Origin of the sequence: Pectobacterium versatile (assembly GCF_020166435.1) — a bacterium.
In the GTDB taxonomy this organism is placed as follows: domain Bacteria; phylum Pseudomonadota; class Gammaproteobacteria; order Enterobacterales; family Enterobacteriaceae; genus Pectobacterium; species Pectobacterium versatile.
This window is the reverse complement of sequence record NZ_JAINZP010000005.1, coordinates 1-57,671: the sequence shown is the minus strand read 5'-3', so window position 1 is coordinate 57,671 and position 57,671 is coordinate 1. Positions and strand designations below refer to the sequence as shown.

The 57,671-nt window shown below is 51.7% G+C and carries 48 protein-coding genes (1 of these 48 running past the window's edge); 33 read left to right on the top strand and 15 right to left on the bottom strand.

Annotation, left to right across the window (positions count from 1 at the left end):
• The 3 genes in view from rfaC to rfaD are tightly spaced (at most 23 nt apart) and all read right to left on the bottom strand, a layout consistent with a single transcriptional unit that may run on beyond the window.
• Positions 1-404: the beginning of a lipopolysaccharide heptosyltransferase RfaC gene (gene rfaC, locus K7X24_RS08165; protein WP_224554189.1), read on the bottom strand. It extends 568 nt beyond the left edge of the window; only the first 404 of its 972 coding nucleotides appear in the window; it begins with the start codon at positions 402-404; its stop codon lies beyond the left edge, outside the window.
• Positions 401-1,504 carry an ADP-heptose--LPS heptosyltransferase RfaF gene (gene rfaF, locus K7X24_RS08160; RefSeq protein WP_224554187.1) on the bottom strand — a complete coding sequence of 368 codons (1,104 nt, stop codon included), beginning with the start codon at positions 1,502-1,504 and terminating at the stop codon, positions 401-403. Before rfaF ends, rfaC begins: the two co-directional genes overlap by 4 nt.
• A gap of 23 nt (positions 1,505-1,527) precedes the next feature.
• On the bottom strand, positions 1,528-2,460 hold the full coding sequence (rfaD, locus tag K7X24_RS08155) for an ADP-glyceromanno-heptose 6-epimerase (protein ID WP_198997869.1): 933 nt from the start codon (positions 2,458-2,460) through the stop codon (positions 1,528-1,530).
• A gap of 242 nt (positions 2,461-2,702) precedes the next feature.
• Here rfaD and K7X24_RS08150 point away from each other — a divergent pair, with 242 nt between their 5' ends.
• Positions 2,703-3,899 (top strand): glycine C-acetyltransferase, encoded by a 1,197-nt coding sequence (locus K7X24_RS08150; RefSeq protein WP_224554185.1) that lies wholly within the window; start codon positions 2,703-2,705, stop codon positions 3,897-3,899.
• A gap of 10 nt (positions 3,900-3,909) precedes the next feature.
• Complete coding sequence (gene tdh / locus K7X24_RS08145; RefSeq protein ID WP_224554183.1) at positions 3,910-4,941, top strand: L-threonine 3-dehydrogenase; 1,032 nt, start codon at positions 3,910-3,912, stop codon at positions 4,939-4,941.
• 44 nt (positions 4,942-4,985) lie between these two features.
• On the opposite strand, the gene K7X24_RS08140 is transcribed toward tdh, so the two are convergent.
• Together K7X24_RS08140 and envC are read right to left on the bottom strand one after the other, a co-directional pair.
• Entirely contained in the window at positions 4,986-5,933 is a 948-nt protein-coding gene (locus tag K7X24_RS08140) for a divergent polysaccharide deacetylase family protein (protein WP_224554182.1), read from the bottom strand.
• A gap of 2 nt (positions 5,934-5,935) precedes the next feature.
• The gene (gene envC, locus K7X24_RS08135; protein ID WP_224554179.1) at positions 5,936-7,237 is read right to left on the bottom strand and encodes a murein hydrolase activator EnvC; all 1,302 of its coding nucleotides are present in this window, start codon (positions 7,235-7,237) and stop codon (positions 5,936-5,938) included.
• Positions 7,238-7,482: 245 nt separating this feature from the next.
• Here envC and K7X24_RS08130 point away from each other — a divergent pair, with 245 nt between their 5' ends.
• The 6 genes from K7X24_RS08130 (at position 7,483) to K7X24_RS08105 (ending at position 12,696) form a co-directional block, all read left to right on the top strand.
• On the top strand, positions 7,483-7,914 hold the full coding sequence (locus tag K7X24_RS08130) for a rhodanese-like domain-containing protein (protein WP_039310321.1): 432 nt from the start codon (positions 7,483-7,485) through the stop codon (positions 7,912-7,914).
• A 221-nt stretch (positions 7,915-8,135) separates the two neighbouring features.
• A complete protein-coding gene (gene secB / locus K7X24_RS08125) occupies positions 8,136-8,606 on the top strand; it encodes a protein-export chaperone SecB (protein ID WP_224554177.1) in 471 nt (156 codons plus the stop codon).
• On the top strand, positions 8,606-9,625 hold the full coding sequence (gpsA, locus tag K7X24_RS08120) for an NAD(P)H-dependent glycerol-3-phosphate dehydrogenase (protein WP_039495074.1): 1,020 nt from the start codon (positions 8,606-8,608) through the stop codon (positions 9,623-9,625). The genes secB and gpsA overlap by 1 nt, the downstream gene beginning before the upstream one ends.
• A gap of 142 nt (positions 9,626-9,767) precedes the next feature.
• A complete protein-coding gene (gene cysE, locus K7X24_RS08115; RefSeq protein WP_039364143.1) occupies positions 9,768-10,589 on the top strand; it encodes a serine O-acetyltransferase in 822 nt (273 codons plus the stop codon).
• A 306-nt stretch (positions 10,590-10,895) separates the two neighbouring features.
• Entirely contained in the window at positions 10,896-11,549 is a 654-nt protein-coding gene (gene pagP / locus K7X24_RS08110) for a lipid IV(A) palmitoyltransferase PagP (RefSeq protein WP_224554175.1), read from the top strand.
• Between the two features lie 247 nt (positions 11,550-11,796).
• Positions 11,797-12,696 (top strand): carboxylate/amino acid/amine transporter, encoded by a 900-nt coding sequence (locus tag K7X24_RS08105; protein WP_103862762.1) that lies wholly within the window; start codon positions 11,797-11,799, stop codon positions 12,694-12,696.
• On the opposite strand, the gene metR is transcribed toward K7X24_RS08105, so the two are convergent.
• Positions 12,602-13,537, bottom strand: a complete 936-nt coding sequence (gene metR, locus K7X24_RS08100; protein WP_039495069.1) for an HTH-type transcriptional regulator MetR — start codon at positions 13,535-13,537, stop codon at positions 12,602-12,604. The two genes, K7X24_RS08105 and metR, sit on opposite strands and share 95 nt — an antisense overlap.
• 104 nt (positions 13,538-13,641) lie before the next feature.
• Between metR and metE the strand changes: the two genes are divergently transcribed.
• The 4 genes from metE to K7X24_RS08080 all read left to right on the top strand — a co-directional run bounded on the left by metE (position 13,642) and on the right by K7X24_RS08080 (position 22,594).
• Positions 13,642-15,906, top strand: a complete 2,265-nt coding sequence (metE, locus tag K7X24_RS08095) for a 5-methyltetrahydropteroyltriglutamate--homocysteine S-methyltransferase (protein WP_224554174.1) — start codon at positions 13,642-13,644, stop codon at positions 15,904-15,906.
• 868 nt (positions 15,907-16,774) lie between these two features.
• On the top strand, positions 16,775-18,397 hold the full coding sequence (locus K7X24_RS08090) for a methyl-accepting chemotaxis protein (protein ID WP_224554172.1): 1,623 nt from the start codon (positions 16,775-16,777) through the stop codon (positions 18,395-18,397).
• 944 nt (positions 18,398-19,341) lie between these two features.
• Positions 19,342-21,003: a methyl-accepting chemotaxis protein gene (locus tag K7X24_RS08085; RefSeq protein ID WP_224554170.1), complete on the top strand. Its 1,662-nt coding sequence runs from the start codon at positions 19,342-19,344 to the stop codon at positions 21,001-21,003.
• Between the two features lie 799 nt (positions 21,004-21,802).
• Positions 21,803-22,594 (top strand): hypothetical protein, encoded by a 792-nt coding sequence (locus K7X24_RS08080; RefSeq protein WP_224554168.1) that lies wholly within the window; start codon positions 21,803-21,805, stop codon positions 22,592-22,594.
• 224 nt (positions 22,595-22,818) lie between these two features.
• On the opposite strand, the gene K7X24_RS08075 is transcribed toward K7X24_RS08080, so the two are convergent.
• Positions 22,819-23,646, bottom strand: coding sequence for a dienelactone hydrolase family protein (locus K7X24_RS08075; protein ID WP_224554166.1), 828 nt, complete (start codon positions 23,644-23,646; stop codon positions 22,819-22,821).
• Positions 23,647-23,977: 331 nt separating this feature from the next.
• Here K7X24_RS08075 and udp point away from each other — a divergent pair, with 331 nt between their 5' ends.
• Both udp and K7X24_RS08065 read left to right on the top strand, forming a co-directional pair.
• Complete coding sequence (gene udp, locus K7X24_RS08070) at positions 23,978-24,748, top strand: uridine phosphorylase (protein ID WP_010283777.1); 771 nt, start codon at positions 23,978-23,980, stop codon at positions 24,746-24,748.
• Positions 24,749-24,898: 150 nt separating this feature from the next.
• Positions 24,899-25,681: a tyrosine-protein phosphatase gene (locus K7X24_RS08065; RefSeq protein WP_224554164.1), complete on the top strand. Its 783-nt coding sequence runs from the start codon at positions 24,899-24,901 to the stop codon at positions 25,679-25,681.
• A gap of 172 nt (positions 25,682-25,853) precedes the next feature.
• Here K7X24_RS08065 and K7X24_RS08060 read toward each other — a convergent pair whose 3' ends face one another.
• From K7X24_RS08060 to K7X24_RS08050, 3 genes are all read right to left on the bottom strand, one after another.
• Positions 25,854-26,801, bottom strand: coding sequence for a ChuX/HutX family heme-like substrate-binding protein (locus tag K7X24_RS08060; RefSeq protein ID WP_224554161.1), 948 nt, complete (start codon positions 26,799-26,801; stop codon positions 25,854-25,856).
• Positions 26,802-27,147: 346 nt separating this feature from the next.
• Positions 27,148-29,787: a phosphoenolpyruvate carboxylase gene (gene ppc / locus K7X24_RS08055; protein WP_224554159.1), complete on the bottom strand. Its 2,640-nt coding sequence runs from the start codon at positions 29,785-29,787 to the stop codon at positions 27,148-27,150.
• Positions 29,788-30,030: 243 nt separating this feature from the next.
• On the bottom strand, positions 30,031-31,419 hold the full coding sequence (locus K7X24_RS08050) for a PTS transporter subunit EIIC (RefSeq protein ID WP_224554157.1): 1,389 nt from the start codon (positions 31,417-31,419) through the stop codon (positions 30,031-30,033).
• A 447-nt stretch (positions 31,420-31,866) separates the two neighbouring features.
• Between K7X24_RS08050 and K7X24_RS08045 the strand changes: the two genes are divergently transcribed.
• Positions 31,867-33,066 (top strand): starvation-sensing protein RspA, encoded by a 1,200-nt coding sequence (locus K7X24_RS08045; protein ID WP_100018533.1) that lies wholly within the window; start codon positions 31,867-31,869, stop codon positions 33,064-33,066.
• A gap of 8 nt (positions 33,067-33,074) precedes the next feature.
• Here K7X24_RS08045 and K7X24_RS08040 read toward each other — a convergent pair whose 3' ends face one another.
• Together K7X24_RS08040 and argE are read right to left on the bottom strand one after the other, a co-directional pair.
• Positions 33,075-33,788, bottom strand: a complete 714-nt coding sequence (locus tag K7X24_RS08040; RefSeq protein ID WP_039474643.1) for a GntR family transcriptional regulator — start codon at positions 33,786-33,788, stop codon at positions 33,075-33,077.
• A 54-nt stretch (positions 33,789-33,842) separates the two neighbouring features.
• On the bottom strand, positions 33,843-34,994 hold the full coding sequence (gene argE, locus K7X24_RS08035) for an acetylornithine deacetylase (protein ID WP_130587448.1): 1,152 nt from the start codon (positions 34,992-34,994) through the stop codon (positions 33,843-33,845).
• Positions 34,995-35,195: 201 nt separating this feature from the next.
• On the opposite strand from argE, the gene argC reads away from it, so the two are divergent.
• The 12 genes from argC (at position 35,196) to hemB (ending at position 47,041) form a co-directional block, all read left to right on the top strand.
• Positions 35,196-36,200, top strand: coding sequence for an N-acetyl-gamma-glutamyl-phosphate reductase (gene argC, locus K7X24_RS08030; protein WP_010298635.1), 1,005 nt, complete (start codon positions 35,196-35,198; stop codon positions 36,198-36,200).
• A 37-nt stretch (positions 36,201-36,237) separates the two neighbouring features.
• On the top strand, positions 36,238-37,011 hold the full coding sequence (gene argB, locus K7X24_RS08025; RefSeq protein WP_005973420.1) for an acetylglutamate kinase: 774 nt from the start codon (positions 36,238-36,240) through the stop codon (positions 37,009-37,011).
• 62 nt (positions 37,012-37,073) lie between these two features.
• Positions 37,074-38,447 (top strand): argininosuccinate lyase, encoded by a 1,374-nt coding sequence (gene argH, locus K7X24_RS08020; protein ID WP_103158410.1) that lies wholly within the window; start codon positions 37,074-37,076, stop codon positions 38,445-38,447.
• Between the two features lie 224 nt (positions 38,448-38,671).
• Complete coding sequence (gene rmuC, locus K7X24_RS08015; RefSeq protein WP_224554155.1) at positions 38,672-40,231, top strand: DNA recombination protein RmuC; 1,560 nt, start codon at positions 38,672-38,674, stop codon at positions 40,229-40,231.
• 187 nt (positions 40,232-40,418) lie between these two features.
• Entirely contained in the window at positions 40,419-41,174 is a 756-nt protein-coding gene (gene ubiE / locus K7X24_RS08010; protein WP_224554153.1) for a bifunctional demethylmenaquinone methyltransferase/2-methoxy-6-polyprenyl-1,4-benzoquinol methylase UbiE, read from the top strand.
• 12 nt (positions 41,175-41,186) lie between these two features.
• On the top strand, positions 41,187-41,810 hold the full coding sequence (gene ubiJ, locus K7X24_RS08005) for a ubiquinone biosynthesis protein UbiJ (protein ID WP_039474649.1): 624 nt from the start codon (positions 41,187-41,189) through the stop codon (positions 41,808-41,810).
• Entirely contained in the window at positions 41,807-43,447 is a 1,641-nt protein-coding gene (ubiB, locus tag K7X24_RS08000) for a ubiquinone biosynthesis regulatory protein kinase UbiB (protein WP_224554152.1), read from the top strand. The genes ubiJ and ubiB overlap by 4 nt, the downstream gene beginning before the upstream one ends.
• Before the next feature lie 82 nt (positions 43,448-43,529).
• The gene (tatA, locus tag K7X24_RS07995; RefSeq protein ID WP_224554150.1) at positions 43,530-43,787 is read left to right on the top strand and encodes a twin-arginine translocase TatA/TatE family subunit; all 258 of its coding nucleotides are present in this window, start codon (positions 43,530-43,532) and stop codon (positions 43,785-43,787) included.
• Positions 43,788-43,790: 3 nt separating this feature from the next.
• A complete protein-coding gene (gene tatB / locus K7X24_RS07990) occupies positions 43,791-44,384 on the top strand; it encodes a Sec-independent protein translocase protein TatB (RefSeq protein WP_224554149.1) in 594 nt (197 codons plus the stop codon).
• Between the two features lie 3 nt (positions 44,385-44,387).
• Positions 44,388-45,140, top strand: a complete 753-nt coding sequence (gene tatC / locus K7X24_RS07985; protein WP_103972330.1) for a Sec-independent protein translocase subunit TatC — start codon at positions 44,388-44,390, stop codon at positions 45,138-45,140.
• Between the two features lie 78 nt (positions 45,141-45,218).
• Positions 45,219-46,001: a 3'-5' ssDNA/RNA exonuclease TatD gene (tatD, locus tag K7X24_RS07980; protein ID WP_224554146.1), complete on the top strand. Its 783-nt coding sequence runs from the start codon at positions 45,219-45,221 to the stop codon at positions 45,999-46,001.
• A 17-nt stretch (positions 46,002-46,018) separates the two neighbouring features.
• Positions 46,019-47,041, top strand: coding sequence for a porphobilinogen synthase (hemB, locus tag K7X24_RS07975; RefSeq protein ID WP_224554144.1), 1,023 nt, complete (start codon positions 46,019-46,021; stop codon positions 47,039-47,041).
• 86 nt (positions 47,042-47,127) lie between these two features.
• Here the strand turns inward: hemB and rfaH are convergent, their stop codons facing one another.
• The gene (gene rfaH / locus K7X24_RS07970) at positions 47,128-47,616 is read right to left on the bottom strand and encodes a transcription/translation regulatory transformer protein RfaH (RefSeq protein ID WP_116586280.1); all 489 of its coding nucleotides are present in this window, start codon (positions 47,614-47,616) and stop codon (positions 47,128-47,130) included.
• A 200-nt stretch (positions 47,617-47,816) separates the two neighbouring features.
• Between rfaH and ubiD the strand changes: the two genes are divergently transcribed.
• Positions 47,817-49,313: a 4-hydroxy-3-polyprenylbenzoate decarboxylase gene (gene ubiD / locus K7X24_RS07965; protein WP_224554142.1), complete on the top strand. Its 1,497-nt coding sequence runs from the start codon at positions 47,817-47,819 to the stop codon at positions 49,311-49,313.
• 52 nt (positions 49,314-49,365) lie between these two features.
• Complete coding sequence (gene fre, locus K7X24_RS07960) at positions 49,366-50,067, top strand: NAD(P)H-flavin reductase (RefSeq protein ID WP_224554140.1); 702 nt, start codon at positions 49,366-49,368, stop codon at positions 50,065-50,067.
• Positions 50,068-50,160: 93 nt separating this feature from the next.
• On the opposite strand, the gene fadA is transcribed toward fre, so the two are convergent.
• Together fadA and fadB are read right to left on the bottom strand one after the other, a co-directional pair.
• Positions 50,161-51,324 carry an acetyl-CoA C-acyltransferase FadA gene (fadA, locus tag K7X24_RS07955; protein WP_224554139.1) on the bottom strand — a complete coding sequence of 388 codons (1,164 nt, stop codon included), beginning with the start codon at positions 51,322-51,324 and terminating at the stop codon, positions 50,161-50,163.
• Between the two features lie 11 nt (positions 51,325-51,335).
• Entirely contained in the window at positions 51,336-53,525 is a 2,190-nt protein-coding gene (gene fadB / locus K7X24_RS07950) for a fatty acid oxidation complex subunit alpha FadB (RefSeq protein WP_224554137.1), read from the bottom strand.
• 185 nt (positions 53,526-53,710) lie between these two features.
• Between fadB and pepQ the strand changes: the two genes are divergently transcribed.
• From pepQ to hemG, 4 genes are all read left to right on the top strand, one after another.
• Positions 53,711-55,042 carry a Xaa-Pro dipeptidase gene (pepQ, locus tag K7X24_RS07945; RefSeq protein WP_224554135.1) on the top strand — a complete coding sequence of 444 codons (1,332 nt, stop codon included), beginning with the start codon at positions 53,711-53,713 and terminating at the stop codon, positions 55,040-55,042.
• Entirely contained in the window at positions 55,042-55,653 is a 612-nt protein-coding gene (locus K7X24_RS07940) for an IMPACT family protein (protein ID WP_224554133.1), read from the top strand. The genes pepQ and K7X24_RS07940 overlap by 1 nt, the downstream gene beginning before the upstream one ends.
• Positions 55,654-55,696: 43 nt before the next feature.
• Positions 55,697-57,148 (top strand): Trk system potassium transporter TrkH, encoded by a 1,452-nt coding sequence (gene trkH / locus K7X24_RS07935; protein WP_010298674.1) that lies wholly within the window; start codon positions 55,697-55,699, stop codon positions 57,146-57,148.
• A 21-nt stretch (positions 57,149-57,169) separates the two neighbouring features.
• Positions 57,170-57,671 (top strand): menaquinone-dependent protoporphyrinogen IX dehydrogenase (gene hemG, locus K7X24_RS07930; protein WP_224554131.1); only part of this gene is annotated, 502 nt, incomplete at its 3' end.

Here is a 57,671-nt window from a genome sequence, read left to right as displayed (position 1 = left end):
CTTATCGGGTGGCGATAGTTATAAAACCAGCTTGCCAGCGGCTCGCGCGCGCTTTTGCAATCCAAGCCGTGTTTCTTTCCGTTGGCGAGTCGCGTAACCAGCAACGCGCTTTTAATCAGCCCTTGTGCATCAATAACTGCATCGTAGCGGTGCTGTCGTAGCTGGCGCATAAATTCTGCACGTTCCTGACGTATCGGGGCACTGAACCAACTTTTGCGCCAGCGGCGTATCGCGACTGGAATCACGCGAGAAACCGCCGGATGCCAGCTGGGAACTTGCGCGAAACCTTCTTCAACCACCCAATCGAATTGGATACCAGGAATCGCCTGCATCGCGTCGGTTAAGGCTGGCAAGGTGTGCAGCACATCGCCCATTGACGACGTTTTCACGATCAGCACTCTCATGCATCTGCTCCCGGTTCCAGATTTTCTCCTAGAGTGAGACTTTCTTTTGGAACGAGGCTTTCTCTTGGAACAATATAGTTATCCAGTGCGCTGAGCACGCGCTCGGGCTGAATGTCGATCAAACTTTGATGGTAACCCTGTTCAGCATCCCCTTTGCGCACCCGGTGATAGCCGGTAATCAGTCGAATCACCTCGGCCTGATGAGACAGCGGCGGGGTAAAATCAGGGCTGCTTGGACCGTAAAGTGCCACCAGCGGACGATGAAGTGCCGCAGCAACGTGCATGAGTCCAGAGTCATTGCTGACGACGGCGTGGCAGGCGGCAATGAGCACCACCGCCTGTTCCAGAGAGGTTTTCCCCGCCAGATTGGCGCAATGCTGCCGTGCGTCTTCCGTCAATCCTTGAAGGATATCGTCACAGGCCGAACGGTCATTGGCCGAACCGAACAGTGTTATCTGGTAGCCGCGTTCAATCAGTGATTGTGCCAGCACAGCATAGTGATAATGCGGCCAGCGTTTGGCAGGGCCGAATTCGGCACCGGGGCAAAAACCGATGATGGGGCGCGCATCGCTGAGGTTAAACGCTTGCGTCATGTCCGTAATTTCGGTCTGATTGACCTGCAACTGTGGCCACAGTAACGGCTGCGGCAGATCCTCAGCACGGCGGATACGGCTACGATCGTAGGCTAACGCGGTATAGCGCTGCACCATCAGCGGAAATGCGGTTTTATCCAGCACGCGTACGTCGTTCAGCAATCCGTAACGCATTTCGCCACGCCAGCCTGTACGCTGCGGAACGTTAGCAAAGAAAGGGACTAGCGCGGATTTCAAGGAGTTGGGCAGCACGTAAGCGCGGTCATAGTTCGCATCGCGCAGCGATACGCCAAGACGGCGACGTTCGCCCAGCTCAAGTGCGCCGTGACCCAGCGGCATGGCTAACGCCTGATTGACTTCCGGCATCCGTGCCAGCAGCGGGCGGCACCAGGCTGGCGCCATCACGTCAATGACCGCTTCCGGGTGTTCAGCCTTCAACGTGCGATAAAGGCTGTGCGACATCATCATATCGCCGACCCAGGAAGGGCCGATGACCAAAATTTTCATACCGTTTATGAATCCTTATCCGATTAAACGGTACGGTTCAGCCAGGCCATATATTCCGCCACGCCTTCGGCGACGGTTTTGAACGGCTTGTCATAGCCTGCGGCACGCAAATTGGTGAGATCGGCTTGTGTATAAGCCTGATAGCGGCCTTTCAGCTTCTCAGGGAACTCGATGTATTCCACGCTGCCTTTCTGATGGAAGGCGAGGGTGGCATCGGCGACAGCCTGGAAGGATTCGGCGCGACCGGTACCGCAGTTGAAGATGCCAGAAACACCGTTTTGCCAGAACCACAGGTTGACGGCGGCGACATCACCGACGTAGATGAAGTCACGTTGGAAGTTCTCGCTACCGGAGAACAGCTTCGGATTTTCACCCTGATTAATCTGGTTGTTCAGATGGAACGCGACACTCGCCATGCTGCCTTTGTGGCCTTCGCGTGGTCCGTAGACGTTGAAATAGCGGAAGCCGCAGATCTGTGATTCAGCTTCTGGAAGAATTTCACGCACGTACTGGTCGAACAGGAATTTGGAGTAGCCATAGACGTTCAGCGGCTGCTCGTATTGACGCGCTTCGATAAAGTTATCGTTACGACCGCCGTAGGTCGCGGCAGACGAGGCATACAGGAACGGAATGTTGCGATCGAGGCAATAGTGCAGCACGTCTTTAGAATACTGATAGTTGTTATCCATCATGTATTTGCCATCCCACTCGGTGGTGGAAGAGCAGGCACCTTCATGGAATACGGCATCGATATCGCCCAGATCGTCGCCTGCAACGATGCTGGCGACGAAATCTTCTTTATCCACGTAATCTGCGATGTCCAGATCGACCAGATTGGCGAACTTGGTGCCGTCTTTCAGGTTATCGACAACCAGAATGTCCCGATAGCCGATGTCATTCAGAGATTTTACGATATTGCTGCCGATAAAACCGGCACCGCCAGTAACGATAATCATGGGCGCGACCTTTATTAATCTTGCTGGTGAGGCACCGCGCCCCACACTGTTTATGACCGCTATAATAGCATTTCATTTTACCGCAAGCAGCCAGAGCTTAATTTATCCCGTGTTGCTCCGGTATTTTTAAGATGATTCAGGCCGTGACGAAGCCAGCATTTTCAGACTGTTTACCCCGCATTTCTGCCCACATCCGCTAGCTTAAAAACCATAAAGCGATCTTTTTATGGGAGAGTCACGCTATGCCTGCCGCGTTTTATCAACAACTTACTACACAAATCATGGCCGCACGTACCGAGGGCGTGTTCAAGGAGGAACGCATCATCACCTCTGCGCAGCAGGCTGAAATCGAGGTGATGGACAGCGACCGCCTGCTCAATTTCTGTGCCAATAATTATCTTGGTCTGGCGGACAGCCCAGAGCTGATTGCCGCTGCAAAAGCCGGATTGGACAGCCACGGTTTTGGCATGGCATCGGTGCGCTTCATCTGTGGAACGCAGGATATCCACAAACAGCTGGAGCGTAAGCTGGCGGATTTTCTGGGAATGGACGACGCGATTCTCTATTCCTCCTGTTTTGATGCCAACGGTGGGCTGTTTGAAACGCTGATGGGACCGGAGGATGCCATTATTTCCGATGCGCTCAATCATGCTTCGATCATCGACGGTATTCGGCTATCGAAGGCGCGACGCTACCGCTATGCCAATAACGATATGAGCCAGTTGGAAGCACAGTTGCAACTGGCCAGAGCGGAAGGGGCAAGACACGTCATGATCGCCACCGACGGCGTTTTCTCGATGGATGGTGTGATTGCCGATTTGCAGGGAATTTGCGATCTGGCGGATCGTTATGATGCGTTAGTGATGGTTGATGATTCGCATGCGGTAGGATTTGTCGGTGAACAAGGGCGTGGAACGCACGAACGCTGCGGGGTGATGAATCGCGTCGACATCATCACTGGGACGTTAGGCAAGGCGTTGGGGGGCGCGTCGGGCGGTTATACGGCAGGTAAGCATGAGGTGATCGACTGGCTGCGTCAGCGCTCTCGACCCTATCTTTTTTCCAACTCGCTCGCACCAGCCATTGTCACTGCGTCGCTCAGGGTACTGGATCTGCTGGAACAGGGCGGAGAACGACGTGAGCGTCTGTGGACAAACGCTCGTTTGTTCCGTGAAAAGATGACGGCCGCAGGGTTCACGCTGGCGGGAGCCGATCACGCCATTATTCCCGTTATGCTGGGTGAAGCGCAACTGGCACAGGACTTTGCGCAGGCGCTACAGCGTGAAGGTGTTTATGTCGCCGGCTTTTTTTATCCCGTTGTCCCTCTCGGTCAGGCGCGTATTCGTACTCAAATGTCAGCCGCCCATACGCCGCAGCAAATCGAATTCGCCGTTGAGGCTTTTATCCGCGTGGGCAAACGTCTGGGTGTAATCATCTAAGGAAACCATCATGAAAGCATTGGCAAAACTGCGGGCGGAAGAGGGCATCTGGATGGTGGACTCGCCCACGCCGGAGCTCGGGCATAACGACATCATGATTAAAATCCGCAAAAGTGCGATCTGCGGAACGGATGTGCATATCTACAACTGGGACGAATGGTCGCAGAAGACCATTCCCGTTCCGATGGTTGTCGGGCATGAATACGTGGGTGAAATTGTCGCTATCGGTCAGGAAGTTAATGGCTTTCATATTGGCGATCGGGTTTCTGGCGAAGGACATATTACCTGCGGTTACTGTCGTAACTGCCGTGCCGGACGGCGTCATTTATGCCGCAATGCCATTGGCGTTGGGGTAAACCGTCCCGGTTCGTTCGCGGAGTATCTGGTGATTCCTGCCTACAACGCGTTCCGCATTCCCGACAATATTTCTGACGAACTGGCCGCTATTTTCGATCCCTTCGGTAACGCGGTGCACACCGCACTGTCCTTCGATTTAGTGGGAGAGGATGTCTTGATTGCCGGAGCGGGGCCGATAGGCATGATGGCAGCGGCGGTGTGCCGTCACGTGGGGGCAAGGAATGTCGTGATTACCGATGTGAATGCGTACCGTCTGGATCTCGCCAGTAAAATGGGGGCAACGCGCGCCGTCAATGTGGCGCAGGAAAATCTGGCTGACGTGATGATAGATTTGGGCATGACCGAGGGGTTTGATATTGGGCTGGAGATGTCGGGCGCGCCATCAGCCTTTCGCGCCATGCTGAAAGCGATGAATCATGGTGGGCGTATCGCCATGCTGGGCATTCCGCATGAACCGATGTCGATTGACTGGGGAGAGGTGATTTTTAAAGGACTGTTTATCAAAGGTATCTATGGACGAGAAATGTTCGAAACCTGGTACAAAATGTCGGCGCTGATTCAGTCTGGATTGGATTTGTCACCGATTATCACCCACCGCTTCCACATTGATGAGTTTCAGAAAGGGTTCGATGCCATGCGTTCGGGTCAGTCGGGCAAGGTTATTCTCAATTGGGATGAGTCATAACCTTGCCGTGGCGCGCGATGGCAAAGGGGAACGCGCCTCTGATATTACGGCTGTTTATGTGTTTCGGTCTCGGCTGGCTCAATCCAGGTCTGCCAGCGGTGCTTGATAAACATTACCGGCGCGCTTTCCCGAATGCTGCTACTCACCAGCTTGAAGAACACATCGTTCTTCACTGGTTCCGGCGGTTTTTTGACCTGACATTGCTGTATACCGCGGAACGGATTACGCGGTTTGACTGGCTGCTGCGGCTGAGGCTCATACTGCCGCGTCGGCTCATTAAGCAACTGGCTTGGGCGGACTAAGACAATATCGGCATCCAGCGTGGGCAACATCTGCTGTAAGACGCGGATGGTTGAAGGATGCGGATGCCCGATAGCGATGGCGGAACCGCTGCGGCGGGCGATTTGCACCGCGCGGGTAAACTGTTTGCGAATCTCGGCTTCGTTTTGCGAATCATCCAGAAAGACTTTGCGTTTGATAACTTTGACGTTCGTTCCTGCCGCGGCCTGGCTCGATTGGCTGCTGCCAATGGTCATGCTATCGAGGAAATAGAGCTGGTAGGCGCTCAGCGCCTGCATGACTTTTTGCATGCCGGGCAGGCTGGCGGTCATCGCGCTGCCCATATGGTTGTTCAACCCCACGGCGTAAGGCACGTTATTAACCGACTGGCGGATAATGCGCTGAATTTCGTCGTTGCTCATGTCCGGGCGTAACGTATCGCGTTCCAGCGGCTGCTTGCTCATCGGTGCCATCGGCAGGTGGATCAGCACTTCTCGCCCTTGCTGGTGGGCTTTGGTTGCCATTTCACGGGCGTACGGCGCGTTGGGTAATACCGCGACGGAAATCGCTGTTGGCATCGCCAGAATCTGGTTCTCATTATGTGGACGATAGCCGAAATCATCGATGACGATGGAGAGTTTTCCGGCCAGCGCCAAAGGCGACAGGGCGAGCAGACTCAACGCCAATAACGGTGTTTTGGTTAAATAAGACAAGACTATCTTCCTAGCCAAGGTTGTGGATTGACCGCCTGACCCTGACGACGGATTTCAAAATACAGTCCAGGCTGGCTCTGCCCGCCGCTGGTGCCGACCAACGCAATAGATTGTCCGGCCTTGACCTGAGCACCAACGGAAACCAATGCGCTCTGGTTATAGCCGTACAGGCTCATATCGCCTTTACCATGCTGCACAACAACGACCAACCCGTAGCCCTGTAGCCAGTCGGCCATCAGTACGGTTCCGTCGGCGATAGCTTTCACTTCCGTGCCTTCCGGTGCGGTAATCACCATGCCCTTCCAGCGTAACTCGCCCTGTAACGGTTCACCGAAGCGATGCTCGATGCGGCCGTTAACCGGCCAGATGGCTTGGCCAGAAGGCCGCCCTAAACCACCGGTTCGGGCCATGAGTGAGCGTTCACCCTCTGTGGGTTTGTAGCTGCTGCCGCTGCGTTTGGCCTGTTCTTCTTTAGCGCGAACCTTGGCGGCCTCGCGCGCTTCCCGTTCAGCACGGGCTTTCGCTTCTCGCTCAGCACGGGCGATTTGATCGCGCAACCGAGTTTCATTCTGGCGCAGTTCCGTCAACTGCTGCTGATCTTTTTCCAGCGAGCTTTCCAGCGTCGACAGCGTTTTCTTCCGATCGGACTGTGCCTGCTCCAGTGTCTGTTGTTGCTGCTGTTGGTCGCTCAGCAGCGTTTTTTGCTGCGTCTGCTTTTGTTCCAACTGGCGTTTTTGGTCAGCCAGCTCCACACGCGTTTGCTGCAATTCATTGATGGATTTCTGGCGTGCTTCATTCAGGTAGCCGAAGTAGGCGAGAATGCGCTCGTTACGCTGGCTTTCTTCTCCGCTCAGCATTAATTGCAGTGCGCTGTGCTGACCTTGCCGGAAGGCGGCGTCAAGCTGACGGGAAAGTAGCGTTTGTTGCTTATCCTGCTGAGATTGCAGTTTTGCGATAGAGGCGCTGAGGCTGGTTAATTCTTTATTGAGCGTGGACAGCGTATTGCGCGTTTCATGCAGCTGACGACTGGCCTGAGAGATAGACTGCTCCTGCTTTTTCAACTGCTGAACTAAGGTACCACGCTGCTTTTGCTGTTCTTGAACGCTTTTTTCTTTCGCGGCGATATCTTGTTGCAGGATCTTAAGCTGTGCCTGATTATCTTCCGCTTGGCCGAGCGCGGGCAACAGCAAAACGCCAACGCAGAGTGCGCTGACGCAGCGGGTGAGCAGCCTTTGTAATGCGGATAAATGGCGATCGGCGCTACATGCCACTCGACTCTGTACAAATAACGCGTTTTTACTCATAGCGGTGAATTATTCCACGATGAACAGCGGCTTACCAGTTGTCTCTTGTCTGATTTCTATTTCCAGACGTGACAAGCATGGCACAAAGGTGGACGTCTGGGCGCATCAATATATAGATAAATGGAAAGCTCGCCGCAGATTCGATACGCTATATTGGCTTACTGGCTGTAATTGCCGTATCGCGCAGGTATACTCAGGAACCTTATATTTTTGTTGCTTAACTGATCCGGGAGTCGTTACACCCCATGCAAGAGATTATGCCATTCGTTAGCAAGAACCCTATTTTGAGCATCGCCTGGGTTGCGCTGTTGGTTGCGGTAATTGTACTTACTGTGAAGAGTAAACTGTCGAACGTAAAAGAAGTGGTTCGCGGTGAAGCGATCCGACTGATTAATAAAGAAGATGCTGTCATCGTTGATATCCGTAACCGTGACGACTATCGCCGTGGCCATATTGCCAACGCATTTAACCTGTTGCCGAACGACATTAAAAACGGCAGCGTAGGTGAACTTGAAAAACATAAGTCGCAGCCGATTATCGTGGTATGCGCCAACGGTCTCTCTTCACGTGAAGTGGCCGAGAATTTGCACAAAGCTGGTTTTGAGCGTGTGCAGGTACTGAAAGACGGCCTGGCTGGCTGGAGCGGTGAGAATCTGCCTTTAGTCCGCGGCAAATAAAACGGTTTGTGGTAAAACTATCCGCATCGTGCCATGTGTGTAGATCATACACAGCGAAAATGGCGGCGATTTTGCAGGATAATCGACAGGCTGATTGCAGTACTAAATTGATTGCAGTACTACAGTGATTGCAGTACGACGATGACAGAAATGTGCTGACGTCCGCCTAATCATGACGACGGAAGACGTCAAGAAAATCTAACAAAAGGGTATTACTTAACATGTCTGAACAAAACAACACAGAAATGGCTTTCCAAATCCAGCGTATCTACACCAAAGATATCTCTTTTGAAGCGCCGAATGCGCCTCAGGTGTTCCAGCAGGAATGGCAGCCAGAAGTAAAACTGGATCTGGATACGGCTTCTAGCCAACTGGCTGATGACATCTATGAAGTCGTACTGCGTGTTACCGTAACGGCTTCTCTGGGTGAAGAAACTGCATTTCTGTGTGAAGTTCAACAAGGTGGTATCTTTACCGTTGGCGGTATCGAAGGAACTCAGCTGGCGCATTGCCTGGGTGCATATTGCCCGAACATTCTGTTCCCTTACGCGCGTGAGTGCATCACCAGCCTGGTTTCTCGCGGTACCTTCCCGCAACTGAACCTGGCGCCAGTGAACTTTGATGCACTGTTCATGAGTTACCTGCAGCAGCAGACCGAAGGTGAAGGTGCTGCGCAGCCTCAGGATGCCTGATGAACGCGTCTGACGCTTCAATGACCGTCATCGGTGCCGGCTCGTACGGCACCGCGTTGGCCATTACGCTGGCGCGTAATGGCCATCGAGTCGTGCTGTGGGGGCACAACCCTGTGCACATTCAGGCGTTACAGGCCGCTCGCTGTAATCAGGCATTCCTGCCGGATGTGCCTTTCCCCGATTCGCTACAGCTTGAAACCAACCTGGCGCAGGCGCTTGCTGCCAGCAGAAACGTGCTGGTCGTTGTGCCGAGCCATGTGTTCGGTGATGTTCTGCGCCAGTTGAAACCTCATTTGCGTGCCGATGCGCGTATCGTGTGGGCGACCAAAGGGCTGGAAGCGGAAACGGGACGCTTGTTGCAAGATGTCGCACGCGAAGCGCTGGGCGAAACGATCCCGCTTGCGGTGGTTTCTGGCCCGACATTTGCCAAAGAATTAGCCGCTGGCATGCCGACGGCTATTGCTCTGGCATCAACAGACAGTGAATTTGCTGACGACCTGCAACGATTGCTGCACTGTGGGAAGAGCTTCCGCGTTTACAGCAACCCCGATTTTATCGGCGTGCAGCTGGGCGGCGCGGTGAAAAACGTCATTGCTATCGGTGCCGGGATGTCTGACGGCATTGGGTTTGGCGCTAATGCGCGTACTGCGTTGATCACCCGCGGACTGGCGGAAATGACTCGTCTTGGCGCAGCGCTGGGCGCGGATCCTACCACCTTTATGGGGATGGCGGGGCTTGGCGATCTGGTGCTGACCTGTACTGATAATCAGTCCCGTAACCGGCGCTTCGGCATGATGCTGGGGCAGGGAATGGATGTACAGAGCGCGCAGGATAGCATTGGTCAGGTTGTTGAAGGGTACCGCAATACGAAAGAGGTTCTGGCATTAGCGCAGCGCTACGGCGTTGAAATGCCGATTACTGAGCAACTCTGGCAGGTGCTGTATTGTGGGAAAGACGCCCGAGAGGCGGCGCTGAGTCTGTTGGGGCGTACGCGTAAAGACGAAACCGCCAAGTTATAAAACACGTCGTTCTATGCTGGGCTTCCTAATCTGGGAGGCTCATAGTATCTTCATTTTCTTGTATACGAGCGGTGGTGCTAATAAGCCTGCCGTTTGAGAACAGATATACGTTGTGGTGTGTGGGATCTCGGAGAGTAAGGCAATGTCGACAGAAGAACTGGAACTGGTGTGGACCAATATCAAGGCAGAAGCGCGCAGTCTCGCGGACTGTGAACCGATGCTGGCCAGCTTTTTTCATGCCACATTGCTAAAGCACGAGAATTTGGGCAGCGCACTGAGCTATATGCTGGCAAACAAGCTGGCAAACTCGATCATGCCTGCGATCGCCATTCGAGAGGTGGTGGAAGAAGCCTATCGTGCCGATCCGCAGATGATCGTTTCTGCCGCGCGCGATATTCAGGCCGTTTGCCTACGTGACCCGGCGGTGGATAAATATTCTACCCCACTGCTCTATCTGAAAGGGTTTCATGCATTACAGGCCTATCGTATTGGTCACTGGCTTTGGTCGCAGGATCGTAAAGCGCTGGCGGTCTATTTCCAGAACCAGATCTCGGTTTCTTTCGGTGTCGATATTCACCCTGCGGCGAGAATCGGCTGCGGGATCATGCTCGATCACGCAACAGGCATTGTGATCGGTGAAACGGCCGTCGTTGAAAACGATGTCTCTATTCTGCAATCCGTGACGCTGGGCGGTACGGGTAAAACGAGCGGCGATCGCCACCCTAAAATTCGTGAAGGCGTGATGATTGGCGCGGGCGCTAAAATTTTGGGGAACATTGAGGTGGGCTGTGGCGCGAAAATTGGTGCCGGGTCTGTCGTGTTGCAATCGGTTCCTCCACACACGACGGCGGCAGGGGTTCCTGCTCGTATCGTTGGTCGCCCAGAAAGCGATAAACCCGCTATGGACATGGATCAGTATTTCAACGGGATCAATCGCGGCTTCGAATATGGCGATGGTATCTAATCCCACTGCATAGGCGATTCATCGTTCTTGCTATCTCTCTGGTACAGGTTCCAACCAGAATATAAACCGCCGATAAATAAGGTGGTTTTTTGTTATTTCAGCTAGGAAACGTCTGAAAGCGGCACGGAATTCACTATCTATTTAAGCAAAGTTGCTGTTTATCCCTTCATAATAGGCTGTTTTGGTTTCCCGCCTATATGGGCAGATTACGTAAACTGAACTATATATTTTGGTAACAACCAAAATAGTTTTGTTTGGATCACCTTTGTTTGAATGGAATCGTGACGCTGTTACAGAGAACCTTATATGTATTTGAAGCGAATTTTAATCACGCTAAGTTTGATTACACTCTCCGTTGTCCCTTTTTTGAGCTACGCAGCAGAAAGCATAAATAATGTGGGGACAAATAACACGAGCAGCACGGCAAACCTCGCACCCGCTACGGCTGATTCCAATGATTCGGCGTCGGGTAAGCAGGATGAAAGCTGGTGGCAGAGAAGTAAAAATAATCTATCTACGACCTGGAATTCGCCACAGAGTCACGATATTTATATCCCGACGATCACCTGGCATAACCGCTGGACGTACGATAAAGAAAAGACCGACAAATATAATGAAAGGCCGTGGGGCGCGGGCTACGGTGTTTCCCGTCTGGATAAGGATGGTGACTGGCACGGGCTTTATATCATGGCATTCAAAGACTCCTATAACAAATGGGAGCCTATCGGTGGCTACGGTTATGAAAAGCGTTGGCGACCAATCAGCGATCAGGATTTTCAACTGGGTCTGGGTTTTACGGCTGGCGTAACGATGCGTGATAACTGGAACTACATTCCGATTCCTGTGTTGTTGCCTATGGCATCAATAAGTTACAGCAAGCTCTCTTTCCAGGCGACTTACATTCCCGGAACATACAACAACGGTAATGTTTTCTTTGCCTGGTTTAGATGGCAGATTTAATTCCTCGGTCATAGAGCCTCTTTTATTTTACAAAAAGAGGCTCTATTTTTTATAAAAGAGCAGCACTGATAGAATATATCAAATGACGTGGATGCTCCTCGGTAAAGGTTATTTAACACCGCCTCTCTCTGTTGTTAAGCTTATTTTCTGTTTGTTTGCTATTTAATCTAATGTAAACCATATTGACTGAAATTCATTCAGCCATCTCCGTTACAATGGCGATACTTTTTCCTAAGCGGATGTTGTCGTGCCATTACTCACTATCACCACTATTTTGTGGGCATTTTCATTCAGCCTGATTGGCGAATATCTGGCGGGTCAGGTTGATAGCTGGTTTTCTGCGATGTTCCGTCTGACGGCCGCAGCCGTGGTGTTTTTACCGTTCTTACGCCTGCGGGGTTACACGCCTCGTGTCATTTTCTTGTATATGTTAGTGGGTGCTTGCCAACTTGGTATCATGTACCTGTTCGTGTTCCAGGCTTACCTGTACCTGACCGTACCTGAGTTTTTACTCTTTACGGTGATGACGCCACTGTACGTTACGCTGATTTACGATCTGCTTGCCCGACAGCGCCTGCGCTGGGGTTACGTGATGAGCGCTCTGCTGGCAGTATTCGGGGCGGCGGTGATCCACTATCACGGCGTGAGTGAACATTTCTGGTGGGGATTCCTGCTGGTTCAGTCGGCGAACGTGTGTTTTGCCGCAGGTCAGGTGGGTTATAAGCGCCTGATGGAGCTCTATCCCGTGCCACAGCACTGCGCGTTTTCCTGGTTTTATCTGGGGGCTGCGATCGTGACGATAGCCGCGTGGCTGCTCTTTGGTAATCTGGATAAATTACCTACCACAACCTTGCAGTGGGGCGTGCTGGCATGGCTGGGGATTGGCGCTTCGGGCTTGGGTTATTTTATGTGGAACTACGGCGCAACCCAGGTGGATGCCGGAACGCTTAGCATAATGAATAACTTTCACGTGCCGGCTGGTCTACTGGTCAACTTCGCTATCTGGCATAAAACGCCAGACTGGCTGAGCTTTATCGTGGGGACGATAATTATTACGTCCTCACTGTGGGTACACCAGCGTTGGGTCGTGAAGCGTCCTTCACAAACGGTAAGTGCTCACAAGCGTGCTGACGCGCCGAACGAATAAACGCATCAATCACCGGTTGGCGCTGTTCTCCGTCACGGACGGCAGCGTACAACCGGCTCCAAAGCCCATCCCCCAGCGATTTGGTCACAATCAGCCCCTGACGCTCGAAGCTTTCCACCACCCAGTGTGGTAGCGCGGCGATGCCCATGCGGGCGGCGACCATCTGAATCAGCAGCAGCGTATTGTCCACGCTTTTCAGAGTAGGACTGACGCCTGCGGGTTGTAAAAAGTGACGCCAGACGTCCAACCGTTGCCGCTGTACCGGATAAATCATCAGGGTCTCGGCGGTGAAATCCTCTGGTTCGATTTTCTCTTTTCCTGCCAGCGGATGGTCGGGAGCCAGCACCAGTCTGACTTCAAAATCAAACAGAGGCGAATAGTGCAGGCCACTGCGCGGCATGATGTCGGAGGTCATGACCAGATCCAGTTCGCCTTGTTGAAGTGCTGGCTGAGGGTCGAACGTCACGCCTGATTTAAAGTCCATCACCACCTGCGGCCAGTGCTGATGGAACTCGTCTAGCGCAGGCGTCAGCCACTGAATACAGCTATGGCACTCAATGGCCAAACGCAGCGTGGTTTGGTGCGGCTCATGGCACGACTGTAACGCCTGCTGGATTTGCGGTAACACCTGCTCTGCCAACTGCAACAGAATTTCTCCCTGAGGCGTAAAGCGCAGCGGCTGGCTTTTACGCACGAATAACCTGAACCCAAGGCGCTGTTCCAGATCGCTGAACTGGTGGGATAACGCCGATTGAGTTTGGTGAAGTGCAGCGGCAGCGGCGGCTAACGATCCGGTATTGCGCAGTGCTTGCAGCGTTCGCAGGTGTTTAAATTCGATCATGAGAGTCCTTCACAGTGACAGTGAATAAATTGCGCTTGTGATTACTACAGTACCTGCGGATTATGGATGTGTAAACATCTGGACGGCTAAATGAGGAATTAACGATGGCGATTGTGAATCATACACTGGGTTTTCCGCGCGTTGGACTACGCCGTGAACTGAAAAAAGCGCAGGAAAACTACTGGGCAGGTAACGCGACACAGGAAGAGTTGCTGACCGTTGGACGTGAGCTGCGTGCGCGTCATTGGCAACAACAGAAGGATGCTGGCGTTGATCTGCTGCCAGTGGGTGATTTCGCTTGGTACGACCATGTGCTGACCACGAGTCTGCTGTTGGGTAACGTGCCTGCGCGCCATCAGAATGAAGACGGCTCGGTCGATCTGGATACGCTGTTCCGTATTGGTCGTGGACGCGCACCAACCGGTCAACCTGCTGCTGCGGCAGAAATGACCAAGTGGTTTAACACTAACTATCACTACATGGTACCGGAATTCACCAAAGGGCAGCAGTTCAAGCTGACCTGGACACAGCTGCTGGATGAAGTCGATGAAGCGCTGGCGCTGGGCCATAATGTGAAGCCTGTTCTGTTAGGTCCGGTTACCTACCTGTGGCTGGGCAAAGTGAAAGGCGAGCAGTTTGACCGTCTGTCGCTGTTGCAGGACATTCTGCCAGTTTACCAGCAGGTGCTGGCTGAGTTGGCGAAGCGCGGCATTGAGTGGGTGCAGATTGATGAACCTGCACTGGCACTGGAACTGTCGCAAGAGTGGCTGGCCGCGTTTAAACCGGCTTATGACGCACTGCAAGGTCAGGTGAAACTGCTGCTGACGACTTATTTCGATAGCGTTAGCCAGAATCTGGAAACAATCAAAGCGCTGCCGGTTCAGGGGCTGCATATCGATCTGGTTCACGGTAAGGATGATGCCGCTACGCTGAGCGCCCAACTGCCTGCTAACTGGGTCCTGTCTCTGGGGGTGATTAACGGCCGTAACGTCTGGCGTGCTGACCTGAGCAGCTGGTTCGAGCGTCTGCAACCGCTGGTGGGAACGCGCGATCTGTGGCTGGGAAGCTCATGTTCACTGCTGCATAGTCCTATCGATCTGAGCGTGGAGGTACGTCTGGATGATGAAGTGAAGAGCTGGTTTGCCTTTGCCATTCAGAAATGTGCGGAGCTGTCACTGCTGTCCCAGGCGCTGAACAGCGGCAACGGTCAGGCACTGGAAGCCTATAGCGCACCGATTCGTGCTCGCCGTACCTCAACGCGTGTGAATAACGCCGCTGTGACACAGCGTCTGGCGGCCATCACCGCACAGGACAGCCAGCGTCAGAACGTGTATTCGGTTCGTGCAGATGCTCAGCGTGAGCGTTTTAATCTGCCAGCATGGCCGACCACCACAATCGGTTCTTTCCCGCAAACCACCGAAATTCGCGGCCTGCGCTTAGATTTCAAACAGGGTCGTCTGGATAGCAATAACTACCGCACTGGTATTGCTGAGCACATCAAGCAAGCCGTGGTTGAGCAAGAGCGCCTGGGTCTTGACGTGCTGGTGCACGGTGAAGCCGAGCGTAATGACATGGTGGAATACTTCGGTGAGCATCTGGATGGGTTTATCTTTACCCAGAACGGCTGGGTGCAGAGCTACGGTTCTCGCTGTGTGAAGCCGCCTGTTATCATTGGTGATGTGAGCCGTCCAGAAGCGATCACCGTTGAGTGGGCGAAATACGCACAGTCTCTGACCGACAAGCCGATGAAAGGCATGCTGACAGGTCCGGTGACAATCCTGTGCTGGTCTTTCCCGCGTGAAGACGTTACGCGTGAAACCATCGCCAAGCAGATTGCGCTGGCGCTGCGTGATGAAGTGGCAGATTTGGAAGCCGCAGGCATTGGTATCATCCAGATTGACGAACCGGCACTGCGTGAAGGTCTGCCGCTGCACCGCTCTGACTGGGATGCTTATCTGGCATGGGCGGTGGATGCCTTCCGTCTGAATGCCGCGGTGGCGAAAGATGATACGCAAATCCATACCCACATGTGTTATTGCGAGTTCAACGACATCATGGATTCTATCGCCGCGCTGGATGCAGACGTGATCACGATTGAAACCTCTCGTTCCGATATGGAATTGCTGGAGTCGTTTGAAGAGTTTGAGTACCCGAATGAAATCGGCCCAGGCGTTTATGATATCCACTCCCCGAACGTACCGAGCGTGGAATGGATGGAAGATCTGCTGAAGAAAGCGGCGCAGCGTATCCCAGCGGAACGCCTGTGGGTTAACCCGGATTGCGGTCTGAAAACTCGTGGCTGGCCGGAAACGCGTCAGGCTCTGGCGAATATGGTTCAGGCAGCACAACGTCTGCGTGAAACCCAGTAATAGTTAATGGCTGATGCAATCAGGGAGGTTATGGCCTCCCTGATTTTTTACACCTATATACCCGTCATACTTCAAGTTGCATGTGCGTTGACTGCGCTACTCGACACACTTGAGTGTGTCTCGCCCCGTTGGGGCCGCTGCAAGCAGCGTTCAAACCAGCCTCTGGCAGGTTTGTCAGTCACCCGAATCACTTACCTGAGTAAGCTCATCGGGATGAAATGAGAGACATCCTGTCTCTCACCGAAGGCCAGCCGTTGGCTGGTCAAATTCGTTCCCGACGAATTTGTCCTTCTCTTGCCGTGTTACGATGCTCATTTCTGAGCATCGCCCTAAAGGGCTAACGCTTCGCGTTGTTCAAAACGTTAACGTTTTGTCCTGAAACTCGAATTATTTAGGGTATAAAATACGCACTATTTCCCCAACCTTCCGATTGTTTATTATTTCCTCCTGCAAATTTTCTTCCTTCCTGAAAATTAACTATATTGTATTTTCTTTAATAAAATCGCCGCGCTATCCCCCTTGTTTTCTGCATCGACTGGTAGGTTATTTCTCGAAAAGGATTATTTATCCGCTATCAATATATTTATTCTTCGGCGAGGTTAATCGATATCGTCATAAAGCTAGGGAGTATTGTGCCGATAAGGTAGACGGCATGGAGGCAGCTCTGGATGTACCAATAGAGTGAGGTTGTTTGTATTTTTTAACGTTTTACTTATGTTGAAAGTGCACCTGCAATTACTCATTTATGGGTATTTATATACACCCATAAAGCATATTTATTTTCCCGAAAAAAACGATAATCCCCCACTCTGCGGCGTTATTAGACGAGCAGTAGTCATTATTATGTATTACCTAAAAGGAGTGAGACATGAGTTTAGCGAATTGGCGAATTGGCTATCGATTAGGAGGAGGGTTTGCCATCTTGATTCTGATGTTATTTACCGTGAGTATTTTTTCTTTGTCTAAATTGTCATCCTTTCAGGATGGTGCCAGAGATATCGTCAAAGAGGTTTATCCGCAAACGGTAGATGCTAATGACCTCATTGATAACGTGAATGGGCATTTTGTCGCTTATTTGCAGATGATGCTGGTATCCGGTCAGGAACAGCGTCAGGGATATGTCGATAGGATTATGGCGTATCGCAAGGAAATTAGCCGTCTGCTCGACAATCTGGAAAACAATGCCTCAGGTGAGCTTGCCCGCAAGCAGGTGGGGATTGTCCGTGGGTTTCGTGCTGAGTTCATCAAGTCTGGTGATAAAATTATTAGTGATGCGCTGGCGGGTAATGACGACGTCGCCGTAGCGGAATTCAATAACACCCTGAACGTGATTCAGCGCAATTACCGTGACTCGGTGAAGCAGTTGGTGAATTACCAAAATGATGCGATGGATAACTCTGTCGAAACCATGGCTGCGGTATACAACAATACTCGCATGATTTTGTTGCTTATTTTGGCGCTGGGAGCCGTGTTTGGGGCGCTGATTGCCTGGGCGATCACGCGCAGCGTAACCCGCCCAATAGAGCAGGCTTTGCAAGTAGCAGACAGAGTGGCGCAGGGCGATCTGACTTCACACATCACGGTGACCAGCAAGGATGAAACCGGATTGCTGCTGCAATCGTTGGATCGCATGAATACCAGCCTGAGCTCGATTGTCGGCCAGGTGCGTGATGGTGCGGAAACGATCTCGACGGCGGCGTCACAAATCACGGCCGGTAACCAGGATCTGTCATCGCGTACTGAAGAACAGGCCAGCTCGCTGGAAGAAACTGCAGCTTCAATGGAGCAACTGGCATCCACCATTAAAAACACCGCGGAAAACACCCAACAGGCGACGGAGATTGCCAATAAGGCAACCGGTGCGGCGAAACAAAGTGGTGATGTCATGCTTTCCGTGACGCAAAAAATGCGCGGCATTCGTGATTCATCCCAGCGTATGGCGGAGATCATCGGCGTGATTGATGGTATCGCTTTCCAGACCAACATTCTGGCGCTGAACGCAGCCGTTGAAGCCGCGCGTGCGGGTGAACAAGGGCGTGGCTTTGCCGTGGTCGCGGGAGAAGTGCGTTCTCTGGCACAGCGCAGTGCGACCGCCGCACGGGAGATCAAGGATTTGATCGACGACTCCGTGAGCAAAATCCGTGAAGGAATGGAACTGGTTGATACCGCTGAAGAAACGATGGGTGGATTAACGGCCCACGTGAAGGACGTACACGACATTATCAGCGAGATTTCGCAGGCCAGCCGTGAACAGAGTGACGGGATTAACCAGATGAATCTGGCGATTGGACAAATTGATACCACGACCCAGCAGAATGCGGCTCTGGTTGAAGAATCGGCCTCTGCGGCGCTGTCTCTGCAATCACAGGCTTCCGTTCTAGCGGAAGCGGTGAGCGCGTTTAAAATACAGTCGTACAGTAGTCACGCTGGGTCTTATGCGCCGATGTCAATGAGCACACCCACGCTGTCTCTGGCGTTGGCAAAGAAATAGTAAACTGACTGCCATCATTTAGCGGCGTTGTGTAACGCAACGCTATCCCACAGGGAGGCATTAGCCTCCCTGATTCTTTTTGTGCCATATATACTCGTCATACTTAAAGTTGCATGTGCGTTGGCTACGCTACTCGACACACTTGAGTGTGTCTCGCCCCGTTGGGGCCGCTGCAAGCAGCGTTCAAACCAGCCTCTGGCAAGTTTGTCAGTCACCCGAATCACTTACTTGGGATTCCTTCGCTTGCCGCGTTATTCGGCCTTATGGCCTCACCCCTTCGGGGTCAGCGCAAGCGCTGTTCAAAAACGCCTTGCCATTTTTGTCCTGAAACTCGAATTATTTAGAGTATAGATTAAATGCGTTTTTTTCCCTTTCTGTTTAGTTCATTATCCTTTACTAAGAAATATTATCATCTCTTTATTTTTAATATCGAATATGTCTGACTATCCTTTTATGTAATTGAGGCGTTATTTCTGTTAATGGTTCGTAGATTAATGTGTGTTTTTTCCGATCGAAATTGATTTTTTGATAGTCACTGACTATTTATTATTTACTTTTGAATGATTTAAACGATCAAATGATAAAGATCATGGATGGCGTGCCGATAAAATGGATAACACAGGAGCGGCCATGTCCGCATGAGTTCAGAGAGGGAAGACCATTATTATCACCTCATTAACGTCTCTGCGGTCTTATCAGTTGTATTTGTAGCATTGTTAGATTTATTTCCACTTTTGCACCTCAACACCCGAGGGAAACTATTTGATTTTTGATAGCGCCTCTCATGCTGAGAGCGTGCGTAAAATGCCTGCCTCAAGGTATCTCTGGCGTGTCAGAAGGTTTGTTCTCCTTCGAATCGCCAATCATTCTCCGCCCTGTGGTTCCATCAAGCTGCGACATGTGCGCAATTGACATTGCTATGCATTACCTAAAAGGAGTGAGACATGAATTTAGCGAATTGGCGTATCGGCTATCGGCTGGGAGCTGGGTTTGCCGTCCTGATTTTGATGTTATTTGTCGTGAGTATCTTTTCCCTGTCTAAGTTATCCGGTTTCCAGGATGGCGCCAGAGACATTGTGAAAGAGGTTTATCCACAAACGGTTGATTCAAATAATCTTATCGATAATGTAAACAGCATTCTGGTGGCGTATCAGCGGCTGATGTTGGTTTCAGGCGAGGATAAAATCAAGGAAAACGTCGACCGTGTGAATGGGTTCCGTCAGGAGATTGGCCGCTTGCTGGACAAGCTGGAAAGCCAGACGGTTGAAGAGCGTTCGATTTCCCAGCTGCGTGCTATCCGCGCAATCCGTAACGAATTTTTGAAATCCGGTGACAAGATTATCAGCGAAGTGGTGGCGGGTAATCGGGACGCGGCGATTGAGGAGTTCAACAACAACTTGAATGTCACCCAACGTCAGTACCGCGATGCGGTAAGACAATTGGTGAATTATCAAGATGATGCAATGGATACCTCCATTGAAGCGATGGCTGAGGTATACAGCAACACCCGCATGATTTTGTTGCTTATTTTAGCGCTGGGCGCCGTATTTGGAGCACTGATTGCCTGGTCAATTACGCGCAGCGTAACCCGACCGATACAGCAGGCTTTGCAAGTGGCAGACAGAGTGGCACAGGGCGACCTGACCTCACGTATCACTGTTACCAGCAAAGATGAAACCGGATTGCTGCTGCAATCGTTGGATCACATGAACACCAGCCTGAGCACGATTGTCGGGCAGGTACGTGACGGGGCTGAAACGATCTCGACGGCGGCCTCGCAAATCGCCGCTGGTAATCAGGATTTATCATCGCGCACCGAAGAGCAGGCCAGCTCGCTGGAAGAAACGGCGGCATCGATGGAACAGCTGACGTCTACCATTAAGAACACGGCGGAAAACACTCAGCAGGCGACAGACATTGCGAATAAAGCCTCTGGTGCAGCGAAGCAAAGCGGTGATGTCATGGTTTCCGTGACGCAGAAAATGCGCGGCATTCGTGATTCGTCTCAGCGTATGGCGGAGATCATTGGCGTGATTGACGGCATTGCGTTCCAGACCAACATTCTGGCGTTGAACGCAGCGGTTGAAGCCGCGCGTGCGGGCGAGCAAGGACGTGGCTTTGCGGTGGTGGCGGGGGAAGTGCGTTCCCTGGCACAGCGCAGTGCGACCGCCGCACGAGAGATCAAGGATTTGATTGACGACTCCGTGAGCAAGATTCAGGAAGGGATGTCGCTGGTGGATACCGCCGAAGAAACGATGAGTGGATTAACGGGCTATGTGCGGGATGTGAATGAGATTATCAGTGAAATCTCTCAGGCCAGCCGCGAACAGAGCGACGGAATTAACCAAATGAATCTGGCGGTTGGGCAGATTGATACCACGACCCAGCAGAATGCGGCTCTGGTTGAAGAATCGGCTTCTGCGGCGTTGTCTCTGCAATCACAGGCCTCTGTTCTGGCGGAAGCGGTAAGCGCGTTTAAATTGCAGTCATATGGCAGCGGCAAAACTGCTTCTTATGCAGCGGCACCAACGCGCACGCCAACGCTGTCTTTAGCGCCTGCGGCGGCGAAGAATAAGGGCAATGACGGCGACTGGACGACGTTCTAAGAAATCGGTTGCCATGATCTTCATGTTATAACCACGCGAGTAAGTGAGGTTATTTACCCAATCTGGATGTGGCGGTAGGCCTTATCCAGATTTTTCATTCGCCAGGCTATTTATTTAGCATCTCTAAAAATAGATTCTCATTTTTATATTCTAAGGTATTTTATTGATTTTTAACACCATTGTGGTCTTTTTGTAAAATTACCTAGGGTATTTGGATGATGTTTTTTTTCTAAAAAAAAACTAAATTATAAATGGTGGCCTGATATCATGGTGTTGAAAATAAAAAATATACCACATGAATAAATATATATTATTTAACCATTTGTTATTTATTGAAATGCAAGCTATAGGCCATGGAAAAATATAGTTCAATTCATTCATGAGTGAATTATTATGTGAGAATGTTTGTGTTAACGGCGATTTAATTTATATTTTTTTACAACAGTTCGGTGATCAAGGTTTATTATCTGTACCCTAAAAAATTCGAGTTGCGTGACAAAACGTTAGCGTTTTAAACAACGCTATGCGTTGACCCTTTATGGCCTTGTAACGCGGTAACTGCGTGAATCCCTATGAGCTTACTTAGATAAGTGACTGGGGTGAATAAGGGCAGCGAACGCACAAGCAGCTTGAAGTATGACGGGTATACAAATGAATATTTAAAATCACGATGTTGTGATTTTTTAATTACAGCCTGAATTTTAAGTGTTTATTATGTTTTTTTATAAATTGTGTATTTTTTATTTAAAAGTGAGTTAAATTATTTTTTCACAATGTATTATATTTTGAGGATATAAAAATGAGTAATCAATACATGAAAGCTAATACTTCTGAGTGGTTAGTGAATTTAAAAAGAAGCACGCCAAATAGAAATAATTTTTTATTTGCATCACAAAGCGAAAGGATTATGAATCCTATAATGTCTGTTGCGACTCAAAAATATATTGATGGGTATCGTAGCGTATTGGCTACTACATCTAATACTCCCCAGACTATGTATGATGGAATGCAAACCATTTTAAACCTTTGTCGTGTTAAATCAGGATATAACCCTTTAGATCCTGAAGGGACGGGCGATAAGGCACATTTTTCTTTATTTACACAGAACATTGCGAGTGTTCCTTGCTTTACGTTATTAAATGCTCAAACTAAGAATATCAAGCAACAAAGTCATAATGCAAACGATCTCATTAACTCCTTCGTTAGTGCTTTTGATGGTTTAGCACAACAAGATGTGGCAAAAATAGAAAATTCGGTAGGTGATTTGGTAAAAGCTGCATTAAGTTACGCACATCAGGAAGAGGTAGAATCTAATTTTACCCAAGGTGTTCTGCAAACTGGGGATGATCAGGTAATTTTCTCGCTGTATGCAAGTGTGTTTGAGACCTCAGCTACCAATGATAAAGGGATTGTCACATTTAAGTCCGAATATACTTTGCAGGAAGCGCAGTATGGTTTGTCAAAGTCTGATTGGGAAAATATAAAAGAGGCGTTTTCATCTGAAGAGAAAACCTCAATGGAACAATGGTTGAGTAGTATGCAAACACCTGTGAAGAGTGGTAGTTCGGTGAAAGCCCTTTGCTTGAAATAATCTTTTTAAAAATAAAGGCGCTGTGACATTCTTGCTGCGCCTTTGCTTTAAAATTGATGCTGCTCTTGGCAAATGCATCTTCCACTGATCTTATCAGTAGGCAGTTCGCGATACTTTCCTGAAAGTAACGCTTACCAGTCGAATAATAATGAGAATCGCAGTATTTGATTATGATGTGCAGGTCCGATATTTAGCTAAGCCGTGTGGCTATCGCCACTTCCTTATTATTTAATGTCATAACGTTCAAACCATGCCAGCATACGTTGCCAGCCGTCTTGTGCGGATTCTTCATGGTAACTAGGGCGGTAATCAGCGTGGAAAGCATGCCCGGCGTCGGGGTAAACGATAATATCTGCCGCCGCATTGGCCGCACGCAGTGCTTGCCTCATGATATCCACTCTCTCCAGAGGGATACTCTCATCTTTCGCGCCATATAATCCCAACACGGGTGCTGCTAATTCCGTGGCGATATCGACCGGATGCTTGGGGCTATTCAGCGTTTTCTCACCCGTACATTTGCCGTACCAGGCAACGGCCGCCTTGAGCTGTGGGTTGTGCGCGGCGTAGAGCCAGGTGATGCGTCCGCCCCAACAGAAACCCGTTATCGCCAGCTTACTGGCATCGCCACCCTGTTTAATCGCCCAGTTGGCGGTACGATCGAGGTCGGACAGCACCTGCGTATCAGGCACCTTGTAAACCAACGCGGTCAGGATTTGCTGAATGTCGTTATAGTGGCTGGGGTCGCCCTGACGAAAATACAGCTCTGGCGCAATGGCCATGTAGCCCTGCTTGGCCAGCCTGCGGCAAACGTCCTGAATGTGTTGATGAACGCCGAAAATCTCCTGCACCACCAGAACGATAGGGAGCAGCCCGTCGTGGTTTGCCGGTCTGGCGATATACGCGGGTAGCTGCTCACCCTGAGAAGGAATAGTGGTTTCACTGGCAACGATACCGGCAGAATCTGTCGTAATGATGGAAGAGGTCTGCGGTTCCACGGCTGGGGATAGCCCTTGGGGAAGATGTGTGAAGGTCGTCTGTTCATCAGTCTTCATTACGCGCTCTCCTATTATCGGCCGATTTTCATGGAAAGAGGGATTTCAGAATATCCATGATAAATACTATCAATGATTAAAGAATCTACACTAGAAGACAATTAATCGGCAAAAATGACGTCTTTATCTGACAATTAGTGATTTTAGTCACATTTTTTATGTATGTTGATGTTTGTTTCTTTTTCATCGGTGACTGCCGTCACTTAAAAAAACGTAATGATGCGCTAGAGTCTTTTTATTGAACGGACGCTGACTGGCTGCGAAAGGCAGCATAGATGAGGCGTCCGGCGCGATTTCTCTGGATACCCAATTGATTGCCTGGGAGGCAGTTATGTCTACATCTGATGTGTTCCATCTTGGTCTGGTCAAGAACGATTTACAGGGCGCGACGCTGGCTATCGTCCCCGGCGATCCTGAGCGTGTTGAAAAAATTGCTCGCCTGATGGATAACCCGGTACATCTGGCATCACACCGTGAATTTACGTCCTGGCGTGCAGAGTTGGACGGCAAGGCAGTGATTGTTTGCTCGACCGGCATTGGCGGCCCGTCAACGTCAATCGCGGTAGAAGAATTGGCACAACTCGGCATCCGGACTTTCCTGCGCGTCGGTACCACGGGGGCGATACAGTCCGGCATCAACGTCGGTGATGTGCTAGTGACCACCGCCGCCGTCCGTCTTGACGGGGCGAGCCTGCACTTCGCGCCAATGGAATTCCCAGCCGTTGCTGATTTCGGCTGTACCACCGCATTGGTGGAAGCAGCGAAGGCCTCGGGTGCGGCGCTGCACGTGGGCATTACGGCGTCTTCCGATACGTTCTACCCTGGTCAGGAACGCTATGACACCTTCTCTGGACGCGTTGTCCGTCGCTTCCGCGGCTCGATGGAAGAATGGCAGAGCATGGGCGTGCTGAACTATGAAATGGAATCCGCTACGTTGCTGACCATGTGCGCCAGTCAGGGGCTGAAAGCGGGTATGATCGCGGGTGTGATCGTGAACCGTACCCAGCAGGAAATCCCGGATGCAGCGACCATGAAACTGGCCGAAACCACCGTCATCAAGGTGTTGCTGGACGCGACTCGCCGTTTGTTAGCCGCTGAGTAAGCACAAAAAATTGATGGTATTTTGGGCTGGTCATTATCGATGCCAGCCCGTATCCTGATAGCCTCTTCAGGTTCATTGGGTTAACCTGTACCGTGCTTAGCGCGTGTAATACGGTTGCCTTGCTCGCCTTTCAACCTCGCAAGGAGATGTATGACCGAACCAACGTTGCTTCATCCCTCTTTATTACCGCTGGACGGCGGAATCAACTTCCGCGATTTAGGCGGTAACCGTGCTGCTGACGGGCGGCTTATTCGACACGGTAAACTTTTTCGCTCCGGCTCGCTGGATCTGCTGAGTCAGGCTGACTGTGAGCATCTTGCTGGCGTACCTATTTCCCATGTGGTGGACTATCGGGATGCTGATGAAATTACGCAGAAGCCTGACATATTGTGGACTGGAGCCCATTATCACGCCTATCCGGCCAATCCATTACGCCACGAAGTGACGGCTAATCTGGATTCATTGGGATCCGATGTGCTGGCAGCGTTTGATTCCCGTGCGTTTATGTTAGAACTCTACCGCCGTCTGCCTTTCAATAATTCGGCCTATAAACAACTGGTATCGCTGCTATTACGGCCGGATGAGGGCGGGCTGGTACAGCACTGCGCTGTGGGTAAAGACCGCACGGGTATCGGTTCGGCGCTGGTGATGTTTGCGCTGGGTGCGGATGAACAGACGGTGATGGAAGATTACCTGCTCACCGAGACGACGCTGACGCCCTTCCGCCAGCAGCTACTGACACATCTGTCGGCAACGTTGAATGAGAAAGCGCTGGGACAGTTCTCTTATGTGCTGTCGGTGCAGGAAGAGTTCATCGTGACGGCGTTGCAGGCCATCTACGAACGACATGGTTCGATTGATAGCTGGCTTGAAGTGGAATACGGTCTGGATAATCGTGCACGGCATTATTTGCAGGATAAATATCTGGCGTAAGGCTGCTACCTCGTATAGGGATAGTTTAATTGCCAGCCTTATAAACCACCTCCTTGGGGGCAGTTCAGGGAGGTGGTCTTTTACCGCAGGTTTCTCTCTGATTATCGCTTAGTGAGAACGAGCAACAGGACTATTATTATAAGTGCTTCTGCATATTTTTTCTCATAAGTTGCTAGATGATTTTAGGTAACCTTTTTATTAACTCAACCCATTTTTCGCTCTGCTTTGAACCTTCAGTTCTCATGCCATAAAACTGAGCGATATGGCTCTCATTTTTATCGAAAATTTCTAAGCTAGTGATATAACCTTGCTCTGACATTTTATTAACGACCCATGCCTCCCCAAGATTACTGGTCGTTATTTTAAATATTGCACGTTGGCCCTCCTCTGTTTCTCCATGCACGACGAGTTTACCTTTGTTTTTAAGCTCGACGATTTTATTAATGGTGCCAGTATAGATCTGAACGACGGAGTCGTTATCGACAAAAATCATGGATCGCTCTTTTTCTCTCTGTAATGAGGCTAAAACAGACCACAGGCTACTTGGATCTACCTGACAGGCCAAGTCGTCAGGTACCGCCTTGAATGCTTCAAGTTTACTCATTCCGAATTGCTCTAGCATTGGGTAAAAATGATGAATATCAGCCAAGTTACGCCATAAGGATTCAATGCTTTTACCTTTATCTATCTCTTTTAGCTTACCTTGCTTTGATGTTACTTCAAGGGACTCTTCCCTAATATTCTCTTTTGATGTTAAATTAATTTTAAGTACGTTATCTTTATTTTCATTCAGGAAATTTATATCGTAGTTATCTGCCGATTTTTTTTCTATAGAAATTTCTTTTATTTTCCCAGGGATGATTCTTAAGTCAACCCCTTTTGGGTTTAGAAGTAAATGCCCATTAGCCGCTGGCTGGGTTATTTTTCCTGTAACACGAAGAAGAGAGTTGTAATTAGATCCTGGTGTTGTTGTTTCCACTGCTTCAGTTGATATTTTTTTTATTTTTTTTAATATTTCATTTAATGAGTTTGAATTATTAAAATCAACACCCCATGCAGTACTTGTTTCTTTAATAGAATAATTGGCATCATTAATTTTCATTTTTTGGTTACCGTTCATTTTTTTCTTCGGAAGTATTATTTATTCTTATATCCAATAAATGTTAATTTAGAGTATAGGAGAATATATTAAATAAACGAGTTGCTATCGGTTGGAAAAGCGATTTTTGTAATTCTTTTCTTTCAGCAAAACGAGGTGATAAAGATTAATTATTGGATAACAATGAATAATAATATAATCGGGGGCATTTTTCGTGATACTTTGCCCACGTATTAGCCACTTATTCCAGATTGATTGGTTGTAAAAATGTGATGGGTCAGAGAGACACGAAGCGAGATTCTGTAGGCGCTCTCGCTTCGTGGTCGCAATATAAGCCTTGTATGATCGGCTTTTGCTGTCTGCGTGATTAGCCCGTATTACGCATACCCGCGGCGACGCCAGCAATGGTAACCATCAGCGCCAGTTCCAGATCGGCATCCGGTTGTTCCTGCTGACGTGAGCGGTGCAACAGCTCGGCCTGCAACACGTTCAGAGGATCGGTGTAGACGTTACGCAGGGCGATAGACTCGGCGATCCACGGCAGGTCAGCCATCAGGTGATCGTCGTTGGAGATAGTCAGCACCACCTTGATGTCGGCGGCCAACTGACCGCGCAGCTGTTTCCCTAACGGCCACAGTTTCTCTTCTACCAGACGCTGATCGTAATACTCCGCCAGCCAGAGGTCGGCTTTGGCGAACACCATCTCCAGCATGCCAATACGCGTCGAGAAGAACGGCCAGTCGCGGCACATGGCTTCTAACTGTTCCTGCTTACCGTCATCCACCACTTTCTGCAATGCAGCACCTGCACCTAGCCATGCTGGCAGCATTAGGCGGTTCTGCGTCCAGGCGAAAATCCACGGGATAGCGCGCAGGCTTTCTACACCGCCGTTCGGACGGCGTTTGGCCGGACGTGAACCCAGCGGCAATTTACCCAACTCCAACTCCGGCGTCGCGGCACGGAAGTAAGGGACGAAATCCGGGTTCTCACGCACGTAGCCACGGTACATCTCGCAGGACACGCGAGAAAGATCGTCCATCACCTCGTGCCATTCCTGTTTTGGTTCCGGCGGCGGCAGTAGGTTTGCTTCCAGAATCGCACCGGTATACAACGCCAGGCTGCTGATGGTGACTTCCGGCAGACCGTATTTAAAGCGGATCATCTCGCCCTGTTCCGTCACGCGCAGGCCACCTTTCAGGCTACCCGGCGGTTGTGACAACAGCGCTGCGTGAGCCGGTGCACCACCGCGACCGATAGAACCACCGCGTCCGTGGAACAGCGTCAGTGCGATACCCGCTTTCTCACAGGTTTTGATCAGCGCGTCCTGTGCACGGTACTGCGCCCAAGAAGCAGCCATCACGCCCGCATCTTTCGCAGAGTCGGAATAGCCGATCATGACCATCTGCTTGCCCTGAATAAAGCCGCGATACCAGTCGATGCTCAGCAATTGCGTCATGACATCATCAGCGTTGTTCAGGTCGTCCAGCGTTTCAAACAGCGGCGCGACCGGCAATGCAAACGGGCAACCGGCTTCTTTGAGCAGCAGGTGGACGGCCAGCACGTCGGAAGGCGTGCGTGCCATTGAAATGACATAGGCTGCGACTGAACCGATTGGCGCTTTGGCGACGACACGACAGGTATCCAGCACTTCTTTGGTATCCGCGCTCGGCTCCCAATAACGCGGCAGGAGCGGGCGCTTAGAGCTGAGTTCACGGATCAGGAAGGCCTGCTTATCGGACTCTGACCAGCTTTCGTAGTCGCCTAGGCCCAGATAACGGGTAATCTCGGCCAGCGCTTCGGTGTGGCGGGTGCTTTCCTGACGGACATCGATGCGTACCAAAGGCACACCGAAGCAACGTACGCGACGCAGCGTATCCAGCAGGCGACCATCGGCGATGATGCCCATGCCGCAGGTTTTCAGCGATTGGTAGCAGGCGTGGAGTGGTTCCCACAGCTGTTCGTTGGTAATCAGCAGATCTTTAGGCGGCAGACGCTCTTCACCTGTCAGACGCGCTTCCAGATAGCTCAGTGTACTGCTCAACTGCGAACGCAGTGACTTCATGATGGCGCGGTACGGTTCTTGTACCTCGCTGCCACCAGCCAGCTCCAGCAGTTCCGGTGTACACTCGGACATCGACAGCTCGGAAACCAGCACCTGAATATCACGCAGGAACAGATCGGCGGCTTTCCAGCGGCTGAGTAACAGCACGTGGCGAGTGACTTCCGCCGTGACGTTCGGGTTACCGTCGCGGTCGCCACCCATCCAGGAGGTGAAGCGCACCGGAACCGCATCAACGGGCAGACGATAGCCGAAAGCCTGTTCCAGCTGTTCATCCAGCTCGCGTAAAAATGCAGGTACGCCTTCCCACAGGCTGTTTTCCACCACGGCGAAGCCCCATTTGGCTTCATCTACTGGGGTAGGACGAATTTTACGGATTTCATCGGTATGCCAGGACTGCGCAATCAGCTGGCGCAGGCGGCGCATGATCTGATTGCGCTCATAATCAGCCAGATCGTTGTGGTCAAGCTGCTTGAGGCAGGTATTCACTTCTACCAGCTTGTGGATCAGCGTCCGGCGGGTAATTTCGGTCGGGTGTGCGGTCAGCACCAGCTCGATCGACAAGGATTCTACGGCGTCACGGATATCGCGTTCGGTCAGATCTTTGCTTTCTTTCAGGCGCTCAAACGCGTGGGAAAGCTGTGCCGGGTTACTCGCGGCTTCACCGTGCGGTGAAATCGTATGATATTGCTCAGCGGTATTGGTCAGGTTAAGGAACTGGCTGAATGCGCGGGCAACGGGCAACAGTTCATCGTTAGACAGGTTTTGCAGCGTAGTCAGCAACTCCTGACGATGTTTTTCATTACCTGCGCGGGAAGACTTTGACAACTTGCGGATTGTTTCGACTTTATCAAGGATGTTTTCACCCAGTGCTTCTTTGATGGTATCGCCGAGAAGCTTGCCGAGCATACTGACGTTACTGCGCATTGCGGAATATTGTTCGTTCATAGTTACCCTGACCCATCCCTACCATTTTTGTAAGTTTATTTCACTTGACATATTTTGACGCACTGCCTCCATCTAGCCACGATAAGGCGGGTTCGTCAATTGACGATTCTTTCTTCTCCTTATTCTTTGTACTTGCATTGAGGCGGGCTTGGCAATTTGTGAAATTTAATTACAGAGGCGCGGATATTAGAGGGACTTATTAGCAGGGGAACGTCGCGGGGCTCAGCGGCCCCGCGAGCGCGGTTACGACTGTTTAGAAGCTCTGACGACCAGAATATAAGTCAGCGTAAAAGAAAGCACGATGGCGATAGCCATGCCAGAGACGGCATAGCTAAAGTACGGGCCAATATAGGCTGGCAGGCTGAAAATACTCGACAAAATATAGCCATACAGCCGGACACCGAAGAACGCGATAAAGGCTGAAGCGATAGAACTGGCGACGGTGGCGGCGATAAACGCTTTTTTGTACTTCGTCAGCACGCCGAACAGCGCCGGTTCCGTAATACCGAGCAACGCGGACACTCCGGCAGACAGTACGACGGACTTATCCTGACGGTTTTTGGCATGGAAGTAGATGGCAAACGTGGAACCTGCAATCGCCATATTGGCCATACACATCATCGGCATCAGCATATCAAAACCTTGGTCGGAGAAGTTTTGTAGCGCAATGGGCGTCATGGCGTGATGCATGCCAGTCAGGATGGCGACAGGGCGGATCGCACCGACCACAAAACCCGCGAAGACCGCGGACAGATCGAACAGGCTCTGGATAAACAGAGCCAGCAGCTTACCGAGGTAGATACCAAATGGCCCGATCACCGTGAGCGACACCAGCGCGGCGATAAACAGTGTCAGCGTTGGGGTAAACACAGTTTTCAGCACCGAAGGCATAATGCGATCGACCCAGCGGTGGATATAGCTTAGTGCCAGCACGGAGAAAATCACCGGGATGACGCTGGCGGAGTAGTTGAATACCGAAATGGGCAGCATGCCCATAAAGTAAAATGCACTGACCGCATCAGGACTGTGGCTGGCTAAGGCCTTTGCGGCTTCCATCAACGACGGATACATCAGGCAGGCTGCAACGGCCGCCGCTAGATATTCGTTCGTTTTAAATATCTTGGCAGCCGAGACGGCGAGGAAGAACGGGAGGAAATAGAATACACCGCTGGCGATCAGGTCGAGGACGATCACGGTATCGGTTTTGGCAGAGACCACTTTCAAGGCGATCAGCCCTGCCAGCAGCCCTTTGATCATACCGGCACCCGCGATGGCAGGCACGATCGGACCAAATACGCCGGAAACCGTATCCATGAACAGCGAAACCAGCCCCTTTTTCTGCTTCTGCACGTCTGGCTGCGATGTCGCTGTAGGCGAAAGCGTTGTGGAGGAAAGCTGGGCGTTCAGCAGTTCGTAATACTCATTGACCTGCGGCCCGATAATAATCTGAAACTGTTCACTCTGGTGTTGGGCACCTAATATGCCTGGCAGGCTTTTGATGGCTTCAGTTTGCACTTTACTTTCATCAATTAAATCAAACCGAAGCCGCGTCATGCAGTGCCAGGCTTTATTAATATTTTCGCTTCCGCCAACCAGTTTAATGATTGACTGAATAACGTCATTTTTTCCCATGAAATAAACTCCCCGCATATATCTGTCATAATTCAAATTGCATGTACGTTGGCTTCGTTCAGTCACCCGAATCACTTACTTGAGTAAGCTCATCGGGATTCCTTCGCTTGCCGCCTTCCTGAAATTCGAATTATTTAGGATATCGACTTATGTTATTTTTGGCCGAATTATTTCCACCGATAGTAAAAACTTAAAGAAGAAAAAACAAACCAATAAAACATGAAGCTCGTCACATGGTTAGTCTATAAGGGGCTTTTTGTTGCCATTATTTGATAATTGGTCTGGTTTTTTAATCAATTTAATGGCTTTTTCAAACCAAAATAAATCTTTTAAATAATAGGTTTACAATAAAAGAAAAAATAAGTAGAAAACAAAAAAAGAAACTGATTTTAGACTGTGTTTTTGCCGGGTAAGGCTATTCCGGTAAATGCTCTGGAGGATATTTTTGTGTTGCCGACAATCATTACTGACATTGAATGTCTTGTTACCCGCCCCGACCGCCATAATTTAGTGACGGTGGTGGTTCACACGGATAAAGGCGTGACGGGTTATGGATGTGCGACCTTCCAGCAGCGCCCGCTGGCCGTCAAAGCGATGGTGGACGAGTACCTCAAACCGCTTCTGCTAGGACGAGATGCTAACCACATTGAAGATCTGTGGCACATGATGATGGTCAACGCTTATTGGCGTAACGGTCCGGTTATCAACAATGCGGTGGCGGGCGTTGATATGGCGTTGTGGGATATCAAAGGTAAGCTGGCGGATATGCCGCTTTATCACCTGTTTGGTGGGAAATCTCGCGATGCCATTGCCGCTTACAGCCATGCTGCCAGTGATACGCTGGACGGGCTGTATCAGGAAGTGGATCGGCTGTATGCGCAGGGCTATCGTCATATCCGCTGCCAGCTAGGATTCTATGGAGGTAATCCCGATGCGCTGCACAGCACGCGGCAGCCAACGGAGGGAGCCTATTACGATCAGGATCAGTACATGGCCAATACGCTCGCCATGTTCCGTGCGCTGCGCGAGAAATACGGCGATCGTTTCCACATCCTGCATGATGTCCATGAGCGTCTGTTCCCGAATCAGGCCGTGCAGTTTGCCAAAGCGGTAGAAGTTTATCGTCCCTATTTCATCGAAGACATTTTGCCGCCTGCGCAAAATGAGTGGCTGGCGCAGATCCGCAGCCAGAGCGCGGTGCCGCTGGCGACCGGGGAGCTGTTTAATAACCCCGCCGAGTGGCAGAATCTGGTGATTAATCGTCAGGTTGATTTCATCCGCTGCCATGTCTCACAGATTGGCGGGATTACGCCAGCGCTGAAACTGGGTGCGTTCTGTCAGAACTTTGGCGTTCGTCTCGCGTGGCATTGCCCGCCGGATATGACGCCGATCGGTGCGGCGGTCAACATTCACCTCAATATCCACCTGCATAACGCCGCGATTCAGGAATTTGTCGCTTACCCGGAAAATACCCGCAAGGTCTTCCCGCAGGCGGTGGAACCAGAGAAGGGCTATCTGTATCCGATTGAACGTCCCGGTATTGGCGTGGGTATCGATCTGGACGCGGCGCGGCAGTTTCCCGTTGTCTATCGTCCGCACGAGTGGACGCAGAGCCGCCTGCCGGATGGCACGATGCATACGCCCTGAGTGAAGCATTAAGGCGACTGGCGGAAATTCAGATTATCGCGGTTGAAGGGGATGACGTAGGTGCAGGCGTAGTTGATATCAATGATATCGCTCGATTCGTACACGCGACCACCCTGTAAAATACCGCGATTAAGAATGTGCATCGCCGCCGTGCCTTTCTTGCAGCCCAGTAGCTCAGCCTGTGCTTTAGTGACGTTAACCGCCTGATAATGTGTCAGGTAGTGTGAAATCGCGTAGCCCTTGCTGAGCACATACTGCTGAATAGAGCTTTCAATAATCTTCTGGCTCATGTCTGGGAAATCCGCAGCGGGCATCTTCGATATCTCAATCTGCACCTTACGGTTATCGACATAACGTAATCGGCTGAATTCCCAGATGAACGTATTTTCGCTGATCGCAAAAACCTGCTGTTCTTCACGATTCGGCAATCGCTTATGCAGGCTAAGCAGGCGGAATGAAATCTGATTAAATTTCTTTTCGGTAATCGAATTATACACCAGCGGGTTGCTGCGTACGCCCTGATTGATGAAGTTACCGGAGCCTTGCACCATATGGATCGCGCCGATGCTGGCGAGTTTTTCCAATGCCTGACGAATGGTGAAGCGCGACACGCCGTATTCTTCCGCCAACTGGCGTTCCGGCGGCAGCTTTTCTGGCAGCGGATCGGTGTGCTGATAGATTTTGCTCAGTAGATCCTGTGCGATGAAATCTTTCTTTTTCATTCTCTGTCTCAAAATGACCCTGCCAGCATGGCTGGCAAGGCCGCTTTCGTCGGATCAGTGGTGGCAGAAGTGATGAATAACCTGCGAAATCAGTTCCCGTGTCGGTTTGATAAACGCGGTATCGATATATTCATCCGGTTGGTGCGCCTGTTCGATCGATCCCGGTCCCAGAACCAGCGTCGGGCACAGTGTCTGAATAAACGGTGCTTCGGTACAGTAGTTCACGATTTCCGTTTTCGTCCCCAGCAGCTTCTCCACGACGGACACCAGACGGTGGTCTGGTGGGCACTCATAGCCAGGAATCGGAGGATGCAGCTCGCTGATGGTCAACCTGCCCGGCCAGCGCTGGCTGACAGGCTCAAGCGCTTCTGACAGCAGTCCGTCCAGATCGTTGAGCGTAATGCCCGGCAGCGGACGGATATCCATATGCAGTTCACAGCAGCCGCAGATACGGTTAGCGGCATCGCCGCCGTGAATGTGTCCGAGGTTCATAGTCGGGTGAGGAATGTGGAAAATCGGATTGTGATAGCGTTCCTGTAGCGTGTTACGCAATACCAGCAGATGAGAAATGGCTTCGTGCATCAGCTCAATCGCGTTCACGCCGCGCGACGGATCGCTGGAGTGGCCAGACTGCCCCTGAATGCGGATCGCGTTGGACATATGGCCCTTGTGGGCACGCACCGGTTGCAGCGAGGTCGGTTCGCCGATAATGGCGCAGTCCGGGCGAATCTGTGTGGATTCGGAGAAATACTTGGCGCCGGCCATCGTCGTCTCTTCATCCGCCGTTGCCAGTACGTAGAGCGGTTTCGTCAGCTTAGTCGGATCGATATCGCGCAACGCATCCAGAATAAAGGCAAAGAAGCCTTTCATATCCGCCGTACCCAGGCCGTACAGTTTGTTGTCGTGTTCGGTCAGCGTGAACGGGTCGCGCGTCCAGCGACCGTCGTCGAACGGGACGGTGTCGGTGTGGCCTGCCAACAATAAGCCACCTTTTCCTTCACCAATCCGCGCCAGCATATTAAATTTATTGAGGGTGCCGGGGACTGGTTGGACTTCCACATGGAAGCCGAGATCGCCGAACCAGCCGGCCAGCAGGTTGATTAAGGTATGATTACTTTGATCGAGCGCGCTGTCGGTGGCACTGATGGACGGTGTGGCTATCAATGCCCGATATAGCTCAATAAAAGGGGGTAAATTCATCTTCACTGTTGACAGCCTCTGGTTAGAATAGTATCAATATTCATGCATTTATTTTGAATAAAAATACAATAATGCTCGGCGAAAGGAAACCCAAAGGTACGGCGATGACGATTCGTCACTTTCACTGAGTTTCGCGGGTGAACAGCGTACCGACGCTGGTGAGCCCTGTTACCTGTTCCATAGATAAGTAAAAGGTATACGGATCCCATGCTGAATACGCTGATTGTTGGTGCAAGTGGTTATACCGGTGCTGAGCTTGCGCTCTACCTGAACCGTCACCCACAGATGAACATAACCGCTTTGATGGTTTCTGCGCAAAGTGTCGATGCAGGAAAATTGATTTCTGATTTACATCCGCAGCTCAAAGGCATCATCGATGTTCCGGTAAAACCGCTGACCGATGCGGAAGAAGCGGCGAAAGGCGTGGATGTCGTTTTTCTGGCGACCGACCACAAAGTCAGCCACGATCTGGCCCCTGTTTTTCTGGCGGCAGGCTGCACCGTTTTTGATTTGTCCGGCGCGTTCCGCGTACAGGATGCCGAATTTTATCGTCGTTACTATGGCTTTGAGCATCAGCACCCTGACTGGCTGGCAAAAGCGGTTTACGGGCTGGCCGAATGGCGTGCGGAAAGCGTAAAACAGGCGCAGCTGGTTGCCGTGCCAGGCTGTTATCCAACGGCTGCGCAGCTGGCGCTGAAGCCGCTTCTGGATGCGCAACTGCTGAACCCGGCACAGTGGCCGGTGATTAATGCCGTGAGCGGCGTGAGTGGGGCGGGGCGTAAAGCGTCGCTGACCAGCAGCTTCTGTGAAGTCAGCCTGCAACCGTACGGTATTTTCAATCACCGCCATGAACCTGAAATTTCAACGCACCTCGGCACGCCAGTGATCTTCACACCGCATTTGGGCAACTTCGCTCGCGGTATTCTGGAAACTATCACCTGTCGCCTGCAACCGGGCGTCACCCAGCAGGATATCGCTGAGGCTTATCACAACGCTTATCACGATAAGCCGCTGGTTCGCCTGTACGATAAGGGCGTTCCGGCGCTGAAATCCGTTGTCGGCCTGCCGTTCTGCGATATCGGTTTCTCTGTTGATGGTGAGCACCTGATCGTGGTGGCAACCGAAGATAACCTGCTGAAAGGCGCGGCGGCACAGGCTGTGCAATGCATGAACATTCGTTTTGGTTTCCCTGAAACCCAATCGTTAATTTAATCACTACTGGTCCCGACATTTCGAGGCGCGAAGCATAATGAATCCGTTAATTATCAAATTAGGTGGCGTTTTACTGGATAGCGAAGAAGCGCTGGAACGTCTGTTCACTGCGCTGGTGGCTTACCGTCAGGAACATCAGCGTCCTCTGGTGATTGTGCACGGTGGCGGCTGTCTGGTAGATGACCTGATGAAGAAACTGTCGCTGCCCGTCGTGAAGAAAAACGGCCTGCGCGTCACGCCTGCCGATCAGATCGATATCATCACCGGTGCGCTGGCGGGTTCCGCCAACAAGACGCTGCTGTCATGGGCGAAGAAGCATGACATCAATGCCGTCGGCTTGTGTCTGGGCGATGGCGGCAGCACGACGGTCACGCAGTTAGATGAGTCTTTGGGCTTTGTGGGTAAGGCAGAAGCGGGATCGCCTGCGCTGCTGAACACGCTGCTGTCTGCGGGCTATCTGCCTGTTGTTAGCTCCATCGGCATTACGGCACAGGGCGACCTGATGAACGTCAACGCTGACCAAGCGGCGACGGCACTGGCGCAAACGCTGGGCGCGGATTTAATCCTGCTGTCTGACGTTAGCGGCATTCTGGACGGTAAAGGCCAGCGTATCGCCGAAATGACGGCAGAGAAAGCCGAGCAGCTGATTGCTCAGGGCATCATCACCGACGGCATGATTGTTAAAGTCAACGCTGCGCTGGATGCCGCGCGTGCGCTGGGTCGTCCGGTTGATATTGCCAGCTGGCGTCATGCTGAGCAGCTACCTGCGCTGTTCAACGGCGTAGCGATTGGCACACGTATTCTGGCGTAAGTCGTTTCTGGGTATGGCATGATGCGATACCAACGTGAATTATATTTTTGGGAGTAAGGGTTATGGCTTTGTGGGGCGGTCGGTTTAGTCAGGCAGCAGATCAGCGTTTTAAACAATTTAATGACTCACTGCGGTTTGATTACCGTCTGGCGGAACAGGACATCGTTGGCTCGATCGGCTGGTCGAAAGCACTGGTGACGGTCAATGTGCTCAGCGAGCAGGAGCAGCAGCAGTTGGAACAGGCGCTGAATGCGCTGCTGGTTGAGGTTCAAGCCGATCCTGAGATGATCCTGCAAAGCGATGCAGAGGACATTCACAGCTGGGTTGAACTGCGTCTGATTGAGAAAGTCGGCGATTTAGGTAAAAAGCTGCATACCGGTCGTAGCCGTAACGATCAGGTCGCGACGGATCTGAAACTGTGGTGCAAGGCGCAGATTGCTGAACTGCTGCTGTCGGTACGCCAGTTGCGTCAGGCGCTGGTTACGACGGCGGAAGCCAATCAGGATGCAGTGATGCCGGGTTACACCCACCTACAGCGTGCACAACCAGTGACGTTTGCGCACTGGTGTCTGGCCTACCATGAAATGCTGGCGCGTGATGAAAGCCGTCTGGAAGATACGCTGAAGCGTCTGGATGTCAGCCCACTGGGCTGCGGTGCTCTGGCAGGAACGGCTTATCCAATCGATCGTGAGCAACTGGCGGGCTGGCTGGGATTTGCCTCGGCCACGCGTAACAGTCTGGATACGGTTTCCGATCGCGATCATGTACTGGAACTGCTGTCTGATGCTTCGATCGGCATGATCCACCTGTCGCGTTTTGCCGAAGATCTGATCTTCTTCAACAGCGGTGAAGCGGCGTTCGTTGAGCTGTCTGACCGTGTGACATCCGGTTCTTCCCTGATGCCACAGAAGAAAAACCCGGATGCGCTGGAGCTGATTCGTGGTAAATGCGGTCGTGTACAGGGCGCGTTGACCGGCATGATGATGACGCTTAAAGGCCTGCCGCTGGCGTATAACAAAGACATGCAGGAAGACAAAGAAGGGCTGTTTGACGCGCTGGATACCTGGCACGATTGCCTGATGATGGCGGGTCTGGTACTGGAAGGCATTCAGGTTAAGCGTCCGCGCTGTAAAGAAGCGGCCGAGCAAGGCTACGCGAACTCGACAGAGCTGGCGGATTACCTGGTCGCGAAAGGCGTTCCGTTCCGTGAAGCGCACCATATTGTGGGCGAAGCGGTAGTTGAAGCCATTCGTCAGGGCAAAGCATTGGAAGCGTTGCCGCTGGCCGATCTGCAAAAATTCAGCGCCGTGATTGGCGAGGATGTGTACCCGATTCTGGCGCTGCAATCCTGCCTGGATAAGCGTGCGGCACAAGGTGGCGTATCACCACAGCAGGTTGCTAAAGCGATTAGTGATGCGAAGCAGCGTCTAGGCTAAGCCACTGGAATAGGTTTAAGTTGTATCCCCCAACGTGGTGTTTCGCGTTGGGGGATTTCTGCGTTACCGATCTGATTCTTCTGCAAATTATCATCTATCCATTCTCATATGGAATGCGGCTCGCATTTTTTCTGCTCAGCGTCTTCCCCACCAGAATTGTTTCTGGACATCCATACAGTATCATTTTACCTTGACCGACAGCGTGAAAGGCCTGCGGAGGCAAAGTGGATATCAGCATATTTTATGGTCTGAGCGGCAGTGCAGTGGGTCTGTTGGTCGGGTGGTTAATTGCCAGCCTGATTCATCAGCAGAAGTTGTCGCGGCATGACACCGAACAGCAGTTGCTGGCGCAGACATTGCAGCAGACTCAGCAGTCACTCAGCGAACAGCAGCAGATAAAGCAGCAGGACGAACAGCGGCTGCGGCAAAACGAGCTGGAGCTGCGCACGGTTCATGCTCAACTCTCTGCCAGCCATGAAAAGCTGCAACAGCTTACTGAACTCCGTGAAGAGTGCGTGCAGTTAAATCAGGAACTGCGAACGCTGCGTGAAATCAATAGCGCGCAGGAAGCGGAGCTGCGGGAAGTTACCATTCGGCTGGAAGAAACCCGTATGGCGGCGGAAGAGAAGCAGCGACTGCTGGCAAACAGCGAACAGCGGTTGACGACGCAGTTTGAGAATCTGGCGAACCGGATTTTTGAACACAGCGGCCGCAAAGTGGATGAACAAAATAAACAGAGTCTGGATAAGCTGCTGATGCCGCTGCGTGAGCAGCTTGATGGGTTCCGCCGTCAGGTGCAGGACAGCTTTGGTGCGGAAGCGCGCGAACGTCACACGCTGGCGCATGAAATCCGCAATCTGCAACAGCTGAACGCGCAGATGGCACATGAAGCCATCAACCTGACGAAAGCACTGAAGGGCGACAATAAAACGCAGGGTAACTGGGGAGAGGTGGTGTTAAGCCGCGTGCTGGAAGCCTCCGGCCTGCGTGAAGGCTACGAGTATCAAACTCAGGTCAGCGTGCAAACAGGCACAAATAGCCGCCTGCAACCGGATGTCATTGTGCGTTTACCGCAGGGCAAAGATGTCGTGATCGATGCCAAGATGTCGCTGGTGGCCTACGAACGCTATTTCAATAGTGACGATGATGCAGAGCGGAGTGTGGCGCTGAACGAACATTTGCTCTCGGTTCGCAGTCATATTCGGCAGTTGAGCAGCAAAGATTACCAGCAGCTTCCAGGGCTGCGTTCGCTAGATTATGTGCTGATGTTTATTCCCGTCGAACCTGCTTTTCTGGTCGCTATCGATCGCCAGCCCGAATTGATCAACGACGCGTTAAAGCACAATATTATGCTGGTCAGCCCGACCACGCTGCTGGTGGCACTACGCACCATCAACAATTTATGGCGCTATGAACAACAGAGCCGCAACGCACAGCAGATCGCCGAGAAAGCCTCACGGTTATATGATAAGTTGCGGCTGTTTGTGGATGATATGGAAGCGCTGGGGCAAAGTCTGGATAAAGCGCAGGGCACTTATCGTCAGGCGATGAATAAACTTTCTTCTGGGCGTGGTAACCTTATTGGCCAGGCTGAGGGGTTCCGTGCACTGGGCGTAGAAATTAAACGCACGATCAGCCCGTCATTAGCAGAAAAAGCAACGGCCCATGAGCACGCTGAACGCGATGAATTACCGGATTCCGTAGCACCCGACGCGGTTTCACCAACTGTGAAAACGGAGGGTGAAGAAGGGGAACCCCCCTTATCTACCCGTAACCTATCCTAAATAATTCGAGTTGCGTGAAGCCAACGCACAAGCCGCTTGAAGTATGACGGATATAAATAGGTATGGGTTTCGCGGGCTTGGCACCAGGCTATGCGAAATTAGTGCAGTGGGGTTTTTATACGGGTCTGGTACACTCTCACCATTAATGGGTAGACCCGAAATTTGACTGAAATAGTAGGCGGATAAGATGGCAAGTGAGCAGGAGAAAACGGCCGACTTTGGTTTTCGGACTGTCGCCAGAGATGAAAAAGAAGTCATGGTGGCTGAGGTTTTTCATTCTGTAGCAGCAAAGTATGACCTGATGAATGACCTGATGTCCTTTGGTATCCACCGTGTCTGGAAGCGTTTCACTATCGAATGCAGTGGGGTAAGACGTAACCAGCGTGTTCTGGATCTTGCCGGAGGAACAGGGGATCTCACTGCCAAGTTCTCCCGTATGGTTGGCGAAGGTGGTGAGGTCATTCTGGCGGACATCAACGCATCAATGCTGAAAGTGGGTCGCGAGAAACTGCGTAACAAAGGCATTATCGACAACATCAACTACGTGCAGGCTAATGCGGAAGCATTGCCGTTCCCTGATGACTTCTTCGACTGCATTACTATCTCCTTTGGTCTACGCAACGTTACGGACAAAAACAAAGCGCTGCGTTCGATGTACCGTGTTCTGAAGCCCGGTGGTCGCTTACTGGTGTTGGAGTTTTCCAAACCGGTGATTAAACAGCTGAGCAAAGTTTATGACGCTTATTCATTTCATATCCTGCCGAAGATTGGCGAAGCCGTAGCAAGTGATGCTGGGAGCTACCGCTATCTGGCGGAATCTATCCGCATGCACCCCGATCAGGAAACGCTGAAAGGGATGATGATCGATGCCGGTTTTGACAGTGTTAACTATTTCAACCTCACCGGTGGAATCGTTGCGCTGCATCGTGGGTTTAAATTCTGATTGGAAACGCCAATGCTGATAACGTCTTTTCTGACTGCTACGCTGGAAACCGCGCTGAATCAGCTGCTTTTTCACGATACAGTTTCTTGCGATCGCAGCATGAAGTCTGCACGCCAGCGCTTGCAGGGGAAAACACTTCAGATCGAGTTGGCTGAACTGGATGTGCCCTTGGTGCTGGTGTTTAACGAACAGCGGCTGGACGTGATAAGCCAATGGGGCGAGCCTGCGGATTGCTGCCTGAAAACACGCGTGCCGGTTCTGATGAAATTACGCGATCGTCAACAGCTGTCGTCGCTGATGCGCAGCGGCGAGCTGGTGATAGAAGGCGATATTCAAGTTGTTCAACAGTTCATCGTGCTGTTTGATCTGGCGGAGTTCGATCCGGCGGAGTGGTTGTCCCCCTATCTGGGCGATATTGTTGCGCAGGGTCTTACCCAAACGGCACAGAAAACCTTGAGTTTCCTGAGACGGTCATTACATCAGCAGCAACATTTCCTGTCCGAGACATTAACGGAAGAGTGGCGACTGGCCCCGGGAAAACTGGAAAACGCCTGGTTCCATGAGGAAATTGTTGCGCTGGATAAATCCGCCGATACGTTGTCCGAACGGCTGGCGAAACTGGAGGCTTTACGATGACGCCCAGTGAATTACGCCGCCTTTACAGCATTGTGCGTGTGCTGTTGAGCTATGGTCTGGACGAGCTTATTCCTAAAATGCGACTGACGCTTCCGCTACGTGCGGGTCGTCGTCTGTTGTTCTGGTTACCCCATTGTCACCGCAGTAAGCCCCTAGGGGAACGTCTACGTTTGGCGCTTCAGGAACTGGGGCCCGTGTGGATTAAGTTCGGACAAATGATGTCTACACGCCGCGATCTGTTCCCACCGGCTATCGCCGATCAACTGGCGATGTTGCAGGATAAGGTTGAGCCGTTTGATGGCAAACTGGCGCGCGAACAGATTGAGCTGTCGATGGGCGGAATCCCTCTTGAAGAGTGGTTTGACGATTTTGATATTAAGCCGCTGGCCTCTGCCTCGATTGCGCAAGTGCATACCGCCTGCCTGAAAAGTAACGGAAAAGAGATCGTTATCAAGGTCATTCGCCCGGATATTTTGCCTGTCATCAAGGCGGATATGCGCCTGATGAAACGTCTGGCGGGGTGGTTGCCTCACCTGTTGCCGGATGGTCGCCGCCTGCGTCCGCGCGAAGTGGTGCTGGAATATGAAAAAACGCTGCTTGATGAGCTGAACTTGCTGCGAGAAGCGGCAAACGCTATTCAACTGCGGCGTAATTTTGAGAACAGCCCGATGCTGTATGTGCCGGAAGTTTATTCGGATTATTGCAGCGAAAGCATGTTGGTGATGGAGCGAATCTACGGTATTCCTGTTTCTGATGTCGACACGCTGAAAGCCAATGGCACGGATATGAAGTTACTGGCAGAACGCGGCGTTCAGGTTTTCTTCACGCAGGTGTTCCGCGATAGCTTCTTCCATGCAGATATGCATCCCGGCAATATCTTTATCAGCTACGAGCACCCGGAGGACCCGCAATACATCGGTATTGATTGCGGTATCGTCGGTTCGTTGAATAAAGAAGATAAGCGCTATCTGGCTGAGAATTTCATCGCCTTCTTCAACCGTGATTATCGCAAAGTTGCCGAACTGCATGTGGATTCGGGCTGGGTGCCTCCAGACACCAATGTTGCAGATTTTGAGTTTGCTATTCGTACGGTTTGTGAGCCGATCTTCGAGAAGCCGTTGGCGGAAATTTCGTTCGGCCATGTGTTATTGAATTTGTTTAATACGGCGCGTCGCTTCAATATGGAAGTACAGCCTCAATTGGTGTTGCTGCAAAAAACGCTGCTGTATATTGAAGGCGTGGGTCGGCAGCTTTATCCGCAGCTCGACCTGTGGAAAACCGCCAAGCCGTTTCTGGAGAGCTGGTTGAAGCAACAGGTCGGTTTACCTGCTGTATTCCGTGCACTCAAAGAAAAGGCACCGTTCTGGGCTGAGAAATTGCCGGAAATCCCTGAGCTGTTTTATGACGGATTGCGTCAGAATAAGATGTTAAAACAAAGCGTCGATAAGCTGACTCATGAGCTGAGAACGCAGCAGGCGCGCCAAGGGCAATCACGATATCTTTTGGGTATTGGCGCAACGCTGCTAATCAGTGGTACGTTGTTACTGGTCAGCCGTGTTGAAGCCGATATGGTTCCCGCGGGGTTGATGGCGGCAGGAATCGTCGTCTGGATTGTCGGCTGGCGTCGAACTCGTTGAAGCAGATCATGATGCACGTCAGAATTACCCGATATAATAACGAGAATTCTGTCGTTCCCCTTTTTGAAAAGAGGTAAATGTTATGAGTATTAGTCCAATGAATTTGGTGATTATCGCCGTAATTGTTGTACTGTTATTTGGCACCAAAAAACTCAGAACGCTGGGTTCGGATCTGGGGGCATCCATCAAAGGCTTTAAGAAAGCGATGGGTGACGATCAACCATCCACTAGCGCAGACAAAACGCAGCCAGATGCCGATTTCTCTACCAAGTCTATCGCTGACAACCAATCAGACGTCAAGCCGGGCGAAACGAAGAGCCAGCATAAAGAGCAGGTGTAATCTGTGTTCGATATCGGTTTTGGTGAACTGCTATTAGTGATGGTTCTCGGCCTGATTGTCCTCGGGCCGGAGCGTTTGCCTGTGGCAGTCAGAACGGTTGCAAGCTGGATCAGGACGCTGCGTTCACTGGCGTCTACGGTTCAGAATGAACTGTCGCAGGAGCTGAAACTCCAGGAGTTTCAGGAAAGCCTGAAGAAAGTTGAAAAAGCCAGTTTGCAGAATCTGTCGCCTGAGTTGAAAGCCTCAATGGATGAACTCAAAGAAGCGGCGGAAGCGATGAAACGCGGCTATACCGAGACAGTGTCGCTGCAAAAGGCAGATGACTACCAAACGTCAGAGGGACATCGCTCAACGGAGGTACCGCAGCACAATACCCCGCTGAACGATCCTGAAGCAGCCTACGATGGGGTGATTGAAGCGGAAACCGCAGCACGTCCGGCAGTCAGTCAGCCTAAACCTGAAAGCGCTGCTGTGGCTGAACATCACCATGATGATCGCAACGCCACGAGTGATAAAGCTGTCGGCAGCGATAATGTCAAACCTGAGCAGTCCCAGTCTTCTGCTGTTTCTGCCCGCCAACCGAGTGATAGTCGTTAGTTTATGGCCGATGAAGAGACTCAACCGCTAATTAGCCACCTGATTGAGCTACGCAAGCGGCTACTGAACAGCATTATCTGTGTGCTGGCGGTATTTATTGCGCTGGTGTATTTTGCCAACGACATTTATCAACTGGTTTCTGCCCCGCTCATTGAGCAATTACCTGCGGGTGCCAGCATGATCGCGACCGATGTCGCCTCGCCTTTTTTTGCGCCGATAAAGCTGACGATGATTGTCTCAGTGTTTGTCGCTGCGCCACTGGTGCTGTATCAGGTCTGGGCATTTATAGCTCCAGCCCTGTATAAACACGAGCGTCGTTTAATGATGCCGTTGCTGGTATCCAGCAGTTTGCTGTTTTATATGGGCATGGCGTTCGCGTACTTCGTTGTGTTCCCGCTGGCGTTTGGCTTTTTTGCGAAAACCGCGCCTGTTGGCGTGCTGATTGCGACGGACATCAATAACTACCTCGATTTTGTTATGGCGCTGTTCATGGCGTTCGGGATATCGTTTGAAGTGCCCGTTGCCATTGTGCTGCTCTGCTGGAGTGGCGTGGTGACGCCGGAAGAGCTCAAAAGAAAGCGCCCTTATATTTTGGTAGGCGCATTCGTTGTCGGTATGTTGCTAACGCCGCCGGACGTTTTCTCACAGACGCTACTGGCGATTCCGATGTATCTGCTGTTTGAAATCGGTGTATTCTTCGCACGGTTTTATGTTGGCAAAGGCCGACGGGCTGAAACGGAAGAGCCATCGCAGTAACGAACGGTTCCCTGCGGCAGGACGGTAAAATGACCTCTCTTTGAGAGGTCTTATTTTTTATTCGCCAGAGTGAGAGTCATGTTTGATATCGGTGTCAACCTAACCAGTTCTCAGTTTGAAAAAGACCGAGAGCAGGTCGTCATCCGGGCAAAGCAAGCGGGTGTCAGTGGCATCTTGATCACCGGAACCAACGCCCAGGAAAGCCATCAGGCCATGTTACTGGCGCAAGCCTATCCCGATTACTGTTGGTCAACGGCGGGCGTTCATCCGCATGATGCCAGCCAATGGAGTGACGCCATCGCTGAACAGCTTCATCACATGGCAAGCGTCGCCTGCGTGGTTGCTATTGGCGAATGCGGGCTGGATTTCAATCGTAACTTTTCGACGCCAGAAGAGCAGGAACGGGCATTCAGTGCGCAGCTAGCGATAGCGGCCGAACGGTCCATGCCCGTTTTCCTTCATTGTCGTGATGCCCATTCCCGCTTTATCTCTCTGCTGATGCCGTGGCTGAGTCAATTACCTGCTGCCGTGGTTCACTGCTTTACCGGCAATCGCCATGAATTGGATGAGTGTCTGGCTGCGGGACTGATGGTTGGCATTACCGGCTGGGTTTGCGATGAGCGTCGCGGACTTGAGCTGCGTGCCTTATTGCCGCATATTCCTGCCGATCGGCTGTTGGTGGAAACCGATGCACCTTATCTGTTACCCCGGGATTTACGCCCTAAACCGGCCTCCCGCCGTAACGAACCCTGTTATCTGCCTCATATTATTCGCCAGATTGCGGAGTGGCGTGGAGAAGATGCCACATGGTTGGGACAGACAACAGATGAAAATGCCCGCCGGGTTTTCCGGCTGGCCTGATTCAGGAGAATAATGACATGAGTACTGCTTTTCCCGGCACTTTCCCTGGCCGACGTATGCGTCGCATTCGCCGCCATGATTTCAGCCGTCGCCTGGTTGCTGAAAATCAACTGACGGTGAATGATTTGATTTATCCCGTTTTCGTAATGGAAGGGACAAATCATCGTCAGGAAGTTCCCTCAATGCCGGGGGTATACCGGATGACTATCGACGTGCTTCTGAAAGAAGCCGAAGAGATCGCTAAGCTCGGCGTTCCGGTACTGTCGCTGTTCCCCGTCATTGAAGCGGATAAAAAATCACTCTATGCCGAAGAAGCCTATAACCCAGATGGTCTGGTTCCTCGCACGATCCGCGCGCTGAAAGACGCCGTCCCCGAGCTGGGTTTGCTGACGGATGTGGCGCTCGATCCCTATACCACACACGGACAGGACGGAATTATCGATGCGGATGGTTATGTGATTAACGACGCCACCAAGGAGATTTTGGTACGTCAGGCGCTGTCCCATGCAGAAGCTGGCGCAGAAATTATTGCGCCTAGCGACATGATGGACGGCCGCATCGGCGCTATTCGTGACACTCTTGAAGCACAAAACCTGATCAATACCCAGATCATGGCGTACTCGGCTAAATATGCATCGTGCTACTACGGGCCTTTCCGTGACGCCGTGGGCTCAGCGGGTAACCTGAAAGGTGGCAATAAGAAAACCTACCAGATGGACCCAGCTAACAGTGATGAAGCCTTGCAGGAAATCGCGCAGGACTTGCAGGAGGGGGCGGATATGGTGATGGTTAAACCGGGGATGCCTTATCTGGACGTGGTGCGTCGCGTCAAAGAGTCATTCGGCGTGCCGACCTTTGCTTATCAGGTATCTGGCGAATATGCGATGCACATGGCGGCGATTCAGAACGGCTGGTTGCAAGAACAACCGGTAGTGATGGAGTCTCTGCTGTGCTTTAAACGCGCGGGTGCAGATGGTGTGCTGACCTATTTTGCCAAGCGTGTCGCACAGTGGCTGCACGATCAGCATATGCAACGCTAGGTCTGTTCTCATCCGGCGCGGGATAAACGCGCTGGGTAGGGCAAGGAGCGTCGGGCTATTTTTCAAAGGGCTATGTTTTCAAAGGATTAGGCTTTACGAAACTCACGGTTATCAATGCTCTGCCTGACCTGTTTGTTCAGCATATTCAGCAGTAGCATCGAGCGAGCTTCGCCATCAGGTTCGGTGTAGATAGCCTGAAGACCAGAGAAAATACCGTCGGTAATAACCACGCTATCGCCAGGCTGTGGCGTCAGCGGGTCAATGATTCCCTGAATCGGGCGAAGTGACAATTCATCGATAACCTGCTGCGGAATGGTCGCTGGCAGCGCACCGAATCGCACAAAGTTACTCACCCCACGCGTTGCGCTGATGGTGGTGGTGTGGATGCGTTCGGGATCGAACTCCACAAACAGGTAGTTCGGGAACAGCGGCTCACACACTTCCGTCCGTTTACCACGAACGATCTTATCCAGCGTGATCATCGGGCTCACGCAGGCGACATCTTGACGTTCCAGATGCTCTTTCGCTCGCAGCAGTTGACCACGTTTACAATACAGTAAGTACCAGGCTTCCATAATTTCGCAGACTTATGATTCCGACGAGCAAGCATAACAAAAGCGAGCACGGATAAAAAATTTTCGGCAGATATTTTTGTTACCACATTTTGGCGTTCGGATTCTTGATAGTGAGCAGATTCTTACTATAAATAGGCGTTGCGGGAAGCGACAGGTTGGCGAAGAGACTTTATAATAGCCAGAACGATAGACTGCCCCCGATGAATAGCATGAAATACCGTGACTTACGCGAGTTCCTCTCACTGCTGGAAGAGAGAGGGGAGTTAAAACGCATTACCCAGCCCATCGATCCCTACCTTGAAATGACGGAAATTGCTGACCGAACGCTGCGTGCGGAAGGCCCTGCCCTCCTGTTTGAGAACCCCAAAGGCTATGACATGCCAGTGTTGTGCAATTTATTTGGCACGCCAAAACGTGTTGCGTTGGGCATGGGACAGGAAGAGGTCAGCGCACTGCGCGAGGTGGGTAAGCTGCTGGCGTTTCTGAAAGAGCCGGAGCCACCCAAAGGGTTCCGCGATCTGGTGGATAAAATGCCGAAGTTCCGTCAGGTATTGAATATGCCGACGAAGCGCCTGTCTTCTGCACCGTGTCAGGAACAGATTTGGCAAGGTGATGATGTTGATCTACGTCGGATTCCGGTAATGCAGTGCTGGCCGGAAGATGCTGCGCCGCTGATCACCTGGGGGCTTACTGTGACGCGCGGGCCGCATAAAGAACGACAGAATCTGGGCATTTATCGCCAGCAGGTGCTGGGTAAAAACAAGCTGATTATGCGCTGGCTATCTCATCGCGGCGGTGCACTGGATTTTCAGGAGTGGTGTCAGGAAAATCCGGGGCAGCGTTTTCCTGTGGCTGTTGCGCTGGGGGCTGACCCTGCGACGATCCTCGGTGCGGTGACGCCGGTGCCTGACACGCTGTCGGAGTACGCCTTTGCGGGTTTGCTGCGTGGGCATAAGACTGAAGTGGTGAAGTGTTTGTCGAACGATTTGGAAGTGCCCGCCAGTGCGGAAATTGTTCTGGAAGGCTATATTGAACCCGGAGAAATGGCAGCTGAAGGGCCTTACGGCGACCACACTGGCTATTACAATGAAGTCGATAGTTTCCCCGTCTTTACCGTCACACATATTACTCAACGCCAGAATGCCATTTATCATTCGACTTACACGGGACGGCCGCCGGATGAGCCTGCGGTGCTGGGGGTGGCGTTGAATGAAGTTTTCGTGCCGATCCTGCAAAAGCAGTTTCCTGAGATTGTCGATTTTTATTTGCCGCCGGAGGGTTGCTCTTACCGTCTTGCGGTCGTTACCATGAAGAAACAGTACGCGGGTCATGCCAAACGCGTCATGATGGGCGTCTGGTCTTTTTTACGTCAGTTCATGTATACGAAATTTGTCATTGTCTGCGATGATGACGTTAACGCACGTGACTGGAAAGACGTGATATGGGCGATCACGACGCGTATGGATCCGGCACGCGATACGGTATTGGTGGAAAATACGCCGATAGATTACCTTGATTTTGCCTCGCCGGTTTCTGGCCTTGGCTCCAAAATGGGTCTGGACGCCACCAATAAATGGCCTGGCGAGACGCAGCGTGAGTGGGGTCACCCCATCAAGAAAGACCCACAGGTTTGTGCCCGCATTGATGAAATATGGGACGAATTGGCCATTTTTAGTGACAGAGAGCCCCGGCGTTAACGGCTGCTGCCCTGTTCTCAGTTTTGCTTTTATGACCCTATAGAGGGAATGCATGACAACATTGAGCTGTAAAGTGACTTCGGTCGAAGCTATAACCGATACGGTTTATCGCGTTCGTTTGTTACCTGAAGCGCCGTTTTCCTTTCGGGCTGGCCAGTATTTGATGGTAGTGATGGGCGATCGAGATAAACGACCTTTTTCACTGGCATCGACCCCGATGGATAAAAACTTTATTGAATTGCACATTGGGGCGTCCGAACTGAATCTTTACGCGATGGCTGTGATGGAACGCATTCACAAGGAAAAAACCCTGACGGTCGATATCCCGCATGGCGAAGCCTGGCTGCGAGAAGAGAGTACGCGTCCGCTGGTGTTGATTGCGGGTGGAACCGGATTTTCGTATGTGCGTTCTATCCTGCTGACCGCGCTATCGCAGCAACCCGAGCGCGATATCGCTATTTACTGGGGTGGACGTGAATCCCAGCATTTGTATGACTTACCCGAGCTTGAAGGCTTTGCGGCTAAGCACCCCAATCTGCGGGTGGTGCCAGTCGTCGAACAGCCAGAAGAGGGATGGGAGGGCAGAACGGGCACCGTTCTGAGCGCGGTATTGCAGGATTACGGCTCATTGGCAGAGCAGGATATCTATATTGCTGGTCGCTTTGAAATGGCGAAAATTGCCCGTGAACGTTTTTGTAACGAGCGCGGTGCGCTGGCCGCCCATATGTTCAGCGACGCATTTTCGTTTATTTAAAGCAGTCGATAACAGTAAGACATAAGCAAGTAAAAATCCCACGGCTGTGGGATTTTTGGTTTCTAGCTGTTCTCTGACAGAGCTTTCCTGTGTTTAGACTCGCTCAAACACGGTCGCGATGCCCTGTCCCAGCCCGATGCACATCGTCGCCACGCCAAACTGAGCATCGCGACTTTCCATCAGATTAATCAACGTGGTAGAGATGCGTGCGCCCGAGCAGCCGAGCGGGTGACCCAGCGCAATCGCGCCGCCGTTGAGATTGACCTTTTCATCGAGCTGTTCCAATAGACCCAGATCTTTAATACAGGGTAGCGTCTGAGCGGCGAATGCTTCATTGAGCTCAAAGATGCCGATGTCGGTCAGACTTAATTCTGCTCGTTTCAATGCCAGTTTGGTCGCCGGGACGGGGCCATAACCCATAATCGAAGGATCGCAGCCAACCACGGCCATCGCCCGGATGCGAGCCCGTACGGGTAAGCCTAACGATACCGCGCGGGATTCACTCATGATCAACATGGCTGCTGCGCCATCGGACAGCGCCGAGGATGATGCGGCTGTCACCGTGCCGTTAACCGGATCGAATGCTGGTTTGAGCACGGCAAGGCTATCGACGGTGGTGTCTGGGCGAATGACTTCATCATAATCGAAACGTTGCAGCGCGCCGTCTGCGTCATGCCCCGCCGTGGGGACGATTTCATGACGGAATGCTCCTGACTGGGTGGCACGGTGGGCGCGCTGGTGTGAACGCGCGGCGAACTGATCCTGCATCTCACGACCAATATTGTGCATACGTGCCAGCATCTCAGCTGTCAATCCCATCATACCCGCGGCCTTAGCCGTGGTGCGGCTCAGTCCCGGATGAAAATCGACGCCATGATTCATCGGCACATGTCCCATATGCTCAACGCCGCCAATTAAGCAGACATTTGCGTCGCCAACCATAATGGCACGGGCGGCATCGTGGAGCGCCTGCATGGAGGAGCCGCACAGCCGGTTAACCGTGGTGGCGGGGACACTCACCGGAATTTCTGCCAGCAAAGCAGCATTACGGGCGACGTTGAAGCCTTGCTCCAGCGTCTGTTGCACACATCCCCAATAGATATCGTCGATCTCACGGGCATCCAGCGCTGCGTTACGGCTCAACAGGCTACGCATCAGGTGTGCGGACAGGTCTTCGGCTCTCACCTGACGGAAGGCTCCGCCTTTGGAGCGACCCATCGGCGTGCGTACGGCATCAACAATCACTACCTTTTCCATATTTCCTGTCCTCATGCCGGTTGACCGTAAGAAACGTCCGCGTGTGGCGCGACCGATGGATAATAGCCTTCATTACTTTTGGCTTTTTGCTGCAACCCGTCAGGCACCTGATAGATTGCACCGAGGTGCGCCAACTCTTGCGCCATCTCGACGTAGTGTTTGCTGCCTAGTGTATCCAGATAGCAGCAGGCTCCGCCGTGGAAGGGAGGGAAACCTAACCCGTATACCAGCGCCATGTCCGCTTCGGCGGGGCTGGCGACGATACCTTCTTCCAGACAGCGCGCGACTTCATTAATCATCGGGATCATCATGCGAGCGATAATCTCTTCTGCACTGAACGCTTTTTTCGGCTGGCTGATGTCCTTAAGCAGTGTTTCGACAGCCTCATCCTGTTCTTTACGCAACTTCCCCTTGCCATCGGTTTGATAACGGTAGAAGCCGTGACCATTCTTCTGTCCGAAGCGCTGGTGTTCAAACAGCACATCAATCGCATCGCGATAATCTTTCGCCATGCGCTGTGGGAAGCCTTCAGCCATCACGGCCTGAGCATGGTGAGCGGTATCAATACCGACAACGTCCAGCAGATAGGCTGGGCCCATCGGCCAACCGAATTTTTTCTCCATGACGTTATCGATATCGCGGAAATCAGCACCGTCTCTGAGCAATAAGCTGAACGCAGCAAAGTAGGGGAACAGCACACGATTCACGAAGAACCCCGGGCAGTCATTCACAACAATCGGCGTCTTGCCCATCTTGCTGGCGTAAGCCACCACGCTGGCGATGGTGCTATCGCTGGTTTTGGGGCCGCGAATAACTTCGACCAGTGGCATGCGGTGGACTGGGTTGAAGAAATGCATACCGCAGAAATTTTGCGGTCGCTTTAACGATGCCGCCAGCGAAGCAATCGGGATGGTTGAAGTATTCGAAACCAGAATCGTCTTTTCGCTCACGTGCGATTCGGTTTCTGCCAACACGCTGGCTTTTATTTTCGGGTTCTCAACCACGGCTTCAACGACGATGTCGGTGCGCTTGAACCCGGCGTAATCCAGCGTTGGCTGAATGCTCGCCAGAATCGTTGCCATTTTCATTCCGTCCAGCTTGCCTCGCTCCATCTGCTTATTCAGTAGCTTGGCTGCCTCATTCATCCCCAGCGCGAGCGGCTTCTCATTGATATCTTTCATCCGAATTGGCACGCCTTTGAACGCGGATTGATAGGCAATGCCGCCACCCATAATGCCCGCACCTAGCACGGCGGCCTGCTGCGGCACGGATGTCTCGCCAATCAGTTTCTTCGCTTTGCCTTTAACATATTGATCGTTGAGGAAAATGCCGACGAGTGCGCGAGCTTCATTTGAACGTGCCAGTTGAACGAAATGCTGCGTTTCGAGCTGCAATGCGTCATCGCGCGTCATAGTCGCGGCGGCTTCGACGGTTTTTACCGCTAGCATCGGTGCCGGATAGTGTTTGCCCGCAGTTTGTAGCACCATCGCTTTGGCGGTGGTAAAGCTCATCATGGCTTCAATCTTATTGAGCTTCAGCGGTTCAAGCTTCGGACGCCGGTAAGCCTGCCAGTCCAGTGAGCCGTCAATCGCCTGTTTCAACATCTTGATGGCGGCGGGAACCAGCTTGTCATTGGCGACAACGGCCTGTACGAGTCCCACTTTTAAGGCATCGGCTGCGCTGATATCTTTGCCTGCGGCGATGATCTCCAGCGCGCTGTCGGCGCCCAACAGGCGTGGTAGCCTAACTGTGCCGCCAAAGCCCGGCATAATCCCCAGTTTAGTCTCAGGCAGCCCGATGCGTGCATCCGTCGTTGCTAAACGAAAGTCGGTTGCCAGTACGCATTCACACCCGCCGCCCAACGCATAGCTATTAATCGCGGACAGTGTGGGAACGGGTAAATCCTCAAGGTGGCTGAAAATGCGGTTGGCGAAGACAAGCCATTCATGCAGCTTTTCGGCCGGTGCGGCAAAAAGAGAAAGGAATTCTGTGATATCGGCACCGACAATAAATGCCGGTTTGTCAGAACGTAGCAGTAGGCCCTTCAGATTCGGCTGTTCCGCCAGAACGTCCAGTGCCTTACCTAGGCTGGCAACCGTGCGGGTATCTAGCTTGTTTACGGAGCCTGGGGCAGAAAATACCAGCTCGACAATGCCGTCCTCAAGCCAGTTAAGGTAGAGGGATTCACCTTGATAAAGCATGTTTATCTCCGCTGTTTGTGTGAGTGATCTGGTATGACCAGATAATCGAATTGTGGTTTTAATGTTAACGTTTTGCAAACGAGAGATTAATTTTTTGCCGAATCGATCACAAAGCACCGGACGCTGCCCTTGAGGAATGCCTGTGTTAAAATGGAGAGATCATGTCGTGACGTACAAGGATACTCATGGAAAAGCTGGCTTCTTTATATCATCACCATCTGGCTACGCTGCAAACGCGTGCTCAGGCGGTTTTAGCGCGCCATCAGCTTGACGCATTACTGATTCACTCTGGTGAGCTGTTGACCGTTTTTCTGGACGATCACGACTATCTTTTTAAAGTTAACCCGCAATTTAAAGCTTGGGTGCCTGTCACGCAGGTGCCGAACTGCTGGCTATGGGTTGACGGCGTTAATCCGCCGAAGCTGTGGTTCTACTCACCGGTGGATTACTGGCATAACGTTGCATCGGTTCCCGAGAGTTTTTGGACTGAAGACATCGATATTACCGTGCTACGGGATGCTGATGATATTGGACAACTGATTCCTTCGCAGCGCGAGCGTGTTGCCTATATCGGCTACGCCCCGCAGCGTGCGCAGGATTTGGGGATTCGTGCAGACAATATTAATCCTCAGGGCGTGCTGGATTATCTGCACTACCATCGGGCTTATAAGACGGATTACGAGCTGGCCTGCATGCGTGAAGCGCAGAAGACTGCCGTTATCGGTCACCGGGCGGCGCATGAAGCGTTCCTGTCTGGGATGAGCGAATTTGATATTAATCTGGCGTATCTGACGGCCACCGGTCATCGGGATATCGATGTTCCTTACGGGAATATCATTGCGCTAAATGAGCACGCCGCGGTGTTGCACTATACCCAGCTCGATCATCAGGTGCCTTCCGATGTCCGCAGCTTCCTGATTGATGCGGGTGCCGAATATAACGGCTATGCCGCCGATCTGACGCGTACCTATTCCGCACAGAGCGATGGCGCGTTTGCCTCGCTGATTAAAGATCTCAATCAGGAAATGCTTTCATTGATTGATACCGTTCAGGCGGGAGTGCGTTATACCGATTACCATATTCAGATGCATCAGCGGATTGCGAAGCTGCTTAAATCACATCAACTGGTGCGGGATATCAGTGAAGAGGCCATGGTGGAGCAGGGGCTTACATCGCCTTTCCTGCCGCACGGTCTTGGTCACCCGCTGGGCTTGCAGGTGCATGATGTCGCCGGATTTATGCAAGACGATCGCGGAACACATCTGGCGGCACCGTCGCAGCATCCTTATCTGCGTTGTACTCGCGTGCTTGAACCCGGCATGGTCATGACGATCGAACCGGGCATCTATTTCATCGAATCCTTGCTTGCTCCGTGGCGTGAGGGAGAATTGAGTCAGCACTTTGACTGGCAAAAAATCGATGCGTTGAAACCGTTTGGCGGTATCCGTATCGAGGATAATATTGTCATTCATGAAGGGCGCGTGGAGAACATGACGCGCGACCTGAATCTGGCCTGATGCAAGCGTATCCCATTCCTGCTGCGCCAGTGAGCTTCAGCGAGGAAATCAAGAAAAGCCGCTTTACGACGATCCTGGCGGCAACGCCGGGAATCGATGCGGCAAAAGCGTTTATCCAGCACGTCAGGGAGGAGCATGCTTCGGCGGGTCACCACTGCTGGGCGTTTGTTGCGGGCGCGCCTGATGATTCCCAGCAGCTTGGCTTTTCTGACGATGGCGAGCCTTCCGGCACGGCGGGTAAGCCGATGCTGTCGCAGCTGATGGGAAGTGGTATCGGTGAGATTACGGCTGTGGTGGTACGTTACTATGGCGGAATCCCGCTGGGCACTGGCGGATTAGTGAAGGCTTATGGCGGTGGTGTTCAGCAAGCGCTGAAACTGATATCGCTACAAGAGAAAGTATTGCAAAAAGAGTATGGCTTACATTGTGACTATGCGCTGTTGCCTCAGGTTGAATCACTGATCTTCCAGCTTGGCGGGAAAGTGCTGCATAGTGAATATGGCGTGGAAGTTGTATTGCGGTTCTCTATCCCCGTTAGGGGAACCGAGGAGGCGGCAATGAAATTACGTGATTTAAGCCGCGGCGCGTTGCATTTATTGCCGATTCCATAATAATCCCAGCGCTTTTTATGAATCATTAAGGAAATTCCCTGCGATGCACTTGCGCGCCATAACTCGTATTGTCGGCCAGTTGGTTATCCTGTTTTCGGGGACGATGGTTATTCCTGGACTGGTGGCGTTAATTTATCGCGATGGCGCAGGCCGGGCGTTTACGCAGACATTTATTGTCGCGCTGGCGATTGGCATCATGCTGTGGTTACCAAACCGTAAACAGAAGCATGAACTGAAATCTCGTGAAGGTTTCCTGATCGTTGTCCTCTTCTGGACGGTGCTGGGAAGCGTCGGTGCGCTGCCTTTCCTATTTGCGGAACATCCTAATCTGGGCGTAACGGATGCTTTTTTCGAATCGTTCTCTGGGTTAACGACGACGGGTGCGACTACGTTGGTCGGGCTGGATTCACTGCCTAAAGCCATCTTGTTTTATCGACAAATGCTGCAATGGTTTGGTGGGATGGGGATCATCGTACTCGCCGTTGCCATCCTGCCGATTCTTGGTGTCGGTGGGATGCAGCTTTATCGCGCGGAGATGCCGGGGCCGCTGAAGGAAAACAAAATGCGCCCGCGTATTGCCGATACGGCAAAAACGCTGTGGCTGATTTATCTCTTACTGACGATTGCCTGTGCCGTCGCGCTTTGGCTGGCTGGTATGCCGGTATTCGATGCGATTGGTCACAGCTTCTCTACGGTGTCCGTCGGAGGGTTCTCTACCCACGACGCCAGTATCGGCTACTTCAACAGCCCAACAATCAACACCATCATCGCGATATTCCTGCTGATTTCCGGCTGTAACTTTGGTTTGCACTTTGCCCTGCTGAGCGGCCGCAGCCTGAAGGTATACTGGCGTGACCCGGAATTCCGCATGTTCATCTTTGTTCAACTGTCGCTGGTGGCTGTGTGTACGATTGTCCTGTGGTTCCACCACGTTTATGACAGCGGAATGCAGACGATCAATCAGGCGTTCTTCCAGGTTGTCTCTATGGCGACAACGGCAGGGTTTACCACGGATAGCATTGCATCGTGGCCGCTTTTCCTGCCGGTTTTGCTTCTGTGCTCTGCATTTATTGGCGGTTGTGCGGGCTCAACCGGGGGCGGCTTGAAAGTGATTCGTATCCTGCTGCTTTTCCTGCAAGGATCGCGTGAGCTCAAGCGTTTAGTGCATCCGAATGCGGTTTACACGATCAAGCTGGGGCACCGCGCGTTGCCGGAGCGCATCCTGGAAGCCGTATGGGGATTCTTTTCCGCGTATGCGCTGGTTTTTATTGTCAGCATGCTAGCCGTCATTGCGACAGGCGTTGATGATTTCTCTGCGTTTGCGGCGGTCGCCGCCACATTGAATAATCTGGGGCCGGGTTTGGGTGTTGTCGCGGAGAATTTTACGTCGATGAATGATACGGCGAAATGGATTCTGATACTGACAATGCTGTTTGGTCGTTTGGAAGTCTTCACGCTTTTAGTGCTGTTTACGCCAACCTTCTGGCGGGAATAGTCCCCATAAGGATAAAGAACAATGAAAGCTTTGATCGTGTTTTCGAGTCGGGATGGGCAAACAAGAGCGATTGCCTCCTATATTGCGAATACGCTGAAAGGAACCCTGGAGTGCGATGTTGCTAACGTACTCAATGCGAATGATATCGATCTGAGCCAATACGATCGGGTCCTGATTGGGGCGTCGATTCGGTACGGGCGCTTTCATCCAGCAGTAAATCAATTTATCCATAAGCATCTGACTTCTTTACAGCAGCTACCCAGCGCATTCTTCTCCGTGAATCTTACCGCACGTAAACCAGAAAAGCGCACAATACAAACCAATGCCTATACGCGTAAGTTCCTGCTGAATTCCCCCTGGCAGCCAGATCTGTGCTGTGTGTTCGCTGGTGCCCTACGTTACCCACGCTACCACTGGTTTGATCGGATAATGATTCAACTCATTATGCGTATAACTGGGGGCGAAACGGATAGCACTAAAGAGATTGAATACACAGACTGGCAGCAGGTTGCCCGTTTCGCTC

Coding starts and splice junctions, on each gene's coding strand:
- fre (WP_224554140.1), top strand. CDS start 49,366: ATGACAACATTGAGCTGTAAAGTGACTTCGGTCGAAGCTATAACCGAT.
- tatD (WP_224554146.1), top strand. CDS start 45,219: ATGTTTGATATCGGTGTCAACCTAACCAGTTCTCAGTTTGAAAAAGAC.
- K7X24_RS08040 (WP_039474643.1), bottom strand. CDS start 33,788: ATGAAAAAGAAAGATTTCATCGCACAGGATCTACTGAGCAAAATCTAT.
- K7X24_RS08075 (WP_224554166.1), bottom strand. CDS start 23,646: ATGAAGACTGATGAACAGACGACCTTCACACATCTTCCCCAAGGGCTA.
- K7X24_RS08130 (WP_039310321.1), top strand. CDS start 7,483: ATGCAAGAGATTATGCCATTCGTTAGCAAGAACCCTATTTTGAGCATC.
- K7X24_RS08080 (WP_224554168.1), top strand. CDS start 21,803: ATGAGTAATCAATACATGAAAGCTAATACTTCTGAGTGGTTAGTGAAT.
- K7X24_RS08150 (WP_224554185.1), top strand. CDS start 2,703: ATGCCTGCCGCGTTTTATCAACAACTTACTACACAAATCATGGCCGCA.
- tdh (WP_224554183.1), top strand. CDS start 3,910: ATGAAAGCATTGGCAAAACTGCGGGCGGAAGAGGGCATCTGGATGGTG.
- ubiB (WP_224554152.1), top strand. CDS start 41,807: ATGACGCCCAGTGAATTACGCCGCCTTTACAGCATTGTGCGTGTGCTG.
- hemB (WP_224554144.1), top strand. CDS start 46,019: ATGAGTACTGCTTTTCCCGGCACTTTCCCTGGCCGACGTATGCGTCGC.
- argH (WP_103158410.1), top strand. CDS start 37,074: ATGGCTTTGTGGGGCGGTCGGTTTAGTCAGGCAGCAGATCAGCGTTTT.
- tatC (WP_103972330.1), top strand. CDS start 44,388: ATGGCCGATGAAGAGACTCAACCGCTAATTAGCCACCTGATTGAGCTA.
- pagP (WP_224554175.1), top strand. CDS start 10,896: ATGTATTTGAAGCGAATTTTAATCACGCTAAGTTTGATTACACTCTCC.
- argC (WP_010298635.1), top strand. CDS start 35,196: ATGCTGAATACGCTGATTGTTGGTGCAAGTGGTTATACCGGTGCTGAG.
- fadA (WP_224554139.1), bottom strand. CDS start 51,324: ATGGAAAAGGTAGTGATTGTTGATGCCGTACGCACGCCGATGGGTCGC.
- K7X24_RS08090 (WP_224554172.1), top strand. CDS start 16,775: ATGAGTTTAGCGAATTGGCGAATTGGCTATCGATTAGGAGGAGGGTTT.
- rfaF (WP_224554187.1), bottom strand. CDS start 1,504: ATGAAAATTTTGGTCATCGGCCCTTCCTGGGTCGGCGATATGATGATG.
- K7X24_RS08085 (WP_224554170.1), top strand. CDS start 19,342: ATGAATTTAGCGAATTGGCGTATCGGCTATCGGCTGGGAGCTGGGTTT.
- ubiD (WP_224554142.1), top strand. CDS start 47,817: ATGAATAGCATGAAATACCGTGACTTACGCGAGTTCCTCTCACTGCTG.
- envC (WP_224554179.1), bottom strand. CDS start 7,237: ATGAGTAAAAACGCGTTATTTGTACAGAGTCGAGTGGCATGTAGCGCC.
- argB (WP_005973420.1), top strand. CDS start 36,238: ATGAATCCGTTAATTATCAAATTAGGTGGCGTTTTACTGGATAGCGAA.
- trkH (WP_010298674.1), top strand. CDS start 55,697: ATGCACTTGCGCGCCATAACTCGTATTGTCGGCCAGTTGGTTATCCTG.
- metE (WP_224554174.1), top strand. CDS start 13,642: ATGGCGATTGTGAATCATACACTGGGTTTTCCGCGCGTTGGACTACGC.
- pepQ (WP_224554135.1), top strand. CDS start 53,711: ATGGAAAAGCTGGCTTCTTTATATCATCACCATCTGGCTACGCTGCAA.
- K7X24_RS08060 (WP_224554161.1), bottom strand. CDS start 26,801: ATGAACGGTAACCAAAAAATGAAAATTAATGATGCCAATTATTCTATT.
- K7X24_RS07940 (WP_224554133.1), top strand. CDS start 55,042: ATGCAAGCGTATCCCATTCCTGCTGCGCCAGTGAGCTTCAGCGAGGAA.
- K7X24_RS08050 (WP_224554157.1), bottom strand. CDS start 31,419: ATGGGAAAAAATGACGTTATTCAGTCAATCATTAAACTGGTTGGCGGA.
- K7X24_RS08065 (WP_224554164.1), top strand. CDS start 24,899: ATGACCGAACCAACGTTGCTTCATCCCTCTTTATTACCGCTGGACGGC.
- ppc (WP_224554159.1), bottom strand. CDS start 29,787: ATGAACGAACAATATTCCGCAATGCGCAGTAACGTCAGTATGCTCGGC.
- ubiE (WP_224554153.1), top strand. CDS start 40,419: ATGGCAAGTGAGCAGGAGAAAACGGCCGACTTTGGTTTTCGGACTGTC.
- metR (WP_039495069.1), bottom strand. CDS start 13,537: ATGATCGAATTTAAACACCTGCGAACGCTGCAAGCACTGCGCAATACC.
- tatA (WP_224554150.1), top strand. CDS start 43,530: ATGAGTATTAGTCCAATGAATTTGGTGATTATCGCCGTAATTGTTGTA.
- rfaH (WP_116586280.1), bottom strand. CDS start 47,616: ATGGAAGCCTGGTACTTACTGTATTGTAAACGTGGTCAACTGCTGCGA.
- gpsA (WP_039495074.1), top strand. CDS start 8,606: ATGAACGCGTCTGACGCTTCAATGACCGTCATCGGTGCCGGCTCGTAC.
- secB (WP_224554177.1), top strand. CDS start 8,136: ATGTCTGAACAAAACAACACAGAAATGGCTTTCCAAATCCAGCGTATC.
- cysE (WP_039364143.1), top strand. CDS start 9,768: ATGTCGACAGAAGAACTGGAACTGGTGTGGACCAATATCAAGGCAGAA.
- fadB (WP_224554137.1), bottom strand. CDS start 53,525: ATGCTTTATCAAGGTGAATCCCTCTACCTTAACTGGCTTGAGGACGGC.
- rfaD (WP_198997869.1), bottom strand. CDS start 2,460: ATGATTATCGTTACTGGCGGTGCCGGTTTTATCGGCAGCAATATCGTA.
- udp (WP_010283777.1), top strand. CDS start 23,978: ATGTCTACATCTGATGTGTTCCATCTTGGTCTGGTCAAGAACGATTTA.
- ubiJ (WP_039474649.1), top strand. CDS start 41,187: ATGCTGATAACGTCTTTTCTGACTGCTACGCTGGAAACCGCGCTGAAT.